This is a genomic window from Rhodococcus sp. C26F (genome assembly GCF_053345925.1).
Window position 1 is genome coordinate 33,300 of the sequence record NZ_JBKFBA010000005.1, and the last position, 57,671, is coordinate 90,970.

Below are 57,671 nucleotides of genomic sequence, written 5' to 3' on the forward strand. Positions count from 1 at the left end.
CCCGGGCCCCGTCCGTCATGACCTGTCAGCGCACCTCGTAGGTGCCGGTCAGCAGACCGCGGGCGATGGCGTGCCCGAAGACGTTGAAGCCGAGGAAGGCCGGGCTCGACTCGGGCGTGACACCCTCGAGCACCTCGACGTCGAGTGCGTGCACCGCGACGATGTAGCGGTGGTGGCCGTGTCCGGCCGGCGGAGCGGCACCGATGAACCCGTGGGCTCCGCCGTCGTGGCGCAGGGTCACGGCCTGCTCCGGAAGAGCATTCGAGTCGGCGCTACCCGCACCCGTCGGCAGTTCCGTGACCGAGGTGGGGATGTTCGCGACGGCCCAGTGCCAGAAACCCGACGCCGTGGGGGCGTCCGGATCGAACACCGTGACGACGAAGCTCTTCGTCTCGGCGGGGAAACCCGACCAGGACAGCTGGGGGGAGACGTCGCCGCCCCCGGGGATTCCGAACGCACCGCTGGCCTGCGGGAGTTTCCATTCCTCGCCCTCGGCGAAGTCCGCGCTGGTCACCTCGAAGGTGGGCAGCTCGGGCAGGAACTTGTACGGGTCGTAATCGAAAGCCATTCCGGTCCTTTCGTGACGTTTCGAGTGTTCTAGGCGTGCATGAGGAAGTGTTCCATGACCCGGGTGCCGAAGCGCAGTGCGTCGACAGGGACACGCTCGTCGACACCGTGGAACAGCGCGGCAAAGTCCAGGTCGGGCGGCAACTGCAGCGGCGCGAAACCGAAGCAGCGGATGCCGAGCTTGGCGAACGCCTTGGCGTCGGTGCCGGCGGAGAGCATGTACGGCACCGTCCGGCCGATCGGGTCGTGCGCGAGGATCGCGGCGTTCATCGCGTCGACGAGGTCGCCGTCGAAGGTGGTCTCGTACGGCTCGAGGCCGGTGATCCACTCCCGGGTGACGTTGGGGCCGATCAGCTCGTCGACGGTGCGTTCGAATTCGGCGAGCCGGCCCGGCAGGATGCGGCAGTCGACGACGGCGTGCGCGGTGCGCGGGATGACGTTGGCCTTGTATCCGGCGTCGAGCATCGTGGGGTTCGCGGTGTCGCGCAGGGTCGCGCCCACGATGCGGGCGATCGACCCGAGCTTGGCGAGGGCACCTTCGAGATCGGGCGAGGCCGGGTCGAAGTCCAGCCCGGTCTCCTCGCTCACGACGGAGAGGAATTCGGCGACGGAATCGTTGACGACCAGCGGGAAGGTGTGGGATCCGAGCCGTGCCACCGCGCGGGAGAGGACGGTGACGGCGTTGTCCTCGTGCAGGAACGAGCCGTGCCCGGCGACACCCGTGGCGGTCAGGCGCATCCAGCGCATGCCCTTCTCGGCCGTCTCGACCATGTACAGGCGACGTTCGGTGCCGTCGGGACGCGGCACGGTCAGGGAGAACCCGCCGACCTCCCCCACGGCCTCGGTGACGCCCTCGAACAGCTCGGGCCGGTGCTCGACCAGCCACTGCGAACCGAACTTGCCTCCGGCCTCCTCGTCGGCGACGAACGCGAACACCAGATCGCGCGGGGGCACGATGTTCTCGACCTTGAAGTAGCGGGCGACGGCGATCATCATGCCGACCATGTCCTTCATGTCGACCGCGCCGCGTCCCCACACGTAACCGTTCTCGACGGCCCCGGAGAACGGGTGCACGCTCCAGTCCGCGGCCTCGGCCGGCACAACGTCGAGGTGGCCGTGGAGCATGAGGGCACCGCGGCTCGGGTCGGAGCCGGGCAGCCGCGCGAAGACGTTGCCGCGGCCCGGCGCTCCGGATTCGACGTAGGTCGTCTCGTAGCCGACCTCCTCGAGCACGGAGGCCACCCACTCGGCGCATTCGCGTTCGCCGCGGGTAGTGGTGGGTTCGCCGGTGTTCGAGGTGTCGAACCGGATGAGGCGGGAGACGAGGTCGACGACCTCCTCCTCCGCCCGGGACGGCTGGTGGGCGCTCGTGTCAATGGCCATGGCCGTATGTCTACCACCGCCCGTCCACCATCTCGACAGTTCGGATCACCGCAGGTGGAGGTGGCGATTTGGGACCGTGGGCGTGGTGGGTTACTCTTTCACAGCGCCCACGACGAGTGGGCGCGAGCATCAGGTCCGAGTGGCGGAATGGCAGACGCGCTAGCTTGAGGTGCTAGTGTCCTATTAACGGACGTGGGGGTTCAAGTCCCCCCTCGGACACTCTGAGTCGAGACAGACGACGAAGGNCCTTCGTCGTTGCCGGGAGAAGATCGCACGGGCGACAACCGCTACCGCATTCGTCATCCGCTGCGGCAATGTGCTGTAGCGGATGACGAACAAGCGAGCGGATCCACGCGAGGCGCGGCACGTCGAGTACCGCGAGCGCGCCTGAAGTGCCGTTTTGGGGATCGGGCGCCCCATGCGCTACTGTTTCTTCAGCGCCCGCGGGAGCGGGTTCTACCGACATGCCCCGTGTGGGGGTCGGTCCGAGTGGCGGAATGGCAGACGCGCTAGCTTGAGGTGCTAGTGTCCTATTAACGGACGTGGGGGTTCAAGTCCCCCCTCGGACACTCCGAAACCCGAAGGCCCNGGGGCCTTCGGTTCGTCCGGGGTCCGCTCAGTCCCGGCGGCCCTTGCGGAAGTACCGGATCGGGCCGAAGAAGTTCACCGCGATGGTCAGCGCCCAGCGCAGCTTGCTGCCGTTGATCTTGTCGGCCGGTCGCCTCGCCAGATCGGCCCAGGCCGCGACGGCGAGCGACAACTGCACCACCGCGAGCAGGACCACCAGCACCTGCTGGGGGCGGCTCAGTTCGGCGAACTTCTTCTTGGACAAGGGGGAGCTCGGGCTCATCGTTCCTCCGGTACCTGCACGGGACTTCGGACACGATCATCCTGCCCGATACGATCGGGCATACAGCAGCACACGGAAAAAGGCAGATGAACCCCCACAGCGACACCACCGCCGAACCCGCCACCGACGGCTTCACCCGCATCGACCCCGACGATCTGGCCACCTGTCTGCGGGTGCTCGACCAGGCGGCGGGTCTCGACGCCGAACATCCCGACGCGATCGCCGTGCAGCGGGCCGTGGGGCACATGTTCAAGAAGTTCAAGCGGTTGCGCCGCAACGAGGCCCGCAAGCAGCGCGTCGACGCCGACCGTCAGGTGCTGTCCGCGACCGCCACCGCCTCCCCCACCCGCATCGACGACGAGACCGCCGGACTCCCGCTGGCGTCGTCGACTCGCGGTGCAAGCGCGGGAACGCTGCTGCGTCCGCGGCACTGCTACATCTGCAAGGACAAGTACACCCGCGTCGACGCCTTCTATCACCAGTTGTGCCCGACGTGCGCCGAGGAGAACCACGCAAAACGCGACGCGCGCACCGATCTGCGGGGCCGTCGCGCCCTGCTCACCGGCGGTCGCGCCAAGATCGGCATGTACATCGCGTTGCGGTTGCTGCGCGACGGCGCGCACACCACCGTCACCACGCGGTTCCCCAACGACGCGATCCGCCGCTTCACCGCGATGGAGGACAGCGGCGACTGGCTGCACCGGCTGCGCATCGTCGGCATCGACCTGCGCGATCCCGCCCAGGTGGTCGCCCTCGCCGACGATGTGGCCGCGCAGGGTCCGCTGGACATCCTCATCAACAACGCCGCGCAGACGGTGCGCCGCTCCCCCGGTGCCTACTCGGCGCTGGCCGAGGCGGAGGCCGATCCGCTGCCCGCCGGTCCACGCCCCGAGGTCCTGACCTTCGGCAAGCCCTCGGACGCTCATCCGGCCGCTCTGGCCGGGTCGCTGCCGGCCGAGTTGTCGGCGCACTCGTTGACCGCGCTGGCACTGGTGGCCGGCTCGGCGACACCCGAGCGGGTCGCGGCCGGCGNTCGACGCCGGTGGCCTGCTGCCGGATCTCGTGCACACCAACAGCTGGGTCCAGACCGTCGGCGAGGTCGAGCCGCTGGAACTGCTCGAGGTGCAGCTGTGCAACTCGGTGGCGCCGTTCATCCTCGTCAACCGTCTGCGTCCGGCGCTCGCCGCGTCCCCGGCCCGCCGCAAGTACGTCGTGAACGTCTCCGCGATGGAAGGGCAGTTCGGGGGTCGCCGCTACAAGGGCGCCGGGCATCCGCACACCAACATGGCCAAGGCCGCGCTGAACATGCTCACCCGCACCAGCGCCGAAGAGATGCTCACCGACGGCATCCTCATGACCGCCGTCGACACCGGGTGGATCACCGACGAACGGCCGCACCACACCAAGATGCGGCTGGCCGAGGAGGGATTCCACGCCCCGCTCGATCTCGTCGACGGCGCGGCCCGCGTCTACGACCCGATCGTCCAGGGCGAGGCGGGCACGGACCTGTACGGATGCTTCCTCAAGGACTTCCGCCCGGCATCCTGGTGATCCGCACCCCGCCATCCGGGGAGACCGGTTCCACACCGTCGATCGTGGCCCGGCCTCCGGGCCGCGGCGATAATGGAGGACGTCCCCGCAGGCCCGCACGAGGAGAGTCATGACTGTCGCTGTCGTTCACGCCGATACCCCCGAAGGCCGGATCGCTCTGCAGGCCGCGGTGCGGGAGGCCGCCGATCGGCAGCAGTCGCTGGTGGTGCTCCACCCGCTCGACGAACCCGACGAGGTGGAAGGCGTGCGGGCACAGGTGAGCGAGGTGGCCGGTACCGACGGCTGGGAGTTGCTCTCGGCCGTCCACGACGGCGATCCGGTCGGCACGACCGTCGAACTGCTTGCGCGCAGCGGCGCCGAACGCGTGGTCATCGGCAGCCGCGGGCGCACCGCGACCGGCAAGTTCCTCGTCGAGCGGGCGGTGCAGCGGCTGATCACCGAGTCGTCGGTGCCGGTGCTCGTCATCAAGGCCGGCTGAGGCGCCGCCCGCCCTCCGGCAACCGCGTTCGTTCCGCGGCCGTTCGTTCTACCCTGGGCACATGGCGTTCCGGGTGGTCGCCGACCTCACGGCCTTCGTGCATCTGCTGTTCGTGCTCTACGTCGCGTTCGGTGGTTTCCTCGCGTGGCGGTGGCCCCGCACGATCGTCGCGCACGTCGTCGCCGTGGTGTGGGGAGCGGCCTCGGTGGCCGTGGGGTTCGACTGCCCGCTGACCGCGGTGGAGAACTGGGCACGCCGCGAGGCCGGCCAGGAAGGTCTGCCGCCGAGCGGATTCATCGATCACTACCTGACCGGGGTGATCTACCCGGAGTCCGCGCTCGGCGCGGTCCGCGCCCTCGCCGCGCTCGCCGTGCTGATCTCGTGGGTGGTGCTGTGGCGCCGGATCCGTGTGACGAAGGTCGCCCCCGAGGCTTACTCCTGAGTAGGGTGGGGGCATGACTGTCTCCCGGGATCTCGACATCGTCGTCTACGGCGCCACCGGCTTCGTCGGTCGCCTCACCGCCGCCTATCTCGCCGAGAACCTCCCCGATGGCGTCGCCGTCGGACTCGCAGGACGTTCACGCACCAAACTCGAGAAGCTCGCCGCCGACCTCGGAACCGACTGGCGGCTGATCGAGGCGAACGCCGACGATCCCGCCTCGCTGACCGCGCTCGCCGAGTCCACCCGCGTGGTGATCACGACCGTCGGTCCCTACGCCACGTACGGGCTGCCGCTCGTGCAGGCGTGCGCCGAGGCCGGCACCGACTACGTCGACCTCACCGGCGAGGTGCTCTTCCACCGCGAGAGCATCGACCGCTTCGACGACGTGGCCCGGCGCACCGGCGCCCGCATAGTCCACTCGTGCGGTTTCGACTCCGTCCCGTCCGACCTCGGCGTCCATGCGCTCTACCGCGCCGCGGAGGCCGACGGCAACCTGCCGCTCACCGACACGACCTTCGTGCTCGGCTCCTTCCGCGGCGGGGTGAGCGGCGGAACCATCGATTCGCTCCGGCAACAGCTCGACGCGGTCCGCAAGGATGCCGCCGCACGGAAGATCGCCGCGCGCCCGTACTCGCTGTCCCCCGATCGGGCTCGGGAACCCGATCTCGGTCGCCAGAACGACTTCGCGTTCGTCGACGGCAAATCCGTCGCCCCGGAGATCTCGGGGCGGCTCGCTCCGTTCGTGATGGCCTCCTACAACACCCGCATCGTGCGACGCAGCAACGCGTTGCGCGACTGGGCCTACGGACGCCGGTTCCGCTACCGGGAGGTGATGAGTGTCGGCTCCTCGCCGCTCTCCCCCGTCCTCGCCGGGCTCGTCGGACTCGGCACGGGAGCCCTCGCCGCCGGCCTGTCGTTCCCGCCCACGCGGTTCGTCCTCGACAAGCTCCTGCCCGCGCCCGGTGAGGGACCGTCGGAGAAGACCCGCGAGAACGGTTACTTCACGGTGGATCTGTACGCCTCGACCGAATCGGGAGCCCGCTACACCGCGCGGTTCTCCGCGCAGGGCGACCCGGGTTACAAGGCCACGGCCGTGATGCTCGGCGAGTCCGCCCTCTCGCTCGCCCTCGGCGGCGCGGCCCTGCACGCCGGTGGCGGTGTCCTCACCCCCGCGGTGGCCTTCGGGGACGTGCTGACCGAACGGCTCCGCGCGGCCGGTTTCGAGATCTCCGCGCGCCGCCTCGGCTGACCTCGCGTCCGGCGCGCCCGATCGGCGCGCCGGGCCCGCCGAGTGTGGTTCCGTCGCCGCGACGGGCTATGCTCGACCGGACCGAACGATCCGCGCGCGGAACGAGACCTGAGGACGTGACCATGGCTGCGACGAGTACCGAGATGGCTCCGGCCGCTCGTCTCGCGCTCATGCCGTTCTGGCCGACCCGTCGCGGCGCCTGCTTCGATTGTCTGTGTTGTACCCGGGAGTGTTGCTGAGCGCTTCGCCGCTCGTCCAACTTTTCGGGTTCTTCCAGCTTTCGGAGCCAACGCATGTTCAATCTGCTCATCTTCACGCTCGTCGGTGTCGGCGCACAGCTCGTCGACGGCGCACTCGGCATGGCCTTCGGTGTCACCGCGACCACCCTGCTGCTGTTCAGCGGTGTCGGTCCGGCGCACGCGAGCGCCGCCGTGCACCTCGCCGAGGTGGGGACCACTCTCGTCTCCGGTGCCTCGCACTGGCGGTTCCGCAACATCGACTGGAAGGTCGTGCTGCGGCTCGGCGTGCCCGGCGCCATCGGTGCCTTCCTCGGTGCGACCGTGTTGTCGGGACTGTCGACCGAGGCCGCCGAACCGGTGACCGCCGGAATCCTGCTGGCCATCGGCGTGTACGTCGCGTTGCGCTTCTCGGTACGACCCCCTGCGGTCGCCCATGCCCGCACCTCCCCGCACACCGCGAAATTCCTCTCGCCGCTGGGCTTCTTCGGCGGCTTCATCGACGCGAGCGGCGGTGGCGGATGGGGACCGATCACCACCAGCACCCTGCTCTCCCGCGGTAAGACGGCACCGCGGACCGTGATCGGTTCGGTGAGCGCGTCGGAGTTCCTCGTCGCGGTCGCGGCGAGCGTGGGCTTCCTGTTCGGGCTCGGCCACGACTCCCTCGGCAATCTCGTGATTGTCGCCGGTCTCGCCCTCGGCGGTGCCCTCGCGGCGCCGGTCGCGGCCTGGCTGGTCAGCCGTGTGCCCGCGACGCTGCTCGGTACCGGCGTCGGCGGCGTCATCGTGCTGACCAACGCGCACAAGCTCGCCAAGGCGTTCGACCTCTCGGGGGCGGCACTGGCGGTGCTCTACCTCGCCATCGTCGCCGCCTGGCTCGCCCTGCTGATCGTGTCCTGGAAGCGTTCGCGCCTCACTCCCGCGGAGAAGAGCGGTTCGCTCGAACCGCTGGCGCAGCCGACGCCGGCGGCACTGCTCGAAGGTGCCGACGCGACGCCTCTCCCCGGGGCCCGTCCGGAGCCTCGGGAGGTGTCCGGACACAACGAAACTCGCCTGAATTCCACCACGTCACCACGGACTCCCGACGGGGCATGATAATCGCTATTATGCCCGCGTGCGACAAAAGCGAATACATACTGGTGCCTTCGTCTTCCTCACTGCCGGCGCTGCCCTGACGGCCTGCTCCACCGAGGATTCCACGGTCGGCATCCGCAATGCTGCCGATATCGGCTCTTCGACGTCCGTCTCCGCCGAATCACCGTATCTGGTGAAGATCGCACAGAACTTCCCCAGTTGCGAGGCCATCGGCGCGACCCTCGAGCGATACATCGACGGGCTGACGCCCGCCCCCGGTGGTGTCGTGAGCTCCCAGCGCGTGAACTGTGTGTGGGAGGCCGGAGCCGGTGAGCCGCCCTCCGGGCTCCGTTCCGTCGAGGTCGTCGTCGAACCCGAGACCGTCACACCCGCCACCGCCGCGAAGACCGGCCTGGTGGTGCTTCCCGACTCCGCCATCGGAGCGGCCGGCGGATTCGCGCACAGCATGCCGATCAACATGGCCGGAACCGCCTTCACCGCGACCGGCGTCGAACTCCCCCAGGCCTCCGTGTCGATCACCGTCGGCGGGCGCGATGCCGCGATGGTCCTCGATCCGGCCGGTGGCGTGGCGGTCGCCAAGCAGCTTCTCGGGCTGTAACGCACGGTGTCGCGGCCCTCGACCGCCCGGGCGGAACCAAGATCACGTACAACTCGTACGGACGCTACGATGCGCCGTGTGAATCTGACCCGATACGCGGTCGCATCCGCGACCCTCGCCGACGCCCTGCTCCTCGGAGCGTGCTCCTCCGGCGACGACGCCTCCTCCGACACCGCCTCGGACGCCGACTCCGCAGCCTCCGACACCACCACCTTCGACGCCGACACCGTCGGCGAACCGACCGGCCTCGGCAGCGACATCCTCGCCCGCTTCGACTCGTGCGACGATGTCGCGCCCGCCGTCGCCCCCTACATCGAAGGCCTGAGCCTGCGTTCGTCGAGCGGCGTGGACGAGTACAGCGTCTACTGCGCATGGGAGACCCCGGACAGCGCCACGAACCTCGACGAGATCCGGTCGGTGGAGATCGTCCTGGCACCGGGATCCGGCAACGTCCCGGCAGCGAGCGACCTCGAAACCGGCGGTCTCGAACTGCTCCCCGACGCCGACATCGAAGCCGCCGGCGGCATCGCCTACACCATGGGAGAGGCCGTCTCGGTCGCCGCCGTCTCCGTCACCCAGATCCAGCTGCCCGACGTGGAGGTGTCCATCACCGGCGGGCAGTGGGGCGACTATCCGTCGCTCGACGCCCCGACCTCGGTGACCGTCGCCAAGGAACTGCTCGACCTGTAGGTCCGTCCGCGCCGATCGTGCGCGGTGAGCACACCGCGCACGATCAGGGCCTGGGCCGCGATGTAGGTGGCCATGATCCACAACCCCACGGCAGGCAGATCCGCGTCGACGAAGGCACGAACGGCGATGAGCGCATCGGAGACGACGAACAGCATCGCGCCGACAGCCGCCGTCCGGTTCACGCCGGTGGCGAGCACCGCCATCGCCGCGAGGCACGACGCGTAGATCACCATCGGGACGACGAGAATCCCTGCTGCCGAAGCGCACACGGCGACCATGGCGATCACTGCGACGGTGTAGAGACCGACCACCCACGAGCGGGTCCGCAGCACGCTCGACCGCCGGTACGGCCGGAACGCGACGATGTAGGTGAGCTGGGCGCACAGGAAGAGACCCACCAGCACCAGGAAGGAGGCATCACCGTCGACGAGGTCGGGTGCGGTGTCCCCCAGCCACGAGAATCCCAGTGCCACAAGCGTGCCCACGACCAGCCGGTCGCGCGGTGCGGACGTGACGAGAACGAGTCCGAGCGCGAGCAGCGGCATGAGGAACCACTGCGAGACGTCGGTGAACACCGAATCGGGCGCGAGAACCTGAAAGACGGAATGAGCCGCCGCGACGATCGCGAACGCACCGAGAACGGTGACGGCGATCGTGCGGCGGCTCATGGGATCAGGAGTCCTCGCCGGACGTTCCGGGGTCGTTCACCCCGTCGAAGGCGTCGAGCAGGCGTTGCGCGGCGAGTGCGGCGGTCAGCGAACCGTCGCGCACCCCGGCCTCGACGTCCTTGCGGATCGCCCGCACGCGCGGGGAGGTCTCGAGACGACGCAACAGCTGGTCGTGCACCATCGTCCACGTCCAGTCCACCTGCTGACGGCGCCGGTTCTCGTCGAACATGCCCGCCTCGGTGAGCACCTTCTTGTGCTCGAGCACGGTGTCCCAGAAGGTGTCCAGACCGTTGCCGGTCATACCGCTCATGGTGATCACCGGCGGCTTCCAGATCGCGTCGTGCGGATGCACCATGCGCATCGCGCCGGCGAGTTCGCGGGCGGCGACCCGCGCGTCGCGTTCGAACTCCCCGTCGGCCTTGTTGACGGCGACGAGGTCGGCGAGTTCGAGCACGCCCTTCTTGATGCCCTGCAGCTGGTCGCCGGTGCGGGCCAGGGTCAGGAAGCAGAAGGTGTCGACCATGTTCGCGACGGTCACCTCGGACTGTCCGACACCGACGGTCTCGACGAGGATCACGTCGAAACCGGCAGCCTCGAGCAGCACCATCGTCTCGCGGGTGGCCTTCGCGACCCCGCCGAGCGTGCCGGCCGAGGGCGACGGGCGGATGTAGGCGTCCCGCTGCACCGCGAGCCGCGCCATCCGTGTCTTGTCGCCGAGGATCGAACCACCCGTGCGGGTCGACGACGGGTCGACGGCCAGCACCGCGACCCGATGCCCCTGCTCGAGCAGATGCATGCCGAGCGCGTCGATGAAGGTCGACTTGCCGACACCGGGAACACCGGTGATACCGACACGAATCGCGTTGCCCGCCTTGGGAAGCAGGCGCAGCAGCAACTGCTGCGCCCGCTCCCGATGGTCGTCGCGGGTCGACTCGATCAACGTGATGGCCCGCGCGAGGCCGGCCCGCTCGTTGGCGAGCACGGCCTCGGCGAGGGCGTCGACGTCGATCTGCCGTCGGCGGGTCTGCGCGGCGCCGACCGAGGAGTCGCTCATGCCGACGTCAGCCTCCGAGGTGGTGGCCGAGCTGCGCGGCGAGCTTGGTCAGCAGACCGGTCGCCGCATCCGCGATCACGGTGCCGGGCGGGAAGATCGCCGCCGCACCCGCCGCGTAGAGCTCGTCGAAGTCGCCCGGCGGGATGACACCACCGACGACGATCATGATGTCCTCGCGGCCCACCTCGGCCAGCGCCTGCTTGAGGGCAGGGACCAGCGTCAGGTGACCCGCGGCCAACGACGACACGCCGATGACGTGCACGTCGTTGTCGGCCGCCTGCTGGGCGACCTCTTCGGGGGTCTGGAACAGCGGTCCCACGTCGACGTCGAATCCGAGGTCGGCGAAGGCCGTGGCGATCACCTTCTGGCCTCGGTCGTGACCGTCCTGGCCCATCTTCGCGACGAGGATGCGGGGGCGACGGCCCTCCTCCTCGGCGAACTTCTCGACCAGTTCGGTTGCGGCGGTGATGTTGGTGGCCTTACCGGCCTCGTCGCGGTACACGCCGCTGATCGTACGGATCTCGGCCTGGTGGCGGCCGTAGACCTTCTCCAGGGCGTCCGAGATCTCACCGACGGTGGCCTTCGCGCGGGCCGCGTCGATGGCCAGCGCGAGCAGGTTGTTGTCGAGACCCTGGCTCTGCGCACCGGCGGCGCGGGTGAGCGCGTCGAGGGCGGCGCGGGTGGCCTCCTCGTCCCGGTCGGCGCGCAGCTGCTCGAGCTTGGCCAGCTGCTCGGCCCGCACACGCGAGTTCTCGACCTTGAGGACCTCGATCTCGTGGTCCTCGGTCACCTGGTACTTGTTGACGCCGATGACGGGCTGGCGACCCGAGTCGATGCGCGCCTGGGTGCGGGCGGCCGCCTCCTCGATGCGCAGCTTCGGGATGCCCTCCGAGATCGCCTGTGCCATACCGCCGGCGGCCTCGACCTCGGCGATGTGGGCGCGGGCCTTGTCGGCCAGCTCGTGGGTGAGCCACTCGACGTAGTGCGAGCCGCCCCACGGGTCGATGGGCCGCGTGGTGCCCGACTCCTGCTGCAGCAGCAGCTGGGTGTTGCGGGCGATGCGCGCCGAGAAGTCGGTGGGCAGTGCCAGCGCCTCGTCGAGCGCGTTGGTGTGCAGCGACTGGGTGTGGCCCTGGGTCGCGGCCATCGCCTCGACGCACGTGCGGGCGACGTTGTTGAAGACGTCCTGTGCGGTGAGCGACCAGCCGGAGGTCTGCGAGTGGGTACGCAGCGACTTCGACTTCGGGTTCTTCGCCCCGAACTTCTCGACGAGCTCGCTCCACAGCAGGCGACCTGCGCGCAGCTTCGCGACCTCCATGAAGAAGTTCATGCCGATCGCCCAGAAGAACGACAGGCGCGGCGCGAACTTGTCGACGTCCATGCCGGCGTCGAGTCCGGCGCGGATGTACTCCATGCCGTCCGCGAGGGTGTACGCGAGCTCGAGGTCGGCCGTCGCGCCGGCTTCCTGGATGTGGTAGCCGGAGATCGAGATCGAGTTGAAGCGCGGCATCTTCGCCGAGGTGTACGCGAAGATGTCGGAGATGATCCGCATCGACGGCTTCGGCGGATAGATGTAGGTGTTGCGGACCATGAACTCCTTCAGAATGTCGTTCTGAATGGTTCCGGCCAGCTGCTCGGGCTTGACGCCCTGCTCCTCCGCCGCCACGACGTACAGCGCCAGGATCGGCAGCACCGCGCCGTTCATGGTCATCGACACCGACACCTGCGACAGATCGATGCCGTCGAACAGCTGACGCATGTCGAGGATCGAGTCGATCGCGACACCGGCCATACCGACATCACCCTGCACACGCGGGTGATCGGAGTCGTAGCCGCGGTGCGTGGCCAGGTCGAAGGCCACCGACAGGCCCTTCTGACCGGCGGCGAGGTTGCGCCGGTAGAAGGCGTTGGACTCGGCGGCGGTGGAGAAGCCGGCGTACTGCCGGATGGTCCACGGCTGGTTCACGTACATCGTCGGGTACGGCCCGCGCACGAACGGGGCCAGACCCGGGTAGCTGCCGAGGGGGTAGCCCTCGGCGACGACGGCGTCGCGGTCGGCCTTGGTGTAGACCGGCTTGACGGCGATGCCCTCGGGCGTCGACCACACGACGTCCTCGGTGCTGTAGTTGTTCGCCTCGGCGACGGACTCGACGAGCGCGGCGGCCTGCTCCGCGGTGGGAGCGGTGGGCGCCGGCGCGGCCGGGTCCGTCAATGGGACGTCGGCGAAGCTGCCGATTTCGTGTTCGATGCTCACTTACGCTCCCAGAGTATTCAGCAGGTCGGTGAGGGCGGCGACGGCGTCGATGCGCGCGGTGAGGAAGCCGTCCGGACGATCGTCGCCCTGCGCGTCCTTCACGGCCTTCTCGGGTCCGGCCAGCAGCACCGTCGTGATGCCCGCCGCACGCAGCGCAGCGGTGGCCGTACCGGCCTGCTCGCCGTAGCGGGTGTCGGTACCGCACAGCACGGCGACGGACGTTCCGGTGTCGCCCACCAGGGACGACAGGTCGGCGTCGAGATCGAGCGGTCCGGGATTGACCGCTTCGATGCCACCGGCGGCGAGCAGGTTCGCCGCGAAGGTCGCACGCACGTTGTGTTCGGCGATCGGCCCGAGCGGGGCGAGCAGCACCCGCGGGCGGGCACCGTGCGAGGCCAGGTAGGTGTCGGAGCGGTCGCGCAGCGCCTCGAACGGTGCGGCGTACCGTGCGGCGGACGCGCCGGCCTCGGCGACACCGACCGGCAGCGGCTTCTCGGCCAGGTTCGGGAACTCGTTGACACCGGTCACCGAGAACTTGCGGTGCGCGATGTCGGACTCGCGGCGGGCACGCGTCTGCGCGACACGCTCGGCGATCAGCCCCGCCTCGAGAGCGGCGCGGTAGCCACCGGCCGCCTCGATCTCCTGGAAGAAGCCCCATGCCTTCTCCGCGATCTGCGCGGTCAGTTCCTCGACGTACCAGGAACCGGCGGCGGGATCGAGAACGCGCCCGAGATTGGACTCCTCGAGCAGCAGCAGCTGGGTGTTGCGGGCGATCCGGGCGGAGAACGCCTCGGACACCTCGAGCACACCGGCCGGCAGTGCGGAGTCGAACGGCAGGACCGTGACGGCGTCGGCGCCACCGACACCCGCGCCGAACGCAGCGAGGGTCGTGCGCAGCATGTTCACCCACGGATCGCGCTGGGCCATCATCGCCGCGGAGGTCACGGCGTGCTGCGGAGCGTTGCCGGCCTCGGGGGCACCGGCGACCTGGGCGACGCGCGCCCACACCTGACGACCCGCGCGGAACTTGGCGATGGTCTGGAACTGGTCGTCGGTCGCGGCGAGACGGAACTCGAGCTGACCGAGCGCGGCCGCAACGGGAACCCCGGCGTCGACGAGTGCTCGCACGTAATCGAGGCCGGCGGCGATCGCGGCACCGAGTTCCTCGGCGTCGGACGAACCGGCGTTGTGGAAGGCGGTGCCGTCCACGGTGAGGGCACGCACCGCTTCGGCGCGGTCGGCGGCGGCCCGTGCCAGCTCGACGGCCTCGTCGAGAGACACGTCGGGACGCCCGGAGAACGCGCTGGTGAGCGGCGCTGCACCGAGGAAGATACGCACGGCGGCGCGGTCCTCGATGTCGGTGCGGTTGTCGAGCACGGAGTACACGGCGGTGGTCGCTGCGACCACATCGGCACCGGCGTCGAGACGGACCGGCGCGAGGTCCAGGAGCACACCGTTGAGCGCGGTGTCGAGCGCGTCCACGGGGACCGCGCCGGCGCCGAGACCGAGCCACACCGAGCTGACGCCGTTGTTCAGGGCGTCGAGGATGCGCTCGTTGACCGAGGCCGCGTCGGTGCCGGTGAACCGGACGTCGACGAGCCAGCCGGTGTTGACGTCGCGCGTGGACGAGCCGCCGCGGACGAACGGGAACTCACCGGGCAGCGGCGCTTCGTCGCGCTCGTCGCGCACGCCGTACAGCGGCGCGACGGTGACGTCGTCGTAGGTGGTGGTCTCGAGCAGACGCTGCGGCTCGGGTCCGAGTTCGGCCGGGTCGACGCGTCGGGACTTGGCCAGCACCCCCGCCACCGCCTCCTGCCACTGCGCATATGCGCGCGCGGCATCCTCGGCTTCTGCAGCTAATGACACGGGCGATTCCTCCTACTGCGGGTTTGCAGGCTTTGTACGGACGGCGTTGTCGGCCGGAGGTGGACAACCTCGAAAAGGGTAGGTTGCCTTCGGTGTGATGCTATCCCCACACACCGCGCGGTCGTTGTGGGGATCACCACAGTTTTTCTAGCGCTCGATAACGACGTCCTCGACCGGAACGGTATCGTGCCACCTTCGTCACTCTGCTCGCGGGGAAGCAGAGACCGCCCGGCCGGTAGTGTGGACGCTCGTGACGAGGCTTGCCGCAGACCGCAGAGTGCTCGGCATCCTGGGCCTGGTGGCGGCGCTCGTCGTCGCAGCTCTCGTGGTGCCGCATCCGACGATCGCTCAGATCCGGGAGTGGTCCGAATCCGTGCACGGTCCGACACTTGTCCTGGCGTTCTTCGCCGTCCACGCCCTGGTCACGATCGCCCCGATTCCGCGCACGGTGTTCACCCTCAGCGCCGGCGTGCTGTTCGGCAGTGCCGTCGGCATCGGCGTGACGGTCGCCGCCTCCACGGTCAGCGCCGTCCTCGCGTTCCTGCTCGTGCGGGCCGTCGGACGCAAGGCCGTGGAATCGCGTCTCACGCACCCGGCGGCGAAAGCGATCGATCTGCGGCTGGCACGCCGCGGATGGCTCGCGGTCGGCTCCCTGCGGTTGATCGCCGCCGCCCCGTTCTTCGTCGTGAACTGTTGCTGCGCGGTCTCGGCGGTCCGTCTCGTCCCCTACACACTCGCGACGGTCGTGGGCATCCTGCCGGGCACCGTGGCGGTCGTGCTCCTCGGCGATGCCCTGACCGGGCAGACCGATCCGCGGCTGATGGTGATCACCGGGGTGTGCATCGTGCTCGGTCTCGCCGGACTGCTGCTCGAGGCCCGGCTCCCCGAGCCCGCCGGTTCGGCGCTCGACGCCGTCGTCGATCCGGATCAGGACCCGGCGTCGAGATAGTCGGCCAGAATCGGGCCGAGGACGGCGAGCGCGACCGGGGTCATCATCTCCAGATGGTCGCAGTCGATCGTGTGCTCGGTGATCGTGCCGGACACCCACGGCCGCCACAGGGCCGGTGACGCACCGTCGTCCGTGCCGAGCGATCGCGCCGCGGCGACGAACAGCAGGTCGCCGTCGAAACATCGCAGGTCGAGCGTCGGCGCGGCCCGATGGACGTGCGCATAGGCCGTGAGGATCCGCTCCAGGTCGGCGGTGGACAGTCCGGTCTCGTGCCCGAGACTGCGGTTCACCGCGTCGAGCAGCTGCTCGGAGGTCATCTCGTCCGGCGTCGCGTGGGGCAGTTCGATGCCCAGTCCCGCCAGCAGCTCCGCGTGGGTGTGGGCACGCCGTTCGCGTTCGAGCGGGTAGTAGTCGAGGACGACCAGGTCGACGGTCTCCCCCGCGGCACGCAGTTCGACACCCATGTGGTGGGCGATCAGTCCGCCCTGGGACCAGCCGAGCACGGTGTAGGGACCTTGCGGTTGCACGGCCCGCAGCTCCTCGACGTAACGATGTGCCAGTTGGGCGGGTGTCGCGTCGAGGGGTCCGCCCGAGAGGTATGGCAGTTGCAGCCCGTACACCGGCCGATCCGGCAGGTGGCGCAGCAGTCCCGCGTACACCCAGGACAAGCCGATCGCGGGATGTACGCAGAACACCGGTGGGCGGTGACCGTGCCCTCGCAGGGGGATCAGCACATCGAACATGCCGGTCGCCGGAGCAGTGGTCGTGGTCGGCTCGTCGAGGCGGTCCGCAAGACCGGCCGGTGTGGGGTCGAGGAAGACCAGGGACAACGGAACTTCCCGGCCCAGCTCGCTGCGCAGCTTCGATGCCACGGCGGTCGCGGCGAGCGAGTTGCCGCCGAGGTCGAAGAAGTTGTCGTCGATCCCGATCCGGTCGCGTTCGAGGACGGAGGCGAACGCGCGGGCCACGGCACCTTCAGTCGGTGTGCGCGGCGACCGGTAGGCAGCCCCGACCGGCGCGGCCGCCGGTAACGCCGACCTGTCCACCTTCCCGCTCGGGGTGACGGGCAGGCCCGGTAGCACGACGATCACCGACGGGACCATGTATCGCGGCAGCCGGGTGGCCGCGAAATGCAGGATCTCGGGCGCCTCGATCGGAACGGTCCCGATGGGCACCACGTATCCGACGAGCCGGTCGCCGCTGCCGTCGTCACGCACCACGACCACCGCCTGGGCGACGGCCGGATGCCGGAGCAGTGCCGCCTCGACCTCCTCGAGCTCGATTCGCAGACCGCGCAGCTGGATCTGGAAGTCACTGCGCCCGACGTACACGGGCTCGGCGTCCGCCGCGGTGCGGGTCCAGCGCATCAGATCCCCGGTGCGGTACATCCGGTGCCCAGGTGCGCCGAGGGGGTCGGCGACGAAACGCGTCGCGGTCAGGCCGGGTTGTCCCGCATACCCTCGCGCCAGACCCGGTCCGGCGAGGTACAGCTCCCCTACCACGCCGCCGGCCACGGGTTGCAGGTACGAGTCCAGCAGGTACTCGTCGAAACCGGGCATCGGCGGTCCCACGGTGGGATTCTCGCCGGGGACGAGCGGATCGAGCAGGTTCGACATCACCGTGGCCTCGCTCGGACCGTAGCCGTTGACCATGTGACGACCCCGGGCCCACGTCTCCACCAGGGACGGCGGGCACGCCTCACCCCCGACGCTCACGAAGGTCAGGGCCGGTAGCGCGTCCCGATCCAGCGTCGCCAGCACCGCGGGTGTGGTGTACAGGTGCGTGATGTCCTCGTCGGCGAGCACACGCTCGAGGTCGTCACCGGCGGCGATGCCGGGTGGCACCACGACGAGCCGCGCCCCGGCCGAGAACGCGACGATCGTCTCCAGCAACGAGGCATCGAACACCGGCAGCATCGCCTGCGCGACACGCGACTCGCGGTCGGCGACCGTCGAGAGCCGATCGACCAGCTCGGCGATACCGCGATGCGTCACGGTCACCGCCTTCGGCGTGCCCGTCGATCCGGACGTGAAGATCACGTACGCCGTGTTGTCGGCGCGCACCGGCGTGCGGCGGTTGATATCCGGCACCGGCGTTGCCGGCGCACCGTCGAGGTCGATGTCCCGGACGGGCACGACGGATACGTCGTCGGGCACCGCCGGTTCGGGTCCGTCGACGAGCACGCAGAGCGGTGTCACCGTCCGGATCATCGCGGTGACGCGGTCGCGGGGTTGGTCGGGGTCGGCGGGCACGTAGACGGCACCGGCGCGGACGACGGCGAGCATCGCGACGACCCGCAGGAACGATCGCCGGATCGCCACCACGACGGTGGTCTCCGGTGCTGCTCCGCGGGAGACGAGCAGATGTGCGAGCCGCTCGACCCGCTCGTCCAGCTCCGCGTAGGTCCACTGCCTACCCGCGTCGACGACGGCGACGGACTCCGGGGACCGTGACATCCAGTCGTCGAGGATCTCCGTCCACGTCCGTGAAGGGGCGGTGCCGGGAGTGGACACGACCGGCACCTCGTCCCCGAACAGGCGGAGGCGGCCGAGCGGCACCTCCGGCCGGTCGACGACGGCCTCGAGGACCTGGGCGACCTGCGACACGATCGCCTCGCAGGTCGCCCCGTCGAACAGGTCCGGGCGGTAGCTCAGTCGCAGCCGCAGCGCGTCGTCGACGTGTGCGATGAGGGTCAGCGGATAGTGGCCGGAGTCGTGTCCGGTGACCTCGCGCACCTGCATGCCCGCGATGTCGACCGCGTCGGACAGAGCCGCACGGTCGACCGGATACGACTCGAACACCGTCAGGGTGTCGAACCCGGCGGCGGGCCCGGCGACCTGCTGGATCTCCGTGAGGCCGAGGTGATGCCGGTCGAGCAGTGCGGTCTGTTCGGCTCGGATCCGCTCGACGAGCGTTGTGAGGGTCTCGTACGGGTCGAGCCGGACCCGCACAGGAACCGTGTTGACGAACAGGCCGATCATCTCCTCGACCCCGTCGACCTCCGCGGGCCGCCCGGAGACGGTCGATCCGAACACGACGTCGCGCTGCGAGGTGAGCTTCGCCAGCACGATCCCCCACGCGACCTGCACCACCGTGCCGACGGTGAGTCCGTGGTCCCGGACGAAGGCCTCCAGGCGCCGGGTGTCCGCAGGGTCGAGCGCCCGTGTGGTCTCCTCGGACAGGGCCTGCACGGAGGACTGCTCGGCGTCCGGGGCGACCAGCGTGGGCCGATCCGGACCGGCCAGGTACCGCGACCAGGCGTCGCGGGCGGGCGCCGGGTCCTGCTGCACGAGCCACCGCACGTAGTCCCGGTAGGGACGTACCGGCGGGAGAACCCCGGTGTCCGCCTCGGTGCCGTACAGCACGAGGAGTTCCTTCAGCAGCAGCGGCGCCGACCAGCCGTCGAGCAGGATGTGGTGGTTGGTGAACACCAGCCGGTGATCGTCCGGTCCCATCCTGATCAGGCTCAGGCGCACCAGCGGTCCGTGCGCCGTGTCGAAACGCTGCGTCCGGTCCTCGGTCTGCAGTCGGACCAGTGCCGCCACACGATCCTCGGGGTCCAGATCGCTCAGATCCCTCTCACACAGCGGCATTTCGACCGACTCCTGCACGACCTGCACGGGCGGGGACTCCCCGTCGAAGACGAAGTTCACCCGCAGATTCGGATGCCGCGCCGCCAGGGCGGCCACCGCCCGCCGGAGGCGTCGCGGATCAACGACACCGCCCAGGTGCAGGGTCAGTTGCACCGTGTACGCGTCGATCGAATCGTTCCGGAGGGCATGGAACAGGAAGCCGGTCTGCAAGGGAGTGAGAGGCCACACGTCCTCGAGGCCGGGATAACGGCGCTCGAGCTCGTCGAGGCGTTCCTGGCTCAACGGGACCAGCGGCAGATCCGACGGGGTGTGCCCTCCCGCGCCCGGTTCGGCGACGTGCCGGGCGAGGCCGCTCAGCATGCGTCGCCACCGTTCGGCCAGATCCGACACCTCCGGGCGGGCGATGACCCCGGTCGCATAGGCGAGATCCGCGCGCAGCACCGGACCGTCAGCGGTGTCGACGACCATGGCGTTGACGGAGATCACCGCCGGTACCGGCTGAGCGGGATCGAGGCCACCGCCGAATTCGATGTCCGTGACGGCGTCCGGCAGCGTGCTCCGGCCGTGGAAGTTGAAGGCGAGCAGGGGTGCCGGCAGGGCTTCGAGCGCGGCGCGGCCCTCGTCGTCGAGATACCGCAGCATCCCGTATCCGATCCCGTGGTCGGGAACGGCACGCAGGTGTTCCTTGACGGTCTTGACCGCGGTTCCCGCTGCGGTGCCGCCGCGTTCCACGGCCTCCACGTCGATACCGGTCAGGTCCAGTCGCACCGGATAGGCCGCGGTGAACCATCCGACCGTCCGGGACAGATCGGCTCCCGGCACGACCTGCTCCTCCCGGCCGTGCCCTTCCAACGCCACGAGCACCCGAGCGAGGTCGATCCCACGCTCGGCGCGCTGCGCGACGACGGCTCCGGCCAGGGCTGCGAGGAGACCGTCCACGATGCTCCCGTGGAAGGCCACCGGGAGGACGGTCAGCAGCGCGGTGGTCGTGGGGGCGGGAACCTCGACTGTGACGGTGTCGACGGTGGCCCCGACGTCGACCGCGGGGTCCAGCTCTCTGGCGCCGAGCAGCGCATCCGGACCCGACAGGGTCGAGATCCAGAACGGCAGTTCGGCCGCGCGCGTGCCGCGGCGGGTGACCTCGACGAGACCGTGCGCCCAGCGGCGCATCGAGGTGCCCGTCGGTGCGGGATCCGGGTCGAGTCCGTGTTCGAGTCGAGCCGCCGCAGCAGCGAGATCGCCCAGCAGGATTCGCCAGGAGACACCGTCGATCACGGCATGATGTGCCACGAGCAACAGCCGCGACGCGGGTCCCGCCTCGAATTGCACCGCCTGCAACATCACTCCCCTGCCGGGATCCAACCGTCCGGTCGCGGCAGCGTGCTCGGCGGCGGCGATCGCGGTGAATTCGGGCCCTGTGAGGTCGTCGACCCGGACGCGACGCAGGATCGACGACGCCGGGACGGATCCGATGGGCCGTGTCTCGAGATGCAGCTCGTCAGGCGTTCCGGGCTCCGCGTGGAGCCGCGCCCGCAGCATGTCGTGCCGATCCACGACCGCCTGCAGGGCCGCGAGAAGGTCGGCCTCGCGGAGTCGGTCCGGCAGCGGAACCGACACCGATTGGCAGAAGCCCGGATACGTTCGGCCACTCCCGACCAGCCACCGCAGTATCGGGGTGAGCGGAACGTCGCCGACGCCACCACCCGGCAGTTCCTCGAGCGTCAACTCGGCCGGTCCGGCCAGGGTGACCGCCGCGGCGAGCGCTGCAACGGTCTTGTGTTCGAACACATCTCGGGGCGAGAGCACCAGTCCCTCAGCTTTGGCCCGCGCGACCAGCTGGATCGACATGATCGAATCGCCGCCGAGAGCGAAGAACGAATCCTGCGTACCCACCCGGTCGACGCCGAGCACGTCGGCGAACACCCGAGCGAGAGCCCGTTCGGTGTCGGTGGTCGGTGCGATGTAGCTGTCGCTCCGCGTCGCGACCTCCGGGGCCGGCAGCGCGCGGCGGTCGAGTTTGCCGTGCACCGTCACCGGCAGGTCGGCCATGTGGACGAACGCGGCCGGAACCATGTAGTCGGGCAACCGCTCTCGGACGAAGCGACGGACGTCGTCGAGTCGCTCCTCTGCGGCGGGGTCGTTGACATAGCGGGCGAGGCTGCCGATGTCATCGGCCGGACGGTACACATCGGTCAGCGCTGCATCGGCCCTGTCGTCCGGGTCGTCGCGGAGGACGATCACCTCCATCGATCCCGGTTCCTGCGACCACGTCACGGCGACCCGGTAGCCGAGTTCGGCGCCGAGCAGATCGAAGTCCGCGGGATTGATGCTGTCCGATCGTGGCCGGGGGTCCGGTTCCGGTACGAGCGCGTGGCCGGGCATCGCATCGAGGGAGGTCGTCGCGGCGATCACGGACTGCAGGGCGGTGTGCGGTACGCCGGACACGCGCAGGGCGTCGGGACGGTCGGTCCGTAGGTGGTCGGCGAGCGCGGCGAGTGTTCCGAATCCCGCCCAGGACCGGCACGGAACATCGGCGAGCGACCTGGGTCCGGTACCGGTGTGCAGCACCACGCTGTAGCGGTACAAGCCGAGTTCGTTGGCCGCCCGCATCCGGCCGAGTTCGATGTCGACCCCGGTGACACCCGGCAGACGACCGGCCAGGCCGGTGAAGAACTCGGGGGCGAGCAGCAGTTCCCGTTCGGAGAGCGTCGCACGGCGGACGCGTTCGCGGATCGTGTCCGCGGTCTCGGTGCCGTCGGCACGGGCGAGTTCCACAGCGGCGGCGAAGTACGGCAGCAGCGCCTGGTTCCGGACATCGCCGAGATGGATCGATCCGCCGGGTGCGAGCAGCGGCAGGATCTTCCGGAGCACCTCGAGCAGATACGCCGCATCCGGGAAGTACTGGATCACAGAATTGAGCACGACGGTGTCGAAGTACCGCTGGGGCAACCCCTCGGTCGCGTGCGCCGGTTGCGTCCTCAACGTCACCCGATCGGCCCACGGCTGCGATCGCACGGCGGAGTGCAGCGTCTCGATCGTCGGGGCCGAGAAGTCCGTGCCCCAGTACTCGGCGCAGTCGGGGGCCAGTTCTCGGAGCAGGAGACCGGAGCCCACGCCGATCTCGAGCAGACGCCGGGGCCGGAGCCGCCGGACGGCCCGCACTGCGGCGTCGCGCCAGTCCCGCATCTGCTCGACCGGGATGGGCTGCCCGGTGTCGGTGGCGTTCCAACCCGCGAAGGCGCCGGTGTCGCCGCTGTCCTCGGGCGGCGGCGCGGAGTACACGTCGTCGTACAGTGCCCTCCACCGCTCGACGGTGCCGGTCGCGCGGGTCGGGTCGGCGAGCAGTGTCTGCTCCCGATCGAGCACCACATACGCGACCAGTCGTCCGGTCTCGTGGTGGCCCGGAGTCTCCCGCACGACCACGGCCGCGCGGGCCACCGCCGGATGCGCACCCAGGACCGCTTCGATCTCACCGGGCTCGACCCGGAAACCACGGACCTTGACCTGATCGTCGCAGCGGCCCACAAATTCCAGGTGCCCACCCGGGCCCTTGGCGCCGCTCGTCGAGCGGATCCACCGCACGACGTCGCCGGTGCGGTACATCCGCTCCCCCGGCCCGCCGAACGGAGATGCCACGAATCGTGCCGCGGTCGTGGCCGGACGACCTGGATATCCGCGGGAGACCCCGTCCCCGGCGATGTACAACTCGCCGGGGACACCGGGAGGCACCGGCAGCAGTCCGGCGTCGAGGACGAGGACCGCCACTCCCGGGATCGGCGTGCCGATCGGGACCGACGCGCGGTCTCCTCGGGCGAACGCGTCCTCGACGAGGTACATCGTCGCGCACACCGTCGTTTCCGTCGGTCCGTACGCGTTGACGAGCAGAGTCGAGGGATGCGATTCGTAAAAGCGGCGTGCGACCTCCGGGGACAGCACGTCACCGGCCGTGACCACCTGGTCCACACCGTCCCACACCCGCTCCGGAACGACGGCGGGGTCGGCGAGGGCGTGGAACAGCGGTGTCGGGACGAACATCGTCGTCACACCGTGTTCGGAGATCATCCGCGCGACCGTCGACGGATCGAGCAGACCGGGTGGCGCGAGCACCAGTTCGGTACCGCCGATCAGGGCGGGCCAGATCTCGTACACCGACGCGTCGAAACCCGGTGAGGACACCAGCGACATCCGGTGTCGCGGTCGCGAATCGGTCCATCCGTGTTCGACGAGGTGCACGAGGTTCCGGTGCGTGACGGCCACGCCCTTCGGGACACCCGTGGAACCGGACGTGTAGATCGTGTACGCGGTGTTCGACGGGTGCAGCGGCGCGATCCTGTCGAAGTCGGTGAGCGGTCGCGCATCGTCCGGCGGGGCGTGGGACGTCGGGCGGCCCGTCTCGTCGACGACCACGACGACGGCGGGGGTCGCATGTGAGGTGAATCGACTGTCGGTGACCAGCACGCGGGGCGCGGCGTCGGCGAGGACGAAGGCGGTGCGTTCGCTCGGATAGGCGGGGTCCAACGGCAGATAGGCGCCACCCGCCGCCGACACCGCGAGAAGAGCGACGACCAGTGCCGGGGACCGATCCAGGGCGACGACCACCACGGTCTCGGGCCCCACACCCAGTTCGACGAGCAGACGAGCCAGCCGGTTGGCCCGGGCGTCGACGTCGCGGTACGTCCATCGGCCGGCGACGCTGGTCAGCGCCGGTGCGTCCGGTGTCGCCGCCATCCGCTGGGCGAGCACCGCCGGAACCGTCCGGTCAGCAGTGGTGGCATCCGGACCGCTCCACGCGTCGAGGAGCAGGTCGCGCTCAGACCGATCGAGCAGGTCGACAGCGTCGACCCGCCGGTGCGGCGACCTCACGAGGGAGTCGAGGACACGGAGATACCGGTCCGCGAAGCGTTCGACGCTGTCGTGCTCGAACAGATCGCTCGCGTATTCGATGCTGCCGAGCATCCCGCCGTCCTCGGCGGACGCGCGCTCCGACACGCTGATGTACAGGTCGAACCGCGCGATGTCGGTCGCGACGGGCAGCATCTCGACGTGGATGTCCGGATGGTCCAGGCTCGGCAGCGGGTTGTTCTGCAATGCGAATGCGACCTGGAACAGCGGGTGATGGGCGGTCGAGCGCGCCGGGGCGAGCAGTTCCACCAACCGTTCGAAGGGCGCGTCCTGGTTCTCGTAGGCGGCCAGCGCCTTGGCCCGCACGCGGTCGAGGACATCGGCGAGCGTCCATCGTCCGGTGATGCCGTCCACGCGCAGCACCCAGGTGTTGACGAAGAATCCGACGAGATCGGCGAGAGCCTCGTCGGTCCGCCCGGCCACCGGACCACCGATCGTGATGTCGTCTCCCGCACCGAGCTTGTGCAGGAGCACCACGAGTGCCGACTGGAAGACCATCGACGCGGTGGCCCCGTGATCGGCCGCCAGGTCGTCCGCCGCGAGGCGCAGCTCCGCGGGGATCGTGAACTCCACCCGGCCACCGCGGAAGGACTGCACCGCGGGGCGGGGACGGTCGAGCGGAAGAGAAAGGCATTCCGGGACCTCGGCGAGTTCTTCTCGCCAGTAGGAGAACTGCCTGTGCAGGATGCTTCCCGTCTCGTCCTCGTCCCCCAGCACGTCCCGTTGCCACAGGGTGTAGTCGGCGTACTGCACCGGCAACGGATCCCACCGTGGTTCGGTCCCTGCCGACCGGGCCGCGTATGCCAGCAGCATGTCGCGCACCAGCGGCACCATCGACGCGCCGTCGCCGGCGATGTGGTGCAGCACGAGCACCAGCACGTGCTCGTCGGAACCGGTCCGCAGCAGTGTGGCCCGCACCGGAATCTCGGTGGACAGGTCGAAGGGCCGCCGCGCCTCGGCGCGCACGGCCGCGTGCTCCTCGTCGGCGGTCACTGCCCGCACAGGCAGCGACAATGAGGTCCGCTCGACCGGCAGGATGCGCTGAAAGGCGACTCCGTCGGATTCCTCGAAGACCGTGCGCAGGGACTCGTGGCGTGCCACGACATCGGCGAACGCCGCACTCATCGCGTCGATGTCCACCCGTCCTGTCAGGCGTGCCGCCATGGGGATGTTGTAGGTCGGCGACGGACCTTCGTAACGGTGGATGAACCACAACCGGGACTGCGCGTAGGACAACGGGATCCGGTCCGGCCGGCGTCGGGGTGTCAACGGCGTCCGGGCGACACCGCACTCCGCGAGACGCGGTGCCAACTCGGCGATCGTCGGTGCTTCGAAGAGCATCCTGATGGGTGCTTCGACGTGCAGCGCGGACCGGACCCCCGCCACGACACCGGTCGCCGACAGGGAATCACCTCCGAGTTCGAAGAAGTTGTCGTCGACACCGACCCGATCCGGGGACAGACGCAGAACGTCTGCGAAGACCCCCGTGAGAGTCCGTTCCAACCCCGTGCGCGGAGGACGATGGAGCACGCCCCGGCGGTCCGGGGCCGGCAGCGCGGCACGGTCCAGCTTGCCGTTGGCGGTGATCGGCATCGCCGCCAGCGGCACCACCACAGCCGGGACCATGAAATCCGGGAGTTCCGCCGCGAGCGCATCACGAATCGTCGAGGCATCCGAAACCGTTCCGGTGCGCGGCACCACGTACGCCACGACCCGGTCGGATCCGGTCTCGCGCCGGACCACCGCCGCGGCCTGCTCGACGTCGGGGTGGCGGAGCAGTGCTGCTTCCACTTCGCCGAGTTCGATGCGCCGCCCCCGCACCTTGACCTGCAGGTCGGCGCGCCCCGCGTAGATCAGCCGCAGATCCGAGGTGGCCGCTGCGCTGTCGTTCTCTGCGCTGTCGTCGTTCGTCGACCACCGCACGAGATCGCCGGTGCGGTACATCCGCGACCCCGCCGGCCCGAACGGGTCGGCGACGAACCGCGTCGCCGTCGTCCCCGGTCGCCGGTGGTATCCCCGTGCCAGGGCAGGTCCTGCCGGATACAGCTCGCCGATCACCCCGGGCGGCACCGGATTCAGGCGTGTGTCGAGCACGACGGACCGGAATCCGGGTCCGAGAGTGCCTGCGGTGACCGGTCTGCCGGGCACGAGGTCCTCCGACGCCATCTGCACGGTGATCTCGCTCGGCCCGTACCCGTTGACCATGCGGCGGCCCGGCGCCCATTTCTCCACGAGCCATGCCGGGCAGTCCTCACCGCCGACGCTCACGAAGGACAGGTCCTCGGGGACCGCCGGATCGATCGTTGCAAGGACCGCAGGAGTGGTGCAGAAGTGGGTGATCCGCTCGGCGCGCAACGCATGTGCGAGGTCGTCACCGGCGGACGCATCGGGCGGGCCGATCACCAGGTGCGCCGCCGAGCCGAACGCCACGAGCAACTCCAGTACCGCCAGGTCGAAGCTCGGGGATGTCCCGTGCCAGACCCGCGCGTCGTGGTCGGCGAGGGTGCGGGTGTGCGCGACGAGGTTCGACAGTCCCCGGTGGGTGACGACCACGCCTTTCGGCTGTCCCGTCGATCCGGAGGTGTAGATGAGGTAGGCGGGTTGATCCGAACGCGCGGGCGCGCACCGGTCCGTGTCGGTCACCGGAGACCCGGTGTATCGCGTCGTCTCCGTGACCACCTCCGGATCGTCGACCGCGGTCCACGGCACGGTGCCGGGAAGCAGGGACCGTTCGCCGGTAGTGGTGAGTCCGAGCACGGCGCCGCAGTCGCGCAGCATGTACTCGATCCGGACGGGCGGATAGGCGGGGTCCACCGGGACGAAGGCCGCGCCCGTCTTCGCCACGGCCCAGATCGAGACGATCGAGTCGACGGACCGGGCCATGCCGATCGCGACGAAACGTTCCGGTCCTGCGCCGCGCTCGACGAGCATGCGGGCCAGCCGATTCGATCGCTCGTCGAGTTCCCGGTAGTCGATCCGGGTCTCGCCGCACGACACTGCGGTGGCCGCGGGGGTGCGGAGTGCAGCGTCGGTGAGGATTTCCGGCAGCAGACGTTCGGTCACCGGCGGCGGACCCGTCACGGGAGCGAGTGCGGTCCGTTCGGCTGCGTCGAGCAGATCGATGTCGCCGACCCGTATCTCCGGATCCTCTTCGACGGCCAGGAGGATACGTTCCAGTCGGCGGGCGATGCGCTCGACGGTCGGCGCGGTGTAGACGTCAGTGGCGTATCGGATGCGGAGCACGTCCGTGGACGTCGACTCGCGCCCGGCACCGTCGCCGGATCGCGGACGCTCCAGATCGATACGCAGGCCGACGTCGCCGAGGACGGCGTTCTCCACCTCCCTGTCCGCATCGCCCCGTCCTTCGACGGTGACGCGGAAGAGTGGGGCGTGCGATCCGTTCCGTGTCGGCGCCAGCGCGTCGAGCAGTATCGCGGCAGGTATGTCGGCGTGTGCGAGAGCGTCCCGAGTCCCCCGGGAGATGTCCTCGAGGAGATCTCGGAACGGCTCGTCGAAACGCACTCGGGTGCGTAGGGGCAGGACCGTGCGAGCAGGAGCGGTACCGGCCGGGGCAGGGACACCGAGGACGACGTCGTCGGTACCACTCGACCTGGCGACGAGGATCGCGGTGGCAGCCTGCAGGATCGGGACACGATCGTCAGCACATTCGGTACTCGCCCGACGCAGTCCGCTACCGAGGGGATGGACGAACTGCGCCCACGCCGAAGCAGATCCCGCGTTGCCCGCCCGTCCACAGGCAGGTGCCTGCGTGGACGGTGACAGTGCGGGCGGGGTAGGTGCACCGGCCAGAAGGTGCCGCCAGTGATCGAGCACGGTGTTCCGCCGGTAGCGAGGTGCGGCCGCTCCGGCGCTCGGCGGGTGGATCGAACCGACCGGCGTTCGAGGGTCGGCTGCAACGAACTGCTCGAGGATCTCCGTGAAACAGATGCACTGCGCCTGTATCTCGTTCTCCTCATATCGGTTCGGATTCGCCCGGAATTCGATCACGGTGCCGGCCGGCACACTGCGGCGGTGGACGGTGATCAGCCGGTCCCCGACGGGCCCGCGCGACAGGACATGTGGTGTTCCCACGATGTCGCCCAGTACGGGTTGCTGATCGAACAGCATGACGTTGACCAGGGGGACCGAGAAGCGGGACACCGGTTCGGATGTCGCCCGGCGGATGTCGTCGAGTCCGCACGCCTGGTGTCGGAGGGCTCCGACGAGCTCGACCTGCATCCGCCGGACGAGATCCTCGACGGGTTCGCTCGGATCCACCCGGATCCGCAGGGGAACCACGTTGACGAGCATTCCGGCGGACCGGCGCAGCTCGGCCGTCGTCCGCGCCGACACCGGGATGTTCACGAGCACGTCGTACCGTCCCGACCGCCGCGAGAAGAAACAGGCGGCGGCCGCGAGTACCACTGCGGCCGAGGAGGCGTCCCGCATCGCCGGGGACCCCGACAGGTAGACGTCCGCAGTGTCCGACAGATCCGTCTCCGCCGTGAGGGTCCGGACCGCCGGGGGCACCTCCGTGGTGTCGACGTGGGGCAGGTCGCGGATCCGCTCGCTCCAGTACTCACGGTCCGCGACGAATCGGCTCGACGCGCGATACTGCCGGTCCTTCTCGTACAACGTCCGCAGATCCGCCGGCGGCTTGTCCGGCGTCGACACCCCGTCCTGGCCGGAACTCCGGGAGGCGAGTGCCGTGGAATAGAGTTCGGCTCCTCTGCGAACGATGATCATCGCTCCGAACCCGTCGAGCGCGATGTGGTGAGCCTTGACGTACACGAGGTAACTGGCATCACCTGTGCGCAGAACCACGATGCGGCACAACCGGTCCGCCATCAGGTCGACGGGTGCTTCCACATCCCGCCGGAGCCACTCCTCGGCCACCCCCCGCGGATCGGATTCGGCACGGAGATCGACGACCTCGGTGGGGACATCGAGGTCCCGGTCGACGACCTGGTACGGACGGCCGTCCACGTCGACGAGGCGCAGGAGGACGGTCTCGAACTCCCGCCCAGCGGTCGTCGACGCCCACTTCAGCAGCTCGAGATCGAGTTCTCCACGGAACTCCACGTATTGGGCGATGACGAAAGGGACTTCGGGTACAAGTTGCTGGGCGAGCCAGATACCGTATTGGGCCGGAGTCAGCGGAAACGCACCCGCGCGCCCGTCGTCGGAGTTCTGCGCGGTGCCTACGACGGGAGTGGCCACAGCGCCCCCTTCACGAGGATGTGTGCAGCGGCAGCGGCGAACGGGAGCGCCTCGTCGAGCCCGATGCCATCGAGCATCGGGCACAGCTCGCGAGTGGGAACGACCGAGTCGGCACGTTGCTTCGAAAATGTATGCGTCAGCGTAGGACGGGGACAGGGTTGCTGCAATGCTGTGCAGCAGAACGAGATCGAGATGCGACCAGGACATGCCGCAGAGGACGACGCTCACACATCCCGACATTCGGCATTTTCACGCCATAAACCTTGGGTTTGTTTGATGGGATGGATAGAAACCTTCCGTCCGCGCTATGCTCGTTTTACAAACTTAGAATGCAAAACTTTCGGTAAACTCCGGACGAAGGGGAATTCACGCCCGGCCCGACGGTCGCACAAGCACGGGATCCGTGTGAACGGACGATGCACGAGGCCGGACCGGTGCAATCGATCGTGTTGCACTGCAGCAATTTCCACTTCTCGCATGTCTGCTGCTCGAAACAGCCTTCCGACAGTCCTTTCCGGGGACCCTCCCCAGTTCCCACGAACACGCGACATCCATCCCCTGGAGGGAGGAAGCGCAGATGCCGATCCAGAGACGAGTCGGACCTCGTTCGGGCACGGTCTGGGTGGACCTGTTCGGTGAAACCTCCGAGTACGCAGACGAAGCGAGCGCCCACCTGTTGAGAAGGTGGGCGAGCGGGTATCTCACCGAACCCAACCCCGAACTCGGCCGCAGCGGGCCTGTGTGCCCGTTCGTTCGTCCGTCGATCGGCAAGCATCTCTTCGGAGCTGCATTCGTCCACGGACCCGGAATCGACGCCGGGGCACTCGGCACGATCGTGGAGGACCAGTTCGACCTGTACACGACGCTCTCACGCGAGGACGATCGCGACCGAAGCCTGAAGACGCTCGTGACCGTACTGCCCGACCTCACCGGCTTCGAGGTGATCGACGTCGTCCACGCGGAATTCAAGTCGCGGTTCGTCGAACACGGTTTCATGCTCGGCCAGTTCTACCCGGGCTGCACCCAGCCGGGTCTGTGGAATCACGACTTCCATCCACTCGACGCCCCGTTGCCGATGCTGGTCGCCCGCAACATGATGACGACCGATTTCCCGTTTCTCGTCGGTCGCCAGGAATGGCTGTGCGCCTACTTCAAGAAGTTCGCCCCGGCACTGCCGTCGACACTCCGCCTCACCATCGCGAAACGGATGAAGTACGACGGCGATGCGGTGGACGCGATCACCGCACATCATGAGCTGACGGGGAACGAGCCGGCCCGATAGCGTCTACGTAAACCTGATACTTCCTGCCACCTACATGCCAGGCGGTCCAGACCCACGTTCCTCACGGCTACCCGAGACATCCTGCGATGCCGCGGGCTCGACCGTGTCCCACACCGACGCTTCAGGTGCAGAACGAGACTTCAATGTGTTCACCCCCTCAGCGGGAGTCGGGGCCGGAACACTACGACGGACACGGCGATGCCGCGGCCTGCCCGGAGTCGGACCGGTCTTGTCCCGGCACTTGCGCACCGGAGCATGCTCGATGGTGCGGATCTTCAGATTCCCGGCACGGGTGCGGACCGCCGCACCCCGTCCGAGGAGAACACGCTTGGCGAGATTCACCCCCGCCACATGATCACGATTCCCACCCACCTCACAATGTGCGCACCACGCGTTGTGGTAGCCACCCGGCCGGGCCAGCGGTGAGTTGCACCCCGGACACCACGCCGAAGACCCGCGGGCGGGGACCGACACCACCACTACACCCACCCGGGCTGCGGTCTGAGCCAGCGCGTCGGCGGCCTTGCGGCGCGCGGACTGCGCGGCCCGATTGTTGTTCACCCGGCCACGCCCACGCGGTTCGAGGGTCGCGAGATCTTCGACGGCGATCACCGTCGCCTCGACGGCGACCGCGTAGTCGGCGACCTGACGCGCGAAATGAAACGCCATCTCCCGGTTGATCTTTCTCCGCTTGACGCCGACGGCGGTGCGCTTCTCATCGAGCACGGCGATCTTCGCTTCCAGCTCCGCCCGGAGCCGGGGTGGTGCGTTCTCGGCGAGCCGAGTCAGGCGGGCTGCCTTGCGGTACAGGAATTGGCCTTCGGTCTGCAGGCGGGCAAGTTTGATGCCGAGTCCGCGGTCATCGTACGTGTAACCCTCATAGTCCGACACCAACCCGTCGCCGGTGTCGGTGGCGATCGCGGCGGCCCCGAGGGCCGACGGTGACCAGTCCACCCCCACCGCGACCGTGGCACTGCTCAGGTCACCGGTAGGGACGGCTTCGGTGGCAGCACAGCGCAGCAACAGTCCCCGGCCGTCGAGGGTCAGAGTCGGCAGATGCCACGCAGTAATCGGACGGCCGTGCAGGTGCGGCGGGAGCGCGGCGGTCAACCGCACCGCCCGCCACTGGGTCCGTGTCGTCGGGGTGCCGGTGGTGGGGAGCTTGACCGTCAAGATCATCGCATCGTCGGTGACGGTGAGCTCGGCGAGTTGTTTGTCGGCGGCGGACAGGCGGGCCATGGCGCTGACCTGTGGTGGTGTTTGGATGTCGGTGATCCTCAACCGTTCGGGCTGCGCAGAAGCCGAGGTGGCCGCGTCCGAGGTGCGATCGTCGGTGGTGGCCGCGTCTGACGTCGATGCACCCGGAGGATCGGCCCGGCGGGTACGGGCGAGCAACTGCCGCCGTACACCTCGGGCGAAGCCCGACGGCACGGGCACCTCCCCACCGGCAGGCGGGGCGATACGCCCGGTAGCGGGATCGAACCGGGCCGAGAGCGACGCGATCGCAGTGTCGCGGTAGGCCGAGGTCCGTAGCGTCGCGGTGGCCTGTGCGGTGACCACCCGTGACACCCGTGACGGCACGTACACCCCGTCCGGGTAGGTGGGGGCCCAGCCGAGACGAGCGGCGACGACGTGCCCGTGTTTCGGTAGTGTCCGGCCGTCGCGGTCGCGGCCGGCGGAGAGGGTGTCGAAGGTGGCGGGATGCCACAGACGTGTGAGTAGTTCGGTTTCGGCGCCGGTGATCAGGTCGAGCAGCCATCGGATACGGGTGTCGAGGTCGTCGAGTCCGATCGGGTCGCCGGTGGTGTCGTCGACTGCGAGATACGGTCGGGTGGTGAAGGCGAACCGACGGTGGTCGGTGGTGTCGGTCATTGCTCATCCCTGCCCAACCGTGCCCCCGCATCATCGAGAAGTCGACGTTGGTTCTGCTTCGACCGCAGCCGGTAGAACCGACCCGAAAACGACGCCAGCAGTGCCATGAAGTCGTCCATCAGTTCCTCCGCCAGCGATATCTCGCCCTGCTCACGCAGCACCTCGACGGTAACTCCGACCACCGACAGGTACCGTTCGATCCACACCACCCCGAACCGCGCCAGGCGATCCCGCCACACCACCCGTACCACCGTGAAGTGTCCCCGGGCGGCGTCGTCGAGCAACCGATCCAATCCGGCCCGCTTCTCCCGCAGCCCGGATCCACGGTCCTTGTACACCCGGTACACGGCACCGGTGGCGCTCTCGCGCAACATCGCCTCTTGATGGGTGAGCGATGATTCCTGCCCTGTGGAGCCCGACACACGGCAGTACAACGCTTCGATCCGGGCCGATGGCGTCCTCCCGGCTGCGGGCCGACCGAGATACCGGTCGAGGTCTGCTCGGTCGTCAAGCTTCAGGTCTTGATTATCGACAATCAAGCCTTCAAACTTGACACATGTTCGTCTTGACGGTCGACCAACGGGGCAGCCGCCGCGATGTCGACCGCGTGGCGGACCTCCTCACCGAACTGCAGGACGTTCCGCTGGTGCGGCCCTTCGATCGCACCGCGGGCGACGAGGTCCAGGCCGTCGCGGACGATCCCGCCGTCGTCGTCGATCTCGTCCTCGACCTCCTCCGGAGGGAACGCTGGAGTATCGGGGTGGGAATCGGCTCGGTGGAGACCCCGCTCCCCGAACAGACACGCGCCGGCCGCGGACCCGCCTTCGAACACGCCCGCACCGCTGTCGAACGCGCCAAGAACGCGCCCGGGCAGGTCGCGGCCGAAGGCAACGACCCCGAGGCCACCGCCGATGTCGACGCCGCGCTCACCCTGCTCGCCACCGTCGTCCTGCGCCGCACAGACCAGGGGCACGAGGCGGTCGACCTCGCTCGTCAGGGCCTGTCGCAGGCGCGGATCGCCGAGCGTCTCGGCATCAGCAAACAAGCGGTATCCCAGCGCCTCGCCACCGCCGGGTGGCAGGCCGAACTGGCCGGACGCGAACTCGTGCGCCGACTCCTGGAAAGGGCCGACCGTTGACCGTCCTCTCACTGGTGTGCTTGGCCGTCGCCGCTCTCGCACCCGCGCTCGCGCTGCGCCCGAGCCTGCCGGTATGGCCGGCCGCCTCGCTGAGCATCGCGGGTCTCGCCGGTGCCGCCCTCGCCGCCACCGCGACCATACCGGTTCAGGGAGTCGCGCTCGCGGCCACGCTGATCCTCACCGCCACGGCGGCGATCACCGGAGGCGGACCCGCGGTCCTCGTGGCGTTCCGGATCGCGCGCAGGCAACCCGACGCCGGTCCCGAGCCCACCCCTCCCCCGGGCCCGCTCCGCGGCGGACGCGTCATCGGCGTGCTCGAACGCGGCGCGGTCACCGCCTCCATCCTCGCCGGATGGCCCGAAGGGATCGCCGTCATCATGGCCGTGAAGGGTCTCGCCCGTTATCCCGAACTGCGCGAACCGAATGCCTCCGAACAGTTCATCATCGGCACGTCCACCTCTGTGCTGTGGGCGGTCGCGGTGTGCGGCGCCGGACAGGCGCTGATCACCTGACCCCGGATCTCCGCCGTCAGATCTTCTTCAGCGCACTCCCCTTGTGCATCGCGACGTGATCGGTCTTGTCGCTCCGGATCTCGTACTGCGGCTCGTCCTCGCTGCACCGCCGCGTGCGTCCCTTGAACTCCACGTCCTCCGTGTGCTCCGCGATGATGACACCCTCGACGTATCCAGCTTCGGAGTTCCATCGGACGTGGTCACCGACGGAGAAGTGGGTCGCCATGTCGTCGTCCTCCCGATCGGCCCGCTTCCTGTGACGGTCGGATAGCCGTCTCCCACCGGTCCTACACCCCAGGCCGATCAGTCCGTCCGATGCTCCGCGGGATCCGCGGAGCCCTCGGCGACGGCACGGAAACGTTCGAGGTCCTCCGGATGGAACTCGGGCCGGGCGACCACCGCGTCGACGAGCAGACGCAACTGATGTTGCAGGGCCGGCACCGACTCGGTGCGCCCCTGCTCGGAGAGATGATCGATGAGCATGCGGAGCACCCGGGCGAGCGCCGTGGCCACGTGCAGCTGCGCCGAACCGGCGTGCCGGATCTGCTCGAAGGCGTGCTCGATGTACTCGTCGGGCGACAGGATCCACGGACGCAGCAGAATCCGGCCGTCCGCACCCTCGATCGCCGGCACCGGACTGTCGGTGACCAGCAGGGTGCGTAGGAGACTGCCGAGCCGGAGCACCACCTCGGTGGCGGTTGTCGGGTCGTTGATCGCCTGACTCAGCGCACGCAGCGCGATGTCGACGAGTTGCCGCAACGCGAAGTCCACGTCCTGCTGCATGGTGCGCGCATTCGAGATCTCCACGGCCGCCTCGAGCCGCCGCAGGATCACCGCCCGTTCCGGCTTCGGATGGATCCGCAGCAGCGGTTCCCCGCAGTGGATGTACGCGCCGGGACGCGTCTCCATCCGCACGACCGAACCCGGCGGTACCACGGCGAGAACGAGTTCGGCCGGCGCCTGGGTCACCCAGCCGTCGCGCGGGGCGTGCACCGTCGCCCCCTCGGTGAAATCCGGTTCCGGCACCCGGTCGACGCGGATCTCGCGGTGCGCACTCCGGCTCGTGTTCGCGATGACCTTTTCGGCCTCCGAGGCGATGCTGCGCACCACCTCCCCGACCTGCAGACCGTGGGCCAGCCGGTTGAGATAGGCGATGATGAGCACCACGGTCGACACCGCGAGGACCACCGCGAGGGTGGTCGACAGCGTCGGGGCAGGTGCGGCGTCGTCCGCGCCGATGTGGCGCAGCGTCAGCACGCAGTAGACGAAGGTCGCCACCAGCATCCCGATCACCGTCTGGCTGGCCCGGTCCCGGATGAAGGACCGCATCACGCGCGGTGAGAACTGGCTGCTCGCCAACTGCAGGCTCACGACGGTCAACGAGAAGACGACACCGGCGGTGGTGATCGTGGCGCCCGCCACGGTGCTCAGCAGCCAGATCGCGGCGTTGCTGTTCATCTTCATGCCCCACGGGAAGGGGCCGGAGGTCCGATCGATGTAGCCGCTCACCTCCGCGAGCACGGCTCCGGCGACGACGACCAGCGCGGGCAGCGCGAACAGGCTCTCCCGGAATCGATATACGCCCGCGGCGATCCGCAACTGCATCCACGATCTCGGCAGAGCACTCATGTCGACCAAGCTAACCATCCGGTCTCCGCACCGCGGGCACTCGCAGCGAACTGTGGGCACGCGCACCGGATGTCCCCTGCGGCGCGGTCACGACGAGTCCATGAGATACTCGACGGACAACTGAACAGCCACCGAACCGCGGCGGGAGAGTCCCGCACACAGCGGGCGCCGAAGGAGCAACCTCCCCGGGAATCTCTCAGGCCCCCAGACCGCCACGGCGAGGCTCCTCTGGAAAGCAACTCTTCCGGGTTCACCGAAGGTGTAAGCGGCTCCGTCCGCGAAAGCTCTCAGGTCCGATGACAGAGCGGGGAACGACAACACCCGCTGGTGCTCGTTTCGTGCACCCTGGACCCGAGGTAGACGTGTGACCGTTTCCCTGGGCGCGCCCCTGCGCGCCGATGATGCCCTGCGCGCGCCTTCGCGCGCCGATGATGCGCTGCTCGAGCAGCGCGCCGATATTGCACCGACCGAGTCGCGTGGCCCCGTTCTCCCTCCCTCCCCCGCCCCGAAGTCGCCGCCGCGCGCGAACCGGCGACTCGGGATCGCCGCGATCGTGCTGTCCGCGACTGCGATGGGCGCCGCAGGATTGTTCGGCCGCAAGGCCACTCCCGAAGGCGCGGTGCTCGGTGAAGCACTGACGCTCGGGCGGATGGCGGTCGGAGCGATCGGCATGCTCCTCCTGATCGCGCTGTCCCGCCGCCTCGGACAGTTGCGCCGGACCCGCCTGTCCTGGTCGGTCGTCGGTGGCGGTGTCCTCCTCGGACTGTCCCTCGCGACCTATCTGTCCGCCACGGTGTTGACCGACCTGTCCCGTGCCGTGGTTCTCCATTACCTCGGCCCCGTCGTCGCGACGGCCCTCGCCCGGGTGTTCCTGAAGGAGAGGGTCGGTCGCCTCGACGCCTTGTCGATCGGCACGGCGTTCGCCGGGATGTTGCTCGCCGCCGGCCTGGTGGGCGGTGAGTCGTCCGGGGGCGAGCACGAGACGCTGGGTACCGTGCTGGGCGCGGCCTCGGGAGTCTTCTACGGCGGGGCCCTGCTGTGCTACCGCTATCGCACCGACATGCCGTCCGACGTCCGGTCCCTGTGGAACTTCGTCTTCGGTGCCGTCGCGGCAGGTGGGATGGTCGCGGTGACCCGACCCGACATGACGGGGATGACCGCGACGCACTGGTTGTGGGCCGGTGGGTTCTTCGTCGTCTGCGGTCTGTTCGCGCTGGGGCTGCTCGTCGTCGCGGGCAAGCACCTTCGTGCCGCGGAACTGTCCGGCCTGTCCTACCTCGAAGTCGTGGTCGCGCTGATGATCGGCATGGTCGCCTTCGGAGAGTCCGTGACCGTGCCCGCCGCCGCGGGCGCCGGTCTCATCGTGGTGGCGATGGCACTGCCGATGCTCGGCCGCCGATGACGAGTGGGAGGGCGCGCCGACCGGCGCGCCCTCCTACTCGAATCCGTTCCGTTACTGCTGTTGCGGCGGCTCGGCCGGCTGCTCGGATGCGTCGTTCGTCATCCAGCGCTGCGCCGGCGGCGTTGCGGGCAACGCCGACTGTCCTTCACCGGCACCCCCCTGCGTCCCCTCCGTGGCGAGACCCGTCCGAACTGCGGGGTCGACCGGCTTGCGCGCGACCGCCTCGGCTTCGGCGACGGCCTGGGCCACCTCGGGGTCGCGCTTGGTCGCGAACCAATCCTCGACCTCGGCACTGTCGTCCTCGGGCCGTTGCAGTTCCTCGTCGACAGGACTCGGTTCGAAGCGGAAGACGCCGTCCTCGCCGGGCGCGCCGAGCGTCCGCGCGAATCCTTCGAGCGCCTTGCCGAAGTCGCTCGGCACCACCCACATCTTGTTCGCATCGCCCTGGGCCATCTGCGGCAGGGTCTGCAGGTACTGGTAGGCGAGCAGCTCCGGAGTGGGCTTGCCGGCCTTGATCGCGGCGAAGACCTTCTCGATGGACTTCGCCTCGCCCTGGGCCTCGAGGTAGCGCGCCGCGCGATCACCCTGCGCGCGCAGGATCCGCGACTGCCGGTCGGCCTCGGCTTCGAGGATCGCGGCCTGCTTCGCACCCTCGGCGGAGAGGATGCGCGACTGCTTGTCGCCCTCGGCGGTCTTGATCGCGGATTCACGGTGACCCTCGGCCGTGAGGATCATCGCGCGCTTCTCGCGGTCGGCCTTCATCTGCTTCTCCATCGATTCCTGGATCGACGGCGGCGGATCGATGCTCTTGAGTTCGACCCGGGCGACACGCAGGCCCCATCGGCCGGTCGCTTCGTCGAGCACACCGCGAAGCTGACCGTTGATGGAGTCGCGGGAGGTGAGCGTCTCCTCGAGGGTCATTCCGCCGACGACGTTGCGGAGCGTGGTGACGGTGAGCTGCTCGACCGCGGCGATGTAGTTGCTGATCTCGTAGACGGCCGCCTGCGGGTTCGTGACCTGGAAGTACACGACCGTGTCGATGCTCAGCGTCAGGTTGTCCTGGGTGATGACCGGCTGCGGCGGGAACGAGACGACACGTTCGCGCAGATCGACCTTCGCGCGGATACGGTCGACGAAGGGCACCAGGAAGGTGAGCTGACCCGACGCCGTCCGGTAGTACCGGCCGAGACGTTCGATGACCGCGGCCTCCGCTTGCGGTACCAGGGATACCGATTTGGCCACGACCACCACGACCAGTGCCACCACCACGGCGAGCACGATCAGAGCTTCCATCCTCAGACACCCCTCCACACGACGGCTGTCGCGCCGTCTATCTGCATCACTGTCACTGTCGTTCCCGGCTCGTACACCTCGGTGGCGTCCAGCGGCCTGGCGGTCCACACCTCACCGTCGATCTTCACGCGCCCGGAATGCTCCCCCACCTGCTCGAGAACCAGGGCGTGCTTGCCCGGGAGAGCGTCGATCCCGGTGGGCAGAGCGGGCGGCTGGGAGTACCGCCGTCTCAGCATCGGCCGGACACCGAGCAGCAGAACCAGCGAGGTCACGGCGAAGATCACCGCGTCGATCCAGACGGGCAGATCGGTCACCGCGGAGACACCGCCGGTGACGAGCGCTGCACCGCCGAGCATGAGCAGCGCGAAATCGCCCGTGAGCGCTTCGCCGGCCGCCAACGCCACTCCGGCGATCAACCAAATCAATGCGGCCACGATCACCATCGAACCACAAATCGGACATCCTGGCAGACGCCCTGGTGGAGGAAGCGGTCTCCGCTCCTCGTCTTCGATGCTGCTTCCCGCAGGGGAGATCTCAGGCCGGGAATTCTGTATTTTTCCATTTTCCGTCCCGACCGGACTCCCACCTCGCTCCATAAGTGAAGTTAGCCGAAACACATCCTTTTGCCGTTGTGAGATCGGTGATACCGTCCCCGAACTATGGGTATCACCCCCGTGCGTTCGCTCCTCGTGGGAGCGTTGATCGGCCAGAGCGCCGACGCCGATCCGACCGACACCGCAATCCTTGCGGCCACCATCCGCTGCCTGAGCCATCACGGCCTCGAGCGGACGACCGTGGCCGACGTCGCGGCGGAGGCCGGCGTCGGACGCGCGACGGTCTTCCGGCGGTTCGACACCAAGGAGGAACTGCTCGGTCGCGCGTTCGCGTGGGAGCTCGATCAGCTCGTCACGCGGTTCCACGCGGCCATCGACGACATCGAGGACCCGTACGAGCGCGCGGTCGAATGGATCGTCGAAGCGGTCCGCACCGTTCGCCACCACCCGGTCGCACGACGATTCGTCGACGACGGAGCCGCCCTCCCCCTCCTGCACGATCCGCAGATCACCGCCGCGCTGCTCACGTCGGTCCGCCACGAACTCGACCTCACCGCACAACGGGCGGGGATCACGTTCGACACGGCCACCGCCGCTGAGATCGTCTCGCGATTCTTCGCGAGCGTGTGGCTCGCACCCGATCTGGGCAGCGCCACCGCGACCGACGACGGGGTACGACGGGTGGCCCGGACCATGCTGTCCTTCCTGATCGTGCCCTCGACGCCCTCCACCGACAGCTGATGTCCGCATCCGTTCCCCAGCCTTCGAACCCGAGGAGTCCGGCAATGGAAGTCACTCCCGCACAGCGTGTTCGCGCAAACATCGAGGACGACGTACCCGTCGCCGACCGCACCTTCGTCCGGTTGCTGGCAGACCGCCGCATCTGGCCGATGTTCCTGTTCCGGGCGCTGTCGCTCCAGGGCACCCACCCCACCGTCATGGTTGCGCTCGAACAACATTCGAAGTCGTTCACCGAGCCGTCGGTACGTGCGGAAAACACCCTCGCGTACACCTACCGCATCTACTTCGGCGAGAACGTCGCCGATTCGGCGCGGGAACTGCGGGAGATGCACCGCCCCATCACCGGACTCGACTACGAAGGCCGGAGATACCACGCGTGGAACCGCGACGTGTGGACGTGGGTCCACCTCACCACCATCGAATCGCTCATCTATGCGATCGAGGTCTGCTTCGGTCCGCAACCCGCACCGGAGGTGGAGGCCTTCTACCAGGAGAGCTGCCGGCTCGGCGTGCTGTTCGGGGTTCGTGAGCAGGACATGCCGGACGACGTGGCAGGTCTTCGCGCCTACGTCGACCGGGGGGTCGCCGACGAGCTCGCGATGTCGCCCGGAACCCGGCGGATGCAGCAACTCGTCGACGAACAGGACGTGATCGCAACCCTCGAGCCGAAACTCGCCACACTCCCCCGGCCCCTTCCCGCCGTCCTCGAGAAGTTGACGGGGCGGCCGGTGAAGACGTTGATGTTCGGCGCATTCCCCGAATCCGTCCGTCGGATCTGGGGAGTGCCGTGGAGCGCGGCCCGCGAACGTGAGTTCCGAGCGATCCTCGCACTCATGCGCGTCGGCTCCCGGCTGGTTCCCGAGCGCCTGCGCATGATCCCGGAAGCCCGCGCCGCGCTGGGGATCTGACCCACCGGTCGTCACCGCCGTACACGCGTCCACTCGTCACGGACGCGAGCCGATGCTGCAGTCGTCGGCAGTCCTTCAAGTACCCGACTCGGGTATCCGGTTGCTTCCGTGCCGGTTCCACCCAGTACCACTCGATTCAGTGTCAGTTCATCAGGGGGCTCGATGAAGACCTCGCGACCCGCGGACGCAGACGTCCGGGGCGAGCGGCCGTTCGGAGGTGCCGTGGTCACACGCACCGCCGACTCCACACGCACATTCGGACGCACGCTCCGTCTGGCGTTCCGCTCCACCGCATACCTGCTCGTCGACATCGCACGCGGTCGTTTCCCGATGCGGGAGGCAATCGTTCAGGGATGGTTCTTCATCTCCGTCTCGGCCGTGCCCGCCGTTCTGGTGGCGCTGCCGCTCGGTGTCGTCATCGCCGTCCAGGTCGGCAGCATGACCGACAACGTCGGCGCCAACTCGATGGCCGGCGCGGTGGGCGGCATGGGAGTGATGCAGCAGATCGCGCCCCTGGCCGCGGCCCTGCTCATCGGTGGTGCCGGTGGTTCGGCCATCTCGGCCGACCTCGCCTCGCGCACCATCCGGGAGGAGATCGACGCGCTGCGCACCCTCGGCATCGACCCCCAGCGCAGGCTGGTCTCCCCCCGCATCCTGGCGATGGTCGTCGTCGCCCCGATGTTGTCGGTGCTGATCATCCTCATGAGCATCCTTGCGAGCTTCGCCGTGGCCTCGCTCGGCCAGGGGGTCGCCCCCGGCTCGTACTGGTTGTCGTTCGGCAGTTTCGCCTCGACCACCGACCTGATCGTCTGCCTGTTCAAGGCCGCGGTCTTCGGTTACGTGGTGGCGATCATCTCCAGCCAACGGGGCCTCGAGGCCAAGGGCGGCCCGAAGGGCGTCGCGGACAGCGTCAATGCGGCCGTGGTGCTCAGCATCATCGCCTGCATGGTCGTCAACCTCTTCGTCACCCAGGTGGTCCTGATGTTCGTCCCCATGAGGTTCCTCTGATGAGCACCACACGCAGCGGGTCCGTTGCCACGCCGTCGCCCTATCGTCCCCGCGGTCTGCGGTGGACGCGCCATGCCGGCCGGGCGTGGAACCCGATCGAATCCCTCGGGCTCTACCTGCACTTCGTCGTCGTCTCCTTCCGAGGCATCGGCCACGCCCTGCGCCGCAACCGCCGACAGACCGTCGCCATCTTCACCGACCTGACGTGGGGCAACGGCCGCGCGGTCATCGTCGGCGGAGGCGTCGCACCGGTGCTGGCCATCCTCGGCATCGTCGCCGGGGCGATGGTCGGTCTCGTCGGCTTCTCCGCACTCGACATGCTCGGGATGGGACCGCTGACCGGAGCCATGTCGGCCCTGGCGAATCCACGCGAGCTCGCTCCGCTCATCGCGGCGATCGGGTTCGCCGCCCAGGCCGGCTGCCGCATCACCGCCGAGGTCGGCGCCATGCGGATCTCGGAGGAGATCGACGCGCTCGAAGCCCAGGCCATCGACTCGATCCCCTACGTCGTCTCCACCCGACTCATCGCCGCCGTCGGCGCCGTCGTCCCGTCCTATCTGATCGCGCTCGCACTCGGATTCGCCGCCACCGGCGCGACCGTCACCGTGGTGCAGGGTCAGGGGTCGGGCGCCTACGACCACTACTTCCACATGTTCACCGAGCCGATCGACCTGATCTACTCGCTGGTCAAGGTGATCGTGTTCGTCCTGGTCGTGACGCTCGTGCACGCCTACCAGGGCTATCACGCGAGCGGTGGTCCCGAGGGGGTCGGGATCGCCTCGGGCAGGGCCATCCGGGCGAGCCTCGTGCTGATCGTGACCACCGACATGGTGCTCACGCTCGTCATGTGGGGCCTCGACGCGACGATCAGCTTCTCGGGGTGAGGAATCAGTGAGCGCAGCACAGTATTCGGGCTTCGGCCCCAGCCGCCGCGGACTGCGGATCCGCGGGCTCGCCGTCGTGGTCGCCGCCGCACTCGTCGTCACCGCGGCCTGGTGGGCGTCGCAACCCGACCGCTCCGGTGAGGTGCAGTTCGCCGTCACCGCATCGAATCTCGGCGACGGGGTCTCCACCGACACCGCCGTGCGTCTGCGGGGCATGTCGATCGGATCGGTGATCGAGGTCGAACCGCAGGGGCCGCAGCAACAGATCGTCACGCTCAGTGTCGACGAGGAGCACGTCGACGAGTTGTCGACGGCTATGCACACCCGTTTCGTCTCGTCGAACATCTTCGGCTCCACCGCACTCGAACTCATCCCGATGCCCGGCGGCGAGCCGATCCGAGCCGGCAGCACCCTCGCCCTCGGCGATGTCCGGGACTACACCGTCACCACGGTGCTGCGCGATTCCGGTCGTCTCCTGCTCGACGTGGTCACCCCACAGCTGTCGGACTCGATCGACAGTGCCGCCGAACTGACCCAGCAGATGGCGCCGCTGCTCGCCTCGTCGCTGCTCGTGATGCGCAACATCGCCCGCACCCAGAACGAGCCGCTCAGTGAGTTGCTGCCGAAATTCGCGGATGTCTCCGAAGGTGTCGCGGCGTTCACCCCGTCGGCACTGAACACTCTGTCGGCCATCGCGTCCGTCGAGGAACTCGAGGACGACTTCCGCACGCAGCAGGCGAGCGAGACGATCACCGAGGTCTCGCATCTGGTGCTCGCACTCTCGGGTGAGATCGTCGGCGCGCTCGGCCCCACTTCGTCTGCCGTCGACATGCTTCTCGACATCCTGATCCCGCTGAACCAGAGCCTGGGCGGGGTCACCCCCGACCAGGTCGACCGGCTCGTCGACGGCGCCGACGGCGCACTGCAGCACCAGGGCGACCGGGTGGTCCTGGGGGTGGACGTGCTCGTCGACACCTTCCCGGCCTTCCGGGTCCCGCTCGAGACCACCGGGGGTACCCGATGAGAACTCCACGCCAGGCAGCCGTCCGGCTCGCCCTGCTCGCCGGCGTCGTCGTCCTGATCATCGTGCTGATCGTGCAGGCGATCGAACGTCCCGTCGGCGGATCGACCGTCGCCTACAAGGCCCGGTTCGGTGACGTCTTCGGCCTCAAGGAGAACGCCGATGTGCGCCTGCGGGGCGTACAGATCGGCAAGGTCACCGACATCTCGGTGTCCGACGGCAACCGTGCGCTCGTCGACTTCACCGTGCTCGAGGAGTACCGTCTGCGCGAGTCGGACCGGCTGCTCGTGAAGTTCCAGAACCTCACGGGCCAGCGCTATCTCGAACTCGATCGCAGCGAGGAGAGCGGCCAGGAGGTCGACCCGTCGGAGCTGGTCGTGAACACCGTCGACTCGTTCGACATCACCGCGGTGTTCAACGGGCTCAAACCGCTTCTGCGCGAGGCCGATCCGGCCGTCTACAACCGGCTCGCCACGAATGTGGCCGCGTTGATCGAGGGCAGCGAGTCCAGTCCGACCCCGGTGATGCGCGACATCGCCGAGCTCGCGAGCTACGCCGAGGACCGCAGCGCGCTGATGAGCACCCTGCTCGACAACTTCACGGCCCTCAACGAGCAACTCGAAGGCCGGTCCGAGAACCTCGAGAACATCCTCGAGGTCTTCCATTCGATCTTCACACCGCTGGTGACACGTATGACCGAGTTCCTGTCCTTGACCAAGCTCGGTGCACTCGAGATGGCGGAGGTCGACCGCACGGTGAACCTGCTCTCCCAGCTGGGCCTCGGCGCGCCCGCCGAGCACGACGGATTCCTCGAACGCAACGACGATTTCATCGTCCGCGTGGACCAGGTGATCCCGGATCCGCAGACGGCCATCGACACCCTCTCGGTGCTGCCGGGAATCTTCGAGGGCATCAACTCCCTGGTGCCGCGCGTGGACGAGTCCCGGCAGTGCAGCAACGGCGCAGTGCAGTTGCCGATCGAGGCCGACATTCTGCTCCAGGGCCGTCCCCTGACCATCTGCAATGGAGGTGCCTGATGCGCACCCGCCTGTTCGGACGACTCGACTTCGGCGCCGAGGACGCCGATCCCCGCACCCAGATGTGGTGGGCGCTGTCGGGTCTGATCGTCCTCGCCCTCGTCGCGGGCATCGTCCTCGTGCTCTATCTGCGACCGGTCGGTTCGACGACCTACCGCCTCGAACTGCCGGAATCGGCGGGGCTCGCCGCGGGCGACGACGTGCGCATCGCGGGTGTGCCGGTCGGTTCGGTCACCGGCCTGCACCTCGCCGACGACCACGTCGACGTCGAGTTCACCGTGGACTCCGAGCATTTCGTCGGCGACCAGACCTCCGTCTCGGTGCGGATGCTCACCCCCATCGGGGGCATGTACCTCGCGGTGCACCCGGCCGGCCGGCAGCCGCTCACCGAACCGATCCCCGAGAACCGCGCAGCACTGCCCTTCCTGGTGAACGACATGTTCGAGGAGGCCACCGAGGTGGTGGAAGAACTCGACACGCAGGCACTGCGCACCGCCCTGGACAAGACCGCGGCGCTGCTCGGCGAATCCCCGGATTCGGTGCGGATCACGGTCACCGATCTCGAAGCCGTCATGGACGTCATCGCGAATCAGAAGGACCAGATCGAGAGCCTGCTCGAGCTGTCCAACGAATATCTCCGCACCGCCAACGACAACAAGGAACTCGCGCTCGAGATCATCCGCGGCTACGCGATCCTCGGCCCCAAGATCGTCGAGGCCCACCAGGACGTGAAGATCTTCGCCGACGGACTCTCCGGGCTCGCCGGGCTGCTGTTCGACTTCCTCAGCGGCCCGTACCAGGAAAAGGTCGAACCGATCATCCCGCATCTCGTCGAAGCCGCCGACAGCAGTGCGGAACTGTCGGCCTCCGTCGAGTCGATGACGGAATCCCTCCGTGCAACCCTCACGGGACTCGCGGCCGTCGCCGGTCCCGAAGGCCAGGCCCTTGTCGACCAGAGCGGACTGACGGTCCAGCGACCCGACGTCTGTCTCCCGATGCCGGGAACACGGTGCTGACGTGCGAACACTGACGACGACTACACGACGACTCGTTCCCGCGGTGACGGTCGTGGCGCTCGCCGTGGCCGGCGCGACCGCCTTCGCCGCGACCTCGGGGGACGACAGCTCGATCTGCGCGTACTTCGAGGACTCCTACGGCCTCTACCCCGGTTCCCCGGTCACCATCCGCGGGATCTCGGTCGGGACCGTGGACCGGATCGAACCCGACGGGCCGCGCGTGCGCGTCGACATGACCGTCGGCGATCGCGAGCTTCCTGCCGAGACCGGCGCGGTGATCACCAACGCGTCCATCCTCACCGACCGCAGGCTCGAACTCGTCGACGCCGATCCCCGGCCGGGACCGACCCTGTCGCCGGAGACGTGCATCGACACGGCGCACACCCGTACCCCGGTCAGCGTGTCGGACGCGCTCGGATCGTTCTCCGAACTCGTGCGGCAGATGACCGAGCGCGGACCCGACGGGACCGCGCCGCTCGAAACCGCATTGAAGGACGCCGGACGTGAGTTCGAGGACCTGGGACCGACACTCAACCGCGAACTGCGCGACCTCGCGGACCTGCTCTCCTCCCCCGACAACTTCATGGACCAGCTGGGACAGATCCTCGACAACTCGGCCGAGATGACGACCCTGCTCACCGAGGACTGGGACAACGTCAAGTCCACCATCCAGACGTTCGCCCCGGGCCTCGCCGGCATCGAACAGATGCTCGTCGTGGCGAAGATCCTCGTCGAGAAGCTGTCGCTGGCCGTCGGACCTCTCGACCGGCTGTTCAACGAGCACTTCCCGTACCTGATGAACGCCCTGAACTCGACGCTGCCCACACTGACGATGCTGCGCACGCAAGCGGAGAGCTCGAGCGAGCTGCTCGCCACCATTCCCGGCACGATCACGATGCTCGAGACCATGGTGCAGACCCGTCCCGGGTCGGTCGCCGTCGAACTCGACCCGGCCCGCGCCGAGGTGCCGACCCCCGATGCCGCGCTGACCTGCACGGCGCTCGAGCAGATCGCACCCGACAGCTGCACCGTGGTGTCGTCCCGCTCGGTGTCGGTGCCGCTGCCCCAGCTGGTCCTGTCGACGATCGGAGCAACGCCGTGACCCGTTCGTTCTTCCGGTCCCGCCTTCTCATCGGTGCGGTCCTTACCGCTCTGGTGTCATTGTGCGGATGCAGTTTCGACCCCAGTGACCACGCGTTGCCCGGCTCCGGGGTGCGCGGACCGACCTACCGGCTGAACCTCGAATTCGAATCGCTGCTGAGCCTGCCGGCCGGGGCGGACGTCCGTTCCGAGGGCATCTCGGTCGGCACCCTGCGGGCGATCGATCTCGAGCCGCACAGCGCCGTCGCCCGGATCGACGTGCGCGAGTCGGTGGTCGTGCCTGCGGGCACCCGCGCCGAACTGCGCCAGAACACCGTGCTCGGCGACATCTACATCGCTCTGCTCCCCCCGAAGGACGGCAACGGCGCACCCTTGGAGGACGGCGACACGATCCCGTTGCAGGACACGGATCCGGGTCCGCAGATCGAGGACATGCTCGAACGCATCGCGATGTTCGTCAACGGCGGAAGCCTGACCCGCCTGCAGGATTCGCTCGCGCGGCTGAACGACGTGCTGCCCGAGGACTCACAGGAGACCCGTGAGTTGTCGGCGGTCATCTCCAACGATCTGAGCGAGGCCGCGGCGAACATCGACCAGATCGATCGCATCGTCGTCGCGACGGAGGACCTGTCCCAGCGTCTCGATGCCGCACGCGACGACGTGGGGTTCCTGTTCTCCGACACCGCACGTCGGCGTCTCGACCGGGTGCCCTACTTCATGGAGGCCGTGCTCAACATCGTCATCGACGTGAACACCATGGTCACGGGCCTGGAGTGGCTGATCCCCCGCCTCCCGCACATCAACGACAACCTCGAGATCCTCACTCCGCTGCTGCGCGAACCGTCGCCGAACGCCACCGAACTGCGCGGCAACGCAGCAGAACTCATGGAGCTCGTCGACGAGAAGCTCGTCCCCTTCCTGCTCGAACCCGGCATCGACATCCGTGAGGTGACCATCGCCGGTAACGAGGGGAATCCGGCGGCCGACGGACTGGTTCTCCTGCGCATGATCGGAGCGATCCCGTGACCCGAATTCCGGCCTGGATGTCCGCACTCGCCTTGGCCCTCGTGATGATCCTGGGCACCTGGTATCTCGTCGTGGGTGTGCTGCAGATCGATCCGACCCAGCGCCGGGCGCACGCCGTGGTGGACATGCGCGACGCGGCAGGACTGCGCACCGGATCGAGCGTCGTCTACCGCGGGGTGAACATCGGACGGGTCGACGGGATGCAGAACCTCGACGGTTTCGTCCGCATGAACATCTCCTACGAAGCCGAACACCGCATCCCCGTCGACAGCACGATGCGCGTCGAGAACCTGTCGTCGCTGGGCGAACCGGTGTTCTCGTTCCTCCCGGCCTCGACCCAGGGGCCCTATCTCGAGGACGGCGCCCACCTGACCGAGATCGTCGAACTGCCCACCTCGGTACCCGATCTCCTCGCCACCACCTCGGAACTGCTCGAACAGACCGACGCCGAGTCGCTGAACGAACTCGCCGCGACGTTCACCGAATCGGTCGCGGGTCTCGAGGAGACCATGCCCGCGGCGGGTCGTGGCGCCGAGCTGCTGCTGTCGACCCTGACCCGGCACGAGGGATCACTGGAAACGGTACTGAGCGACCTGATGTGGATGATGGGCGATGTGGACTGGGTGCGACCCGCGATGGTCGCGGCGCCTCCCATGCTGGACCAGTTCGGTGAGACCCTCGGTGTCTCGTACGAGTACCTCTTCGAGGGGTCCTCGGTACTGAAGGGTGAGGAGATCCTCGGCTCGTGGCGCGAGGAGGAGATCGAACTCGCCGACTTCCTCAGGAGGTTCGCACCCGAACTCGGCGCGATCGGTGTCGCGCTCCGCCCGGTCACCCAGGCCACCGGTTCCGTGGTGGGCCGGATGGATCTCGGTACCCTGCTCGAACAGGCCATCGCGACCATGCCGGGCGACAGCGTCCGATTCACCGTGAACGTACCCCGATGAAGAAGGAAGAAATCGTCATGTCGAACACCGGCCCCTCGAACACCGGACCTTCGAACACCGGGCCCTCGAATGTCGGATCCTCGAACGTCGGGGTCACCGAACAGGAACCGGCCGTCTCCACCCCCATCGCCACTGCCCCTGCCACTGCCACCGAGGCGGGAAGCCGCGGTCCGTGGTGGTCGTCGGTCCGCGCCCTCGCGGTCGTGACGGTGCTCGCCGTCGCCGCCGCGGTCACCTTCGGGGTGCTGTGGGCGACGGACGACTCGTCCGAGCAACTGCAGGCCCTGCAGAGCCGCCTCGACACCGAGGCCGAGGCCGAGGCCGTCGCTTCCGACTACGCGCTGAGCGTCTCCGAGGTCGACTTCCGTGATCTCGACGCCTGGCGGGCGGCGCTCACCGACGGCGTCAGCGAACAACTCGCACCGAAACTCGAAGGGGCCGTGGACGTCGTGGCTCCGTGGCTGACGCAGATGGAGTACACCGCCGACGCCCGGCTGCTCGCCGCCGAGGTCGCGAGCAACGACGGCGACACCTTCGTCGTGCAGATCTTCGTCGACATGATCTCGAAGAGCAAGCAGACACCCGACGGTGTCGCCGCCACCGCGACCTACACGGTGACGATGGACCGCGCGTCGGACTGGACCATCACCGACGTCGGCGGAGTGGGCACCGGCCTGCCGGGCCGCGCCGGGGAGTCGGAACCTGCGCCGGCGCCGGCGGACGGGGGCCGCTGAGGTTCCGGTCGGTCAGCCCTCGTCGGGTTCGGTGACGAAGTCGACGAGACGCTCGACGGCGCCGATGAGATGCGATTCGAGATCGCGGAACGAGTTCACGGCGTTGTAGACGCGTCGCCAGCCGTCCTGCGGGGTGCCCCAGCCGAGTTCACGGCAGACGCCGGTCTTCCAGTCCTGCCCGCGCGGGATGGTGGGCCAGGTGTCGATGCCCACGGCCTTCGGTTTCACGGCCTGCCATACGTCGATGAAGGGATGGCCGGTGACCATCACGTGCGGACCGAGATTCGCCGTGAGACGCTCCTCCTTGGACCCGGTGACGAGGTGGTCGGCGAGCACACCGACGCGCCGGCCCGGGCCGGGTTCGAACTCGGCCAGCCTGGCGCCGAGATTGTCGAGGCCCTCGAGTTGTTCGACGACCACGCCTTCGACCCGCAGGTCGTGCCCCCACACCCGTTCGACGAGGGCGGCGTCGTGCACGCCCTCCACCCAGATCCGGCTTCCCCGCGCCACGCGTGCGCGCAGACCCTCCACCCGGGTGGATCCCGAGGCGGATCTCGTCGGTGCGGAGGCGGGACGGATCTTCGGTTTGACGAGGGTGACGGGTGCTCCGTCGACCAGGAACGCCGCGGGTCGCATCGCGAACAGGCGGGTGCGTCCCTGCGCGTCCTCGAGCCGCACGAAGTCGCCGTCGTAGGTCTTCTCGATTCCCACGATCGCGCCGCACCAGCCGGATGCGGCGTCCTCGACGACGACGCCGCGCTCCGCTGCGAGTTCGGGAACGGCCTTCTTCTTGGTGCGGGCGTGACCGGCATAGATGTCGCCGCCGTAGATATCGCGTGGGCTCACGCCAGTCGACCCTAGGACATCGCGCGGGACCGCTCGCGCTGCCACGCCGGACCGCCGTGCGCGGTCGCCGTATGCTTTCGGGGTGAGTTCTCCGAGCCTGACGCTGACCGTGTGGGCGGGGTCGTGGCTGTCCGGTCACGCCTCCCCCGACGATGTGATCGACGCGCTGCACGAATGGGCGCCGATGCATCTCGTGGGTGCCCACGATGCGGCGACGGCCTCCGCGGCGGATCTGCCCGACAAGGGTGTCGCCGACGGTGCCGCCCTGCTGCTCACCCTGATCCGCCGCGTCGACACCGCCGCCGGCGCGGGTCTGCACCTCGTCCTTCCCGCCCCGGGCGACGTCCGCGCGTTGCCTGCAGGTACGGCGTTCGCCTCCGCGGCGCTCGCGGCCGGGGAAGGCGTCGTCGTGGGAGCGCCCGGAGCCCCGGGGCTGGGTCTGGTACCCGTGATCGAGGGTCCGGACGTCCTACGGTGGAAGGTCTTCACGCTGCCGGCGGTCCCCGAGATCGCCGTCGACGGTGGTCTCGGTGCCGCCGAGTTCGCGATCCGCGAGGCGGTGCGTGATGCCGCCTCCGCGTTGAGCGGAATCCCGACGGTGGGCACCGACGGGCGCCGCACAGATCCGCGGACGGAGATCGCAGAGGAGGTCGCCGAACTCGCCCGGCACCGCTATCCCCCGTCACTGCCCGCACGTGCCGTGCGCGTCCTCGACACCGCAGACCAGGTCGCGGCGATCCTCGCCGTGGCCGGTCGCGGAGGGGGCCTGCGGGCCGGTTCGGTGTCCGCCGCCACCGGCCGCGAGGGCGCGCTGCAGCCGCTGTGGGCCGCGGTCCGCGAGGCCCGCACCGGTGCGGTCGCGGCGGCTCTGCGGGCCGAGCACCATCACTGACCGCGGCCGGCAGTGCGCGTCGACTCCAGTGCGCGTCAACTCCGTTGCGCGGTGACCAACAGGTACTCCCAATTCATCGCTCCCCCACCGAGATCGTGACGCTGGGCGAGTTCGAGCAGGTCGAGATCGAGAGCCGCGACCCGATCGTGGTCGTCCGCGATGTTGCGGTACACCGCAATGGTGGGGCCGTAGGCGGACTTGAAGAACTCACGGAAGTCCTCTCCGGTCGCGAAGCGTTCGACGTGCAGGTTTTCCGTGCGTGTCTGAAGGTCGGTGACGCGGTCGCCGATCAACTCGCGCACGTGCACCTCGTCGCCCCACAGCGGCGGCGGCTGTGCACCCGGCGGGGGCGGTGGCGCATACGGTTTCATCGTCGCGAACATCTGCCCGATGAAGCCGGTGGGGGTCCAGCTCAGCAGGCCGATACGTCCGCCCGGGCGGGTCACCCGGAGCAGTTCGTCGGCAGCGGCCCGGTGGTGGGGCGCGAACATCACTCCCACGCAAGAGATCACGGCATCGAAGCTCGCATCGTCGAACGGGAGTGCTTCGGCGTCGGCTTCCTGCCAGTCGAGCGTCGCACCTGCCGCTTCGGCGTCACGGCGGCCGACCTCGAACAGTTCCGGGGTCAGGTCGGTCGCGAGCACCGTCGCACCGGTGAGCGCGGCGGGGATCGACGCATTGCCAGATCCGGCGGCGATGTCCAGGACGCGATCGCCCGGACCGATTCCGGTCGCGGCCACGAGAGCGGGGCCGAGTTCGGCGATGACCTCGGTCGCCACCGCCGGATAGTTGCCGAGTGCCCACATCGCCCGGTGCTTGGCCTTCAGGGCGAGATCGGCGTCGTGTGTCGTGGAGATGTCGGTCATCAGAGGATTCCTCCTGTCGAGGGACCCGGCTTCGGCACCGTCTCGGAAGCGGCCCGGGTCACAGATCGACTGTAGGAACGCGGACGCGGTGTCCTCCAGTACACAATCTGTACTGCACCGCCGCACATCCGTGCTGGTCGTGGCGGTCCGACCGGCCTACGATCCGATCATGGGCCCGCCCTACCACCAGTTCTGTCCCGTCGCCAAGGCGATGGAGTTGTTCGACGAGAGGTGGACGCTGCTCGTGGTGCGCGAACTCGTGCTCGGCAGCGAACGGTTCAACGACCTCCGGCGCGGCCTGCCCCGCATGTCGCCGACGCTGTTGTCGAAGCGACTGCACCAGCTCACGGCGGCGGGTATCGTGCGGCGTCTCGAGGACGGAAACGACGTCCGATACGTGCTCACCCCGGCGGGACGCGATCTCGAGACCGTCGTCGACGCGCTCGGTGCGTGGGGCACGCGGTGGACCGGGAAACTCGGTGACGTCGACCTCGATCCGCGACTGCTGATGTGGGACATGCACCGGCACGTCGACCATGCGGCCCTGCCGGAATCCCGGGTGGTCGTGGAGTTCGTCTTCCCGACGGTCACTCACGCGTCGCGCCGGTGGTGGATGGTCATCACGCCGCACGACGTCGACGTGTGTGACGAGGACCCGGGCTTCGAGGTCTCGATCCGGGTAACGACGGGACTGCGGGAGCTGACCGAGATCTGGCGTGGCGAAGCGACCTGGACGGACGCGTTGCGCTCGGGCGCCGTAGTCGTCGACGGTCCGAGCGCCCTGCGCCGGTCGCTGCCGCGCTGGTTCGACTCCCCTCTGGCCTCACCGGTCGGGCACGCCGCCCGGTGAGGCGCGGAGGGATCTATCCGTTCGCGGCGGGACGGGACGGGCGTTTCGGCGGCTCGCAGCACCCGACGGCGCACAGGCTCCCGTTGCACGCGGCCCCGAGCAGCGGTTCGGTGCCGCAGCGACGGGCGGTGACCACGTCCCGCTGTTCCTCGACGAGTTCGCGGACGAGATGCGCGAAGCGCGGGTCGGTTCCGGCCGTCGCCGCACGAGAGAAGCAAATGCCCAGCTCAGCGGCCCGGTCGCGAGCCTCGGTGTCGAGATCCCACACGACCTCGAGATGATCGGAGACGAACCCGACCGGCACGACCACGACGGCGCGGACTCCCCGTTCGTGCAGGGTGTCGATGTGGTCGACGATGTCGGGTTCGAGCCACGGCACCTGCGGCGGACCGGACCGCGACTGCCACACCAGGTCGTAGTCGTCCTCGCCGAGCGCCTCGGCCACCAGCCGCGCCGCTTCGGCGACCTGCCGGCTGTAGAGACGGCCACCCTCCTCCGGCGGACCACCGGTCGCGTCGAAGGAGGTCGGAACGGAGTGCGCGGTGAACACCACGCGAGCGGAATCGCGCACGTCGTCGGCGAGTTCGACGCGGGCCGCGCGCACGGCGTCGGCGACGGCGTCGAGGAACAGTGGGTGGTCGTAGAAGTGCCGCAGCTTCGTCAGCTGCGGGGCGTCCTCGACGGCGTCCCGCGCCCGGGCGATGTCCTCGTGGTACTGCCGGCAACCCGAGTAGCCGCCCCAGGCGGAGGTCGCGAACACCAGGGCGTTACGGATCCCGTCGTCGCGCATCCGCGCGACGGTGTCCTCGACCATGGGATGCCAGTTGCGGTTGCCGAAGTAGATCGGCAGATCGATACCGTGCGCGTCGAACTCGGCGCGGGCGGCGTCGATGATCGCCCGGTTCAGGGCGTTGATCGGCGAGACACCCCCGAAGTGCAGATAGTGCTGCGCAACCTCGTCGAGTCGTTCCGGCGGGATCCCTCGTCCGCGGGTGACGTTCTCGAGGAACGGCCGCACGTCGTCGGGTCCTTCCGGTCCGCCGAACGACAGCAGCATCAACGCGTCGTACGCCCCGGGGGTGTTCGTCATGGGGAGTGCCTTCCGTCGTACGGTCAGCTGCCGAAGCCGACCTGGGAGTGGAAACCACCGTCGACGTAGACGATGGATCCCGTTGTCCCGGGTAGCCAGTCGGACAACACCGCACACACGGTCTTCGCCACAGGCGTCGGATCGTCGACGTCCCAGCCGATCGGGGACGCCGCCGACCAGCCCTCGTTCAGACGGTTCATCTCCGCGCCCGGGCCGGTCGCGTCGCCCGCGATGGCCTTGGCCGCGAGCGTCTTGATCGGGCCGGCGGCGACGAGGTTCGAACGGATACCGCGCGGGCCGACTTCCTTGGCCACGTAGCGGTTCACCGACTCGAGCGTCGCCTTGGAGACACCCATCCAGTTGTAGAACGGCACGGCCCGGGACGGGTCGAAGTCCATTCCGACGATCGAACCGCCCTCGTTCATGACGGGTAGGACGGCCTTGGCGAGCGCGCCGTAGGAGTAGGCCGACACCTCGAGCGCCACCGCGACGTCCGTCCACGGCGCGTCGAGGAACGGGCTGCCCAGGCACGACCGGGGTGCGAAGCCGATGGAGTGGACGACACCGTCGATCCCCTCCGGTGCGAGTTCGCGGATCTTGTCGGCGAGACCGTCGAGATCCTCCTGGTTCTGCACGTCGAGGCTGATCGCCGGCGGCACCGGCTGCGGGAGACGCTGCGCGATCCGGTCGATCAACCGGAGTCGCTCGAAGCCGGTGATGATCACCTTCGCGCCCTGTTCCTGCGCGGCCTTCGCGGTGTGGAAGGCGATCGAGGCATCGGTGATGATGCCGGTGACGAGAATGGTCTTGCCCTCGAGCAGTCCGCCCATGAGTGTGTCGGTCCTCCAGTGAGATTCGGATGTGGTCGCGAGACCGTCAGTGGCCCATGCCCATGCCGCCGTCGACCGGGATGACGGCGCCGGAGACGTAGGCGGAGTCGTCGGAGGCCAGGAAGCTGACGACGGCTGCGACGTCCTCGGGCTTGCCGAGTCGCTGCAGCGGGATGAACTTCTTCGCGGTGTCGCGCAGGTCGTCGGACAGATCCGCAGTCATGTCGGTCTCGATGAAACCGGGAGCGACGACGTTGGCCGTGATCGATCGCGAACCGAGTTCGCGGGTGACCGAACGGGCGAGACCGATGACACCGGCCTTCGAGGACGCGTAGTTGATCTGACCGGCCTGACCGGCGAGGCCGACCACGGAGCCGAGGAAGATCATGCGGCCCCAACGGGCACGGAGCATCGCGCGGTTGGCCCGCTTGGCGCACCGGAAGGCGCCGGTGAGGTTCGCGTCGATCACCGAGCTGAACTGGTCCTCGGTCATGCGCATCAGCAGGGTGTCGTCGGTGATGCCCGCATTCGCGACGAGCACCTCGACGGGACCCTGATGCTCCTCGACCTCCTTGAACGCGGCGTCGACCGAGTCGGCGTCGGTGACGTCGCACCGCACACCGAACAGGCCGTCGGGTGCGCCCGAACCGCGGTGGGTTACGGCAACCTTGTGGCCGTCCGCCTGCAGGCGACGGGCGACGGCGAGGCCGATCCCGCGGTTTCCACCGGTGACGAGGACGGATCGGGGGGTGACACCCGCGCGCGTGGACGCTGCGGCACTATCTGCGTCAGTCATGCATTCCAACCTATCTGGTGGCCTGTCCGGGACGGAAAACGCTCCGTGAGCGTGCACAAGGTGGATCAGGGCAGCCGCTGGCGCAACACCATCGCCGCGCCGAGCCCCGCGATCACCGAGAGCGCTCCGAGCATGAGCCACGGACGGCTGGCGTCGCCGCGGGTCGTCTCGAAGCCGATCTGCTCCTCGAGCGTGTTGTAGGCGTCCTCGAGTTCCTCGAGGCTCGCCGCCGTGAAGAAGCTCCCGCCCGAGAGATTCGCGATCTCCTTGAGCGACGGATCGTCGACGGGCACGGGGATCCGATCGTCCTCGATGGTGACGGTGCCCGTCTGGGTGCCGAACGAGATGGTCGAGACCGGGATTCCCTTCTCCGCCGCCTGCCGCGCCGCGGTGAAGCCCCCGCGGGGATCGTCGGGACTCTCGGGGACGGTCTGTTTGCCGTCGGACAGCAGCACGATCCGCGCGGGCGGCGCCTGGTCGCTACCGCCGAGCACGGCGGCGAGCGTGTCGATCGACTGCATCGCCGTGAAGATCGCCTCGCCGGTCGCAGTGCGCTCGCTGAGCTGCAGGTTGTCGATCGCGGACTTGCTCGCCTCCCGGTTGGTGGTCGGCGAGACCAGGACCGAGGCGGTACCCGAGAACGCGACGAGACCGAGGTTGATGCCGGGCGTCAGGTCGTCGGCGAACTGCTTGGCCGCCTCCTGTGCGGCGGCGAGTCGCGTGGGCGCGACGTCCGTGGCCTCCATCGACAACGACACGTCGATGACAAGCACGACCGTGGCCCGGTTGCGCGGCACCCGCTGTTCGGCGGTCGGGCCGGCGAGCGCCACGGTGAGGAAGACGAGCCCGACGAGCAACAGTGCGACGGGAATGTGCCGAGCGCGTCCCGGGCGGGCGGGCGCGACCTTCTCGAGCAGCTCGAGATTGGTGAAGCGCAGCGTGTTCGTCTGGCGCCGGCGCTGGACCAGCACGTACGCACCGCCGAGGGCGGCGACGACGAACAGCAGCAGCAGCCACCACGGTGAAGTGAAACCGGACAGGCTCATCGTCCCCCCTGCCGTGCGGGTGCGCCGAAGCTGTGCCGCCGGGCCGCGACGAACCGGACGACATCGCCGATCCAGTCGCGGTCGGTGCGCAGCGTCAGCACCGGTGCACCTGAACTGCGCAGCGCCTGGTGCACGGCCGCGCGATGCTCGGCGGCGGCCTGCGCATAGTCGGCCCGCAGTTCGGGAGTGGTCGTGAATTCACGGGTGCGGCCCGTCTCCGGGTCGTGCAGCACCACGTCGCCCAGATCGGGCAGTTCGAGGTCGCGGCGATCGATGATCTCGACGGCGAGCAGTTCGTGCCGGCCGGACAGTGCCCGCAGGGAGCGCTCCCAGTCGAGAGGGCCGAGGAAATCGCTCACCACGACCGCCAGACCGCGGCGGCGCTGGGGACGTCGCAGCGACTCGACGAGCCCCTGGAGATCACCGCGGGTCCCGTCGGGTGCGTGCGGGGTTGTCGCGACGGTACGCAGCAACGATTGGGCGTGCAGCCGTCCGCCGCGGGCGGGGACGCGGGCCGTCTCGTTGCCGGTGGAGATCACCGCGCCGATCCGGTTCCCGCCGCCGGTGGTCAGATGCGCGAGCGCGGCCACCGCTGCGATCGCCAGGTCGCGCTTCTCACACATGCCGGTACCGAAGTCCAGGCTGGCCGACAGGTCGACCGCGAGCCACGTCTCGAGTTCCCGGTCGGCGACGGTCTGCCGCACG

45 protein-coding genes, 2 tRNA genes, 1 pseudogene and 1 riboswitch (1 of these 49 only partly in view) are annotated in these 57,671 nt (G+C 68.8%); of the genes and pseudogenes, 27 read left to right on the top strand and 21 right to left on the bottom strand.

The genetic code is table 11. The annotated features are described in order from the left end of the window. Positions 1-25 precede the first annotated feature (25 nt). Both ACLBYD_RS08530 and ACLBYD_RS08535 read right to left on the bottom strand, forming a co-directional pair. Complete coding sequence (locus tag ACLBYD_RS08530) at positions 26-568, bottom strand: YbhB/YbcL family Raf kinase inhibitor-like protein (protein WP_264720760.1); 543 nt, start codon at positions 566-568, stop codon at positions 26-28. A gap of 29 nt (positions 569-597) precedes the next feature. Continuing rightward, complete coding sequence (locus ACLBYD_RS08535; RefSeq protein WP_447816090.1) at positions 598-1,950, bottom strand: M20/M25/M40 family metallo-hydrolase; 1,353 nt, start codon at positions 1,948-1,950, stop codon at positions 598-600. Between the two features lie 133 nt (positions 1,951-2,083). On the opposite strand from ACLBYD_RS08535, the gene ACLBYD_RS08540 reads away from it, so the two are divergent. Beyond that, positions 2,084-2,169 (top strand) — tRNA-Leu (locus tag ACLBYD_RS08540). A gap of 264 nt (positions 2,170-2,433) precedes the next feature. After that, a tRNA-Leu gene (locus ACLBYD_RS08545) sits at positions 2,434-2,519 on the top strand. Between the two features lie 47 nt (positions 2,520-2,566). Here ACLBYD_RS08545 and ACLBYD_RS08550 read toward each other — a convergent pair. Further along, complete coding sequence (locus tag ACLBYD_RS08550; protein ID WP_033096644.1) at positions 2,567-2,800, bottom strand: PLDc N-terminal domain-containing protein; 234 nt, start codon at positions 2,798-2,800, stop codon at positions 2,567-2,569. 86 nt (positions 2,801-2,886) lie between these two features. On the opposite strand from ACLBYD_RS08550, the pseudogene ACLBYD_RS08555 reads away from it, so the two are divergent. The 7 genes and pseudogenes from ACLBYD_RS08555 (at position 2,887) to ACLBYD_RS08585 (ending at position 9,139) form a co-directional block, all read left to right on the top strand. Further along, positions 2,887-4,351 (top strand): annotated as a pseudogene (locus ACLBYD_RS08555) (SDR family NAD(P)-dependent oxidoreductase). A 109-nt stretch (positions 4,352-4,460) separates the two neighbouring features. Then, positions 4,461-4,829: a universal stress protein gene (locus tag ACLBYD_RS08560; RefSeq protein ID WP_006551545.1), complete on the top strand. Its 369-nt coding sequence runs from the start codon at positions 4,461-4,463 to the stop codon at positions 4,827-4,829. Positions 4,830-4,890: 61 nt separating this feature from the next. Next, positions 4,891-5,271 carry a DUF2784 domain-containing protein gene (locus ACLBYD_RS08565; protein ID WP_447816091.1) on the top strand — a complete coding sequence of 127 codons (381 nt, stop codon included), beginning with the start codon at positions 4,891-4,893 and terminating at the stop codon, positions 5,269-5,271. A gap of 13 nt (positions 5,272-5,284) precedes the next feature. Next, entirely contained in the window at positions 5,285-6,520 is a 1,236-nt protein-coding gene (locus ACLBYD_RS08570; RefSeq protein ID WP_447816092.1) for a saccharopine dehydrogenase family protein, read from the top strand. A gap of 293 nt (positions 6,521-6,813) precedes the next feature. Beyond that, entirely contained in the window at positions 6,814-7,851 is a 1,038-nt protein-coding gene (locus ACLBYD_RS08575; RefSeq protein WP_447816093.1) for a sulfite exporter TauE/SafE family protein, read from the top strand. A 19-nt stretch (positions 7,852-7,870) separates the two neighbouring features. After that, complete coding sequence (locus ACLBYD_RS08580) at positions 7,871-8,449, top strand: hypothetical protein (RefSeq protein WP_447816094.1); 579 nt, start codon at positions 7,871-7,873, stop codon at positions 8,447-8,449. Positions 8,450-8,518: 69 nt separating this feature from the next. After that, a complete protein-coding gene (locus ACLBYD_RS08585) occupies positions 8,519-9,139 on the top strand; it encodes a hypothetical protein (RefSeq protein ID WP_447816095.1) in 621 nt (206 codons plus the stop codon). On the opposite strand, the gene ACLBYD_RS08590 is transcribed toward ACLBYD_RS08585, so the two are convergent. From ACLBYD_RS08590 to ACLBYD_RS08605, 4 genes are read right to left on the bottom strand one after another with little or no spacing between them, the layout of a single operon-like run. After that, complete coding sequence (locus ACLBYD_RS08590) at positions 9,079-9,807, bottom strand: lysoplasmalogenase (protein ID WP_447816096.1); 729 nt, start codon at positions 9,805-9,807, stop codon at positions 9,079-9,081. The genes ACLBYD_RS08585 and ACLBYD_RS08590 overlap by 61 nt on opposite strands. 4 nt (positions 9,808-9,811) lie before the next feature. Then, entirely contained in the window at positions 9,812-10,861 is a 1,050-nt protein-coding gene (meaB, locus tag ACLBYD_RS08595) for a methylmalonyl Co-A mutase-associated GTPase MeaB (protein WP_060653297.1), read from the bottom strand. Between the two features lie 7 nt (positions 10,862-10,868). After that, positions 10,869-13,115, bottom strand: coding sequence for a methylmalonyl-CoA mutase (scpA, locus tag ACLBYD_RS08600; protein WP_447816097.1), 2,247 nt, complete (start codon positions 13,113-13,115; stop codon positions 10,869-10,871). Next, positions 13,116-14,981 (bottom strand): methylmalonyl-CoA mutase family protein, encoded by a 1,866-nt coding sequence (locus ACLBYD_RS08605; protein ID WP_447816098.1) that lies wholly within the window; start codon positions 14,979-14,981, stop codon positions 13,116-13,118. Between the two features lie 277 nt (positions 14,982-15,258). On the opposite strand from ACLBYD_RS08605, the gene ACLBYD_RS08610 reads away from it, so the two are divergent. Beyond that, entirely contained in the window at positions 15,259-15,930 is a 672-nt protein-coding gene (locus ACLBYD_RS08610) for a TVP38/TMEM64 family protein (RefSeq protein WP_447816226.1), read from the top strand. On the opposite strand, the gene ACLBYD_RS08615 is transcribed toward ACLBYD_RS08610, so the two are convergent. Next, the gene (locus ACLBYD_RS08615; protein ID WP_447816099.1) at positions 15,909-29,645 is read right to left on the bottom strand and encodes an amino acid adenylation domain-containing protein; all 13,737 of its coding nucleotides are present in this window, start codon (positions 29,643-29,645) and stop codon (positions 15,909-15,911) included. The two genes, ACLBYD_RS08610 and ACLBYD_RS08615, sit on opposite strands and share 22 nt — an antisense overlap. A 577-nt stretch (positions 29,646-30,222) precedes the next feature. Between ACLBYD_RS08615 and ACLBYD_RS08620 the strand changes: the two genes are divergently transcribed. Beyond that, positions 30,223-30,927, top strand: coding sequence for a DUF6875 domain-containing protein (locus ACLBYD_RS08620; RefSeq protein WP_447816100.1), 705 nt, complete (start codon positions 30,223-30,225; stop codon positions 30,925-30,927). A gap of 30 nt (positions 30,928-30,957) precedes the next feature. Here the strand turns inward: ACLBYD_RS08620 and ACLBYD_RS08625 are convergent, their stop codons facing one another. Both ACLBYD_RS08625 and ACLBYD_RS08630 read right to left on the bottom strand, forming a co-directional pair. Beyond that, a complete protein-coding gene (locus ACLBYD_RS08625; protein ID WP_447816102.1) occupies positions 30,958-32,799 on the bottom strand; it encodes a zinc ribbon domain-containing protein in 1,842 nt (613 codons plus the stop codon). Next, positions 32,796-33,173: a recombinase family protein gene (locus tag ACLBYD_RS08630; RefSeq protein ID WP_447816103.1), complete on the bottom strand. Its 378-nt coding sequence runs from the start codon at positions 33,171-33,173 to the stop codon at positions 32,796-32,798. Before ACLBYD_RS08630 ends, ACLBYD_RS08625 begins: the two co-directional genes overlap by 4 nt. Positions 33,174-33,355: 182 nt before the next feature. On the opposite strand from ACLBYD_RS08630, the gene ACLBYD_RS08635 reads away from it, so the two are divergent. Together ACLBYD_RS08635 and ACLBYD_RS08640 are read left to right on the top strand one after the other, a co-directional pair. After that, on the top strand, positions 33,356-33,937 hold the full coding sequence (locus tag ACLBYD_RS08635) for a SatD family protein (protein ID WP_447816104.1): 582 nt from the start codon (positions 33,356-33,358) through the stop codon (positions 33,935-33,937). Then, complete coding sequence (locus tag ACLBYD_RS08640; protein WP_447816105.1) at positions 33,934-34,449, top strand: hypothetical protein; 516 nt, start codon at positions 33,934-33,936, stop codon at positions 34,447-34,449. The genes ACLBYD_RS08635 and ACLBYD_RS08640 overlap by 4 nt, the downstream gene beginning before the upstream one ends. A gap of 16 nt (positions 34,450-34,465) precedes the next feature. Here the strand turns inward: ACLBYD_RS08640 and ACLBYD_RS08645 are convergent, their stop codons facing one another. Further along, positions 34,466-34,675: a DUF2945 domain-containing protein gene (locus ACLBYD_RS08645; RefSeq protein ID WP_447816106.1), complete on the bottom strand. Its 210-nt coding sequence runs from the start codon at positions 34,673-34,675 to the stop codon at positions 34,466-34,468. Between the two features lie 77 nt (positions 34,676-34,752). After that, the gene (locus ACLBYD_RS08650) at positions 34,753-36,078 is read right to left on the bottom strand and encodes a DUF2254 domain-containing protein (protein WP_447816107.1); all 1,326 of its coding nucleotides are present in this window, start codon (positions 36,076-36,078) and stop codon (positions 34,753-34,755) included. A 132-nt stretch (positions 36,079-36,210) separates the two neighbouring features. Further along, positions 36,211-36,300, top strand: a riboswitch (glycine riboswitch). A 142-nt stretch (positions 36,301-36,442) separates the two neighbouring features. Here ACLBYD_RS08650 and ACLBYD_RS08655 point away from each other — a divergent pair. Then, a complete protein-coding gene (locus tag ACLBYD_RS08655; protein WP_447816108.1) occupies positions 36,443-37,480 on the top strand; it encodes a DMT family transporter in 1,038 nt (345 codons plus the stop codon). A gap of 51 nt (positions 37,481-37,531) precedes the next feature. On the opposite strand, the gene ACLBYD_RS08660 is transcribed toward ACLBYD_RS08655, so the two are convergent. Then, positions 37,532-38,773 carry an SPFH domain-containing protein gene (locus tag ACLBYD_RS08660; RefSeq protein WP_024100834.1) on the bottom strand — a complete coding sequence of 414 codons (1,242 nt, stop codon included), beginning with the start codon at positions 38,771-38,773 and terminating at the stop codon, positions 37,532-37,534. Positions 38,774-38,775: 2 nt separating this feature from the next. Continuing rightward, positions 38,776-39,216 carry an NfeD family protein gene (locus ACLBYD_RS08665; protein ID WP_060653287.1) on the bottom strand — a complete coding sequence of 147 codons (441 nt, stop codon included), beginning with the start codon at positions 39,214-39,216 and terminating at the stop codon, positions 38,776-38,778. A gap of 216 nt (positions 39,217-39,432) precedes the next feature. On the opposite strand from ACLBYD_RS08665, the gene ACLBYD_RS08670 reads away from it, so the two are divergent. The 11 genes from ACLBYD_RS08670 (at position 39,433) to ACLBYD_RS08720 (ending at position 49,750) form a co-directional block, all read left to right on the top strand. Further along, positions 39,433-40,068, top strand: a complete 636-nt coding sequence (locus ACLBYD_RS08670) for a TetR/AcrR family transcriptional regulator (RefSeq protein WP_159418417.1) — start codon at positions 39,433-39,435, stop codon at positions 40,066-40,068. 44 nt (positions 40,069-40,112) lie between these two features. Next, a complete protein-coding gene (locus ACLBYD_RS08675; protein WP_447816109.1) occupies positions 40,113-40,976 on the top strand; it encodes an oxygenase MpaB family protein in 864 nt (287 codons plus the stop codon). Positions 40,977-41,138: 162 nt separating this feature from the next. After that, on the top strand, positions 41,139-41,984 hold the full coding sequence (locus tag ACLBYD_RS08680) for an MlaE family ABC transporter permease (RefSeq protein WP_447816110.1): 846 nt from the start codon (positions 41,139-41,141) through the stop codon (positions 41,982-41,984). Further along, positions 41,984-42,868, top strand: coding sequence for an ABC transporter permease (locus tag ACLBYD_RS08685; protein WP_447816111.1), 885 nt, complete (start codon positions 41,984-41,986; stop codon positions 42,866-42,868). The genes ACLBYD_RS08680 and ACLBYD_RS08685 overlap by 1 nt, the downstream gene beginning before the upstream one ends. 7 nt (positions 42,869-42,875) lie before the next feature. Further along, entirely contained in the window at positions 42,876-43,892 is a 1,017-nt protein-coding gene (locus ACLBYD_RS08690) for an MlaD family protein (RefSeq protein WP_447816112.1), read from the top strand. Continuing rightward, the gene (locus ACLBYD_RS08695; protein WP_447816113.1) at positions 43,889-44,926 is read left to right on the top strand and encodes an MlaD family protein; all 1,038 of its coding nucleotides are present in this window, start codon (positions 43,889-43,891) and stop codon (positions 44,924-44,926) included. The genes ACLBYD_RS08690 and ACLBYD_RS08695 overlap by 4 nt, the downstream gene beginning before the upstream one ends. Then, positions 44,926-45,942, top strand: coding sequence for an MlaD family protein (locus tag ACLBYD_RS08700; protein WP_447816114.1), 1,017 nt, complete (start codon positions 44,926-44,928; stop codon positions 45,940-45,942). Before ACLBYD_RS08695 ends, ACLBYD_RS08700 begins: the two co-directional genes overlap by 1 nt. Position 45,943: 1 nt before the next feature. Continuing rightward, positions 45,944-47,044 (top strand): MCE family protein, encoded by a 1,101-nt coding sequence (locus ACLBYD_RS08705; RefSeq protein ID WP_447816115.1) that lies wholly within the window; start codon positions 45,944-45,946, stop codon positions 47,042-47,044. Then, on the top strand, positions 47,041-48,069 hold the full coding sequence (locus ACLBYD_RS08710; RefSeq protein WP_447816116.1) for an MlaD family protein: 1,029 nt from the start codon (positions 47,041-47,043) through the stop codon (positions 48,067-48,069). The genes ACLBYD_RS08705 and ACLBYD_RS08710 overlap by 4 nt, the downstream gene beginning before the upstream one ends. Then, positions 48,066-49,016, top strand: a complete 951-nt coding sequence (locus ACLBYD_RS08715; RefSeq protein ID WP_447816117.1) for an MlaD family protein — start codon at positions 48,066-48,068, stop codon at positions 49,014-49,016. The genes ACLBYD_RS08710 and ACLBYD_RS08715 overlap by 4 nt, the downstream gene beginning before the upstream one ends. Next, positions 49,013-49,750: a hypothetical protein gene (locus ACLBYD_RS08720; protein WP_447816118.1), complete on the top strand. Its 738-nt coding sequence runs from the start codon at positions 49,013-49,015 to the stop codon at positions 49,748-49,750. The genes ACLBYD_RS08715 and ACLBYD_RS08720 overlap by 4 nt, the downstream gene beginning before the upstream one ends. Before the next feature lie 12 nt (positions 49,751-49,762). Here ACLBYD_RS08720 and ACLBYD_RS08725 read toward each other — a convergent pair whose 3' ends face one another. Next, positions 49,763-50,596: a DUF3097 domain-containing protein gene (locus tag ACLBYD_RS08725; RefSeq protein WP_447816119.1), complete on the bottom strand. Its 834-nt coding sequence runs from the start codon at positions 50,594-50,596 to the stop codon at positions 49,763-49,765. 82 nt (positions 50,597-50,678) lie between these two features. Between ACLBYD_RS08725 and ACLBYD_RS08730 the strand changes: the two genes are divergently transcribed. Further along, positions 50,679-51,488: a hypothetical protein gene (locus ACLBYD_RS08730; protein ID WP_447816120.1), complete on the top strand. Its 810-nt coding sequence runs from the start codon at positions 50,679-50,681 to the stop codon at positions 51,486-51,488. 35 nt (positions 51,489-51,523) lie between these two features. Here ACLBYD_RS08730 and ACLBYD_RS08735 read toward each other — a convergent pair whose 3' ends face one another. Next, positions 51,524-52,354 carry a class I SAM-dependent methyltransferase gene (locus tag ACLBYD_RS08735; RefSeq protein WP_447816121.1) on the bottom strand — a complete coding sequence of 277 codons (831 nt, stop codon included), beginning with the start codon at positions 52,352-52,354 and terminating at the stop codon, positions 51,524-51,526. Positions 52,355-52,523: 169 nt separating this feature from the next. Here ACLBYD_RS08735 and ACLBYD_RS08740 point away from each other — a divergent pair, with 169 nt between their 5' ends. After that, a complete protein-coding gene (locus ACLBYD_RS08740) occupies positions 52,524-53,204 on the top strand; it encodes a winged helix-turn-helix transcriptional regulator (protein ID WP_447816122.1) in 681 nt (226 codons plus the stop codon). Positions 53,205-53,217: 13 nt separating this feature from the next. Here ACLBYD_RS08740 and ACLBYD_RS08745 read toward each other — a convergent pair whose 3' ends face one another. From ACLBYD_RS08745 to ACLBYD_RS08765, 5 genes are all read right to left on the bottom strand, one after another. Continuing rightward, positions 53,218-54,294, bottom strand: coding sequence for a ferrochelatase (locus ACLBYD_RS08745; protein ID WP_447816123.1), 1,077 nt, complete (start codon positions 54,292-54,294; stop codon positions 53,218-53,220). 23 nt (positions 54,295-54,317) lie between these two features. Next, entirely contained in the window at positions 54,318-55,124 is an 807-nt protein-coding gene (gene inhA, locus ACLBYD_RS08750) for an NADH-dependent enoyl-ACP reductase InhA (protein WP_016694069.1), read from the bottom strand. Between the two features lie 46 nt (positions 55,125-55,170). Further along, positions 55,171-55,920, bottom strand: coding sequence for a 3-oxoacyl-ACP reductase FabG1 (gene fabG1 / locus ACLBYD_RS08755; RefSeq protein ID WP_016694070.1), 750 nt, complete (start codon positions 55,918-55,920; stop codon positions 55,171-55,173). 65 nt (positions 55,921-55,985) lie between these two features. Further along, the gene (locus ACLBYD_RS08760) at positions 55,986-56,966 is read right to left on the bottom strand and encodes a VWA domain-containing protein (protein WP_006551517.1); all 981 of its coding nucleotides are present in this window, start codon (positions 56,964-56,966) and stop codon (positions 55,986-55,988) included. Further along, on the bottom strand, positions 56,963-57,671 hold the 3' portion of the coding sequence (locus ACLBYD_RS08765; protein ID WP_447816124.1) for a DUF58 domain-containing protein. Its footprint extends 251 nt past the window's final position; only the last 709 of its 960 coding nucleotides appear in the window; the start codon falls outside the window, past its right edge — the gene reads right to left on this strand; its stop codon occupies positions 56,963-56,965. The genes ACLBYD_RS08760 and ACLBYD_RS08765 overlap by 4 nt, the downstream gene beginning before the upstream one ends.

Coding starts and splice junctions, on each gene's coding strand:
- ACLBYD_RS08700 (WP_447816114.1), top strand. CDS start 44,926: ATGCGCACCCGCCTGTTCGGACGACTCGACTTCGGCGCCGAGGACGCC.
- ACLBYD_RS08745 (WP_447816123.1), bottom strand. CDS start 54,294: ATGACGAACACCCCCGGGGCGTACGACGCGTTGATGCTGCTGTCGTTC.
- ACLBYD_RS08590 (WP_447816096.1), bottom strand. CDS start 9,807: ATGAGCCGCCGCACGATCGCCGTCACCGTTCTCGGTGCGTTCGCGATC.
- ACLBYD_RS08635 (WP_447816104.1), top strand. CDS start 33,356: ATGTTCGTCTTGACGGTCGACCAACGGGGCAGCCGCCGCGATGTCGAC.
- ACLBYD_RS08535 (WP_447816090.1), bottom strand. CDS start 1,950: ATGGCCATTGACACGAGCGCCCACCAGCCGTCCCGGGCGGAGGAGGAG.
- ACLBYD_RS08675 (WP_447816109.1), top strand. CDS start 40,113: ATGGAAGTCACTCCCGCACAGCGTGTTCGCGCAAACATCGAGGACGAC.
- ACLBYD_RS08720 (WP_447816118.1), top strand. CDS start 49,013: ATGAAGAAGGAAGAAATCGTCATGTCGAACACCGGCCCCTCGAACACC.
- ACLBYD_RS08650 (WP_447816107.1), bottom strand. CDS start 36,078: ATGAGTGCTCTGCCGAGATCGTGGATGCAGTTGCGGATCGCCGCGGGC.
- ACLBYD_RS08565 (WP_447816091.1), top strand. CDS start 4,891: ATGGCGTTCCGGGTGGTCGCCGACCTCACGGCCTTCGTGCATCTGCTG.
- inhA (WP_016694069.1), bottom strand. CDS start 55,124: ATGGGCGGACTGCTCGAGGGCAAGACCATTCTCGTCACCGGCATCATC.
- ACLBYD_RS08585 (WP_447816095.1), top strand. CDS start 8,519: ATGCGCCGTGTGAATCTGACCCGATACGCGGTCGCATCCGCGACCCTC.
- ACLBYD_RS08760 (WP_006551517.1), bottom strand. CDS start 56,966: ATGAGCCTGTCCGGTTTCACTTCACCGTGGTGGCTGCTGCTGCTGTTC.
- ACLBYD_RS08620 (WP_447816100.1), top strand. CDS start 30,223: ATGCCGATCCAGAGACGAGTCGGACCTCGTTCGGGCACGGTCTGGGTG.
- ACLBYD_RS08670 (WP_159418417.1), top strand. CDS start 39,433: ATGGGTATCACCCCCGTGCGTTCGCTCCTCGTGGGAGCGTTGATCGGC.
- ACLBYD_RS08625 (WP_447816102.1), bottom strand. CDS start 32,799: ATGACCGACACCACCGACCACCGTCGGTTCGCCTTCACCACCCGACCG.
- meaB (WP_060653297.1), bottom strand. CDS start 10,861: ATGAGCGACTCCTCGGTCGGCGCCGCGCAGACCCGCCGACGGCAGATC.
- ACLBYD_RS08630 (WP_447816103.1), bottom strand. CDS start 33,173: ATGTTGCGCGAGAGCGCCACCGGTGCCGTGTACCGGGTGTACAAGGAC.
- ACLBYD_RS08695 (WP_447816113.1), top strand. CDS start 43,889: ATGAGAACTCCACGCCAGGCAGCCGTCCGGCTCGCCCTGCTCGCCGGC.
- ACLBYD_RS08665 (WP_060653287.1), bottom strand. CDS start 39,216: ATGGTGATCGTGGCCGCATTGATTTGGTTGATCGCCGGAGTGGCGTTG.
- ACLBYD_RS08740 (WP_447816122.1), top strand. CDS start 52,524: ATGGGCCCGCCCTACCACCAGTTCTGTCCCGTCGCCAAGGCGATGGAG.
- ACLBYD_RS08570 (WP_447816092.1), top strand. CDS start 5,285: ATGACTGTCTCCCGGGATCTCGACATCGTCGTCTACGGCGCCACCGGC.
- ACLBYD_RS08685 (WP_447816111.1), top strand. CDS start 41,984: ATGAGCACCACACGCAGCGGGTCCGTTGCCACGCCGTCGCCCTATCGT.
- ACLBYD_RS08575 (WP_447816093.1), top strand. CDS start 6,814: ATGTTCAATCTGCTCATCTTCACGCTCGTCGGTGTCGGCGCACAGCTC.
- ACLBYD_RS08680 (WP_447816110.1), top strand. CDS start 41,139: ATGAAGACCTCGCGACCCGCGGACGCAGACGTCCGGGGCGAGCGGCCG.
- fabG1 (WP_016694070.1), bottom strand. CDS start 55,920: ATGACTGACGCAGATAGTGCCGCAGCGTCCACGCGCGCGGGTGTCACC.
- ACLBYD_RS08660 (WP_024100834.1), bottom strand. CDS start 38,773: ATGGAAGCTCTGATCGTGCTCGCCGTGGTGGTGGCACTGGTCGTGGTG.
- ACLBYD_RS08530 (WP_264720760.1), bottom strand. CDS start 568: ATGGCTTTCGATTACGACCCGTACAAGTTCCTGCCCGAGCTGCCCACC.
- ACLBYD_RS08560 (WP_006551545.1), top strand. CDS start 4,461: ATGACTGTCGCTGTCGTTCACGCCGATACCCCCGAAGGCCGGATCGCT.
- ACLBYD_RS08735 (WP_447816121.1), bottom strand. CDS start 52,354: ATGACCGACATCTCCACGACACACGACGCCGATCTCGCCCTGAAGGCC.
- ACLBYD_RS08645 (WP_447816106.1), bottom strand. CDS start 34,675: ATGGCGACCCACTTCTCCGTCGGTGACCACGTCCGATGGAACTCCGAA.
- ACLBYD_RS08550 (WP_033096644.1), bottom strand. CDS start 2,800: ATGAGCCCGAGCTCCCCCTTGTCCAAGAAGAAGTTCGCCGAACTGAGC.